The 57,671-nt window shown below is 43.8% G+C and carries 33 protein-coding genes (1 of these 33 running past the window's edge); 12 read left to right on the plus strand and 21 right to left on the minus strand.

The window, feature by feature from the left end; translation table 11 throughout:
• Positions 1–124: 124 nt before the first annotated feature.
• The gene (locus tag QZ576_RS04295) at positions 125–1,033 is read right to left on the minus strand and encodes an AraC family transcriptional regulator (protein WP_297094425.1); all 909 of its coding nucleotides are present in this window, start codon (positions 1,031–1,033) and stop codon (positions 125–127) included.
• Between the two features lie 123 nt (positions 1,034–1,156).
• Here QZ576_RS04295 and QZ576_RS04300 point away from each other — a divergent pair, with 123 nt between their 5' ends.
• The 4 genes from QZ576_RS04300 to QZ576_RS04315 all read left to right on the plus strand — a co-directional run bounded on the left by QZ576_RS04300 (position 1,157) and on the right by QZ576_RS04315 (position 6,547).
• Positions 1,157–2,944 carry an L-fucose isomerase gene (locus QZ576_RS04300; protein ID WP_297094427.1) on the plus strand — a complete coding sequence of 596 codons (1,788 nt, stop codon included), beginning with the start codon at positions 1,157–1,159 and terminating at the stop codon, positions 2,942–2,944.
• 5 nt (positions 2,945–2,949) lie between these two features.
• Positions 2,950–4,425 carry an L-fuculokinase gene (gene fucK / locus QZ576_RS04305; RefSeq protein WP_297094429.1) on the plus strand — a complete coding sequence of 492 codons (1,476 nt, stop codon included), beginning with the start codon at positions 2,950–2,952 and terminating at the stop codon, positions 4,423–4,425.
• A 34-nt stretch (positions 4,426–4,459) separates the two neighbouring features.
• A complete protein-coding gene (gene rhaD, locus QZ576_RS04310; RefSeq protein ID WP_297094431.1) occupies positions 4,460–5,254 on the plus strand; it encodes a rhamnulose-1-phosphate aldolase in 795 nt (264 codons plus the stop codon).
• Between the two features lie 90 nt (positions 5,255–5,344).
• Positions 5,345–6,547, plus strand: a complete 1,203-nt coding sequence (locus QZ576_RS04315; RefSeq protein WP_297094433.1) for a multidrug effflux MFS transporter — start codon at positions 5,345–5,347, stop codon at positions 6,545–6,547.
• A gap of 3 nt (positions 6,548–6,550) precedes the next feature.
• Here QZ576_RS04315 and QZ576_RS04320 read toward each other — a convergent pair whose 3' ends face one another.
• On the minus strand, positions 6,551–7,303 hold the full coding sequence (locus QZ576_RS04320) for an NUDIX domain-containing protein (RefSeq protein ID WP_297094434.1): 753 nt from the start codon (positions 7,301–7,303) through the stop codon (positions 6,551–6,553).
• A gap of 179 nt (positions 7,304–7,482) precedes the next feature.
• Between QZ576_RS04320 and QZ576_RS04325 the strand changes: the two genes are divergently transcribed.
• The 7 genes from QZ576_RS04325 (at position 7,483) to QZ576_RS04355 (ending at position 19,953) form a co-directional block, all read left to right on the plus strand.
• Positions 7,483–9,912: a glycoside hydrolase family 3 protein gene (locus tag QZ576_RS04325; protein ID WP_297094436.1), complete on the plus strand. Its 2,430-nt coding sequence runs from the start codon at positions 7,483–7,485 to the stop codon at positions 9,910–9,912.
• A gap of 113 nt (positions 9,913–10,025) precedes the next feature.
• Positions 10,026–11,585 carry a carboxylesterase family protein gene (locus QZ576_RS04330; protein WP_297094438.1) on the plus strand — a complete coding sequence of 520 codons (1,560 nt, stop codon included), beginning with the start codon at positions 10,026–10,028 and terminating at the stop codon, positions 11,583–11,585.
• 27 nt (positions 11,586–11,612) lie between these two features.
• A complete protein-coding gene (locus QZ576_RS04335) occupies positions 11,613–13,928 on the plus strand; it encodes a glycoside hydrolase family 3 N-terminal domain-containing protein (protein WP_297094441.1) in 2,316 nt (771 codons plus the stop codon).
• Between the two features lie 154 nt (positions 13,929–14,082).
• Positions 14,083–16,323, plus strand: a complete 2,241-nt coding sequence (locus QZ576_RS04340) for a DUF5916 domain-containing protein (protein ID WP_297094443.1) — start codon at positions 14,083–14,085, stop codon at positions 16,321–16,323.
• Between the two features lie 473 nt (positions 16,324–16,796).
• Positions 16,797–17,978 (plus strand): glycoside hydrolase family 88 protein, encoded by a 1,182-nt coding sequence (locus tag QZ576_RS04345; protein ID WP_297094444.1) that lies wholly within the window; start codon positions 16,797–16,799, stop codon positions 17,976–17,978.
• Between the two features lie 10 nt (positions 17,979–17,988).
• Positions 17,989–18,984 (plus strand): DUF4861 family protein, encoded by a 996-nt coding sequence (locus tag QZ576_RS04350; protein WP_297094446.1) that lies wholly within the window; start codon positions 17,989–17,991, stop codon positions 18,982–18,984.
• Positions 18,985–19,953, plus strand: coding sequence for an alpha/beta hydrolase (locus QZ576_RS04355; protein WP_297094448.1), 969 nt, complete (start codon positions 18,985–18,987; stop codon positions 19,951–19,953).
• Positions 19,954–19,968: 15 nt separating this feature from the next.
• On the opposite strand, the gene QZ576_RS04360 is transcribed toward QZ576_RS04355, so the two are convergent.
• From QZ576_RS04360 to QZ576_RS04420, 13 genes are all read right to left on the minus strand, one after another.
• Positions 19,969–20,964, minus strand: a complete 996-nt coding sequence (locus tag QZ576_RS04360; protein ID WP_297094450.1) for a glycoside hydrolase family 43 protein — start codon at positions 20,962–20,964, stop codon at positions 19,969–19,971.
• 60 nt (positions 20,965–21,024) lie between these two features.
• A complete protein-coding gene (locus QZ576_RS04365; protein WP_297094452.1) occupies positions 21,025–23,118 on the minus strand; it encodes a beta-galactosidase in 2,094 nt (697 codons plus the stop codon).
• 184 nt (positions 23,119–23,302) lie between these two features.
• Entirely contained in the window at positions 23,303–25,021 is a 1,719-nt protein-coding gene (locus QZ576_RS04370; protein ID WP_297094454.1) for a T9SS type A sorting domain-containing protein, read from the minus strand.
• The gene (locus QZ576_RS04375; RefSeq protein WP_297094456.1) at positions 24,997–25,953 is read right to left on the minus strand and encodes a pectinesterase family protein; all 957 of its coding nucleotides are present in this window, start codon (positions 25,951–25,953) and stop codon (positions 24,997–24,999) included. The genes QZ576_RS04370 and QZ576_RS04375 overlap by 25 nt, the downstream gene beginning before the upstream one ends.
• 2 nt (positions 25,954–25,955) lie before the next feature.
• A complete protein-coding gene (locus QZ576_RS04380) occupies positions 25,956–26,693 on the minus strand; it encodes a rhamnogalacturonan acetylesterase (RefSeq protein ID WP_297094459.1) in 738 nt (245 codons plus the stop codon).
• Positions 26,694–26,704: 11 nt separating this feature from the next.
• Complete coding sequence (locus tag QZ576_RS04385) at positions 26,705–28,390, minus strand: glycoside hydrolase family 28 protein (RefSeq protein ID WP_297094461.1); 1,686 nt, start codon at positions 28,388–28,390, stop codon at positions 26,705–26,707.
• Positions 28,391–28,392: 2 nt separating this feature from the next.
• Positions 28,393–29,370 carry a pectinesterase family protein gene (locus tag QZ576_RS04390; protein WP_297094463.1) on the minus strand — a complete coding sequence of 326 codons (978 nt, stop codon included), beginning with the start codon at positions 29,368–29,370 and terminating at the stop codon, positions 28,393–28,395.
• 3 nt (positions 29,371–29,373) lie between these two features.
• Positions 29,374–30,996, minus strand: coding sequence for a glycoside hydrolase 43 family protein (locus QZ576_RS04395; protein ID WP_297094465.1), 1,623 nt, complete (start codon positions 30,994–30,996; stop codon positions 29,374–29,376).
• 1 nt (position 30,997) lies between these two features.
• Entirely contained in the window at positions 30,998–32,377 is a 1,380-nt protein-coding gene (locus tag QZ576_RS04400) for a pectate lyase (protein ID WP_297094467.1), read from the minus strand.
• Positions 32,378–32,488: 111 nt separating this feature from the next.
• Positions 32,489–34,072, minus strand: coding sequence for a DUF5123 domain-containing protein (locus QZ576_RS04405; protein WP_297094468.1), 1,584 nt, complete (start codon positions 34,070–34,072; stop codon positions 32,489–32,491).
• A gap of 32 nt (positions 34,073–34,104) precedes the next feature.
• Positions 34,105–35,874 carry a RagB/SusD family nutrient uptake outer membrane protein gene (locus QZ576_RS04410; RefSeq protein ID WP_297094470.1) on the minus strand — a complete coding sequence of 590 codons (1,770 nt, stop codon included), beginning with the start codon at positions 35,872–35,874 and terminating at the stop codon, positions 34,105–34,107.
• 17 nt (positions 35,875–35,891) lie between these two features.
• Positions 35,892–39,128: a TonB-dependent receptor gene (locus QZ576_RS04415; RefSeq protein ID WP_297094472.1), complete on the minus strand. Its 3,237-nt coding sequence runs from the start codon at positions 39,126–39,128 to the stop codon at positions 35,892–35,894.
• A 356-nt stretch (positions 39,129–39,484) separates the two neighbouring features.
• Positions 39,485–43,603, minus strand: a complete 4,119-nt coding sequence (locus QZ576_RS04420; protein WP_297094475.1) for a two-component regulator propeller domain-containing protein — start codon at positions 43,601–43,603, stop codon at positions 39,485–39,487.
• Between the two features lie 350 nt (positions 43,604–43,953).
• Here QZ576_RS04420 and QZ576_RS04425 point away from each other — a divergent pair, with 350 nt between their 5' ends.
• Positions 43,954–44,283 (plus strand): cupin domain-containing protein, encoded by a 330-nt coding sequence (locus tag QZ576_RS04425; RefSeq protein ID WP_297094477.1) that lies wholly within the window; start codon positions 43,954–43,956, stop codon positions 44,281–44,283.
• A 183-nt stretch (positions 44,284–44,466) separates the two neighbouring features.
• Here the strand turns inward: QZ576_RS04425 and QZ576_RS04430 are convergent, their stop codons facing one another.
• The 6 genes from QZ576_RS04430 to QZ576_RS04455 all read right to left on the minus strand — a co-directional run.
• Complete coding sequence (locus tag QZ576_RS04430; protein WP_297094479.1) at positions 44,467–48,681, minus strand: two-component regulator propeller domain-containing protein; 4,215 nt, start codon at positions 48,679–48,681, stop codon at positions 44,467–44,469.
• A 138-nt stretch (positions 48,682–48,819) separates the two neighbouring features.
• Positions 48,820–51,657 carry a TIM-barrel domain-containing protein gene (locus tag QZ576_RS04435; RefSeq protein WP_297094481.1) on the minus strand — a complete coding sequence of 946 codons (2,838 nt, stop codon included), beginning with the start codon at positions 51,655–51,657 and terminating at the stop codon, positions 48,820–48,822.
• 106 nt (positions 51,658–51,763) lie between these two features.
• A complete protein-coding gene (locus QZ576_RS04440; protein WP_297094483.1) occupies positions 51,764–53,245 on the minus strand; it encodes a cellulase family glycosylhydrolase in 1,482 nt (493 codons plus the stop codon).
• 81 nt (positions 53,246–53,326) lie between these two features.
• Positions 53,327–55,171, minus strand: coding sequence for a hypothetical protein (locus tag QZ576_RS04445; RefSeq protein WP_297094485.1), 1,845 nt, complete (start codon positions 55,169–55,171; stop codon positions 53,327–53,329).
• Positions 55,172–55,182: 11 nt separating this feature from the next.
• On the minus strand, positions 55,183–56,772 hold the full coding sequence (locus QZ576_RS04450; protein WP_297094489.1) for a RagB/SusD family nutrient uptake outer membrane protein: 1,590 nt from the start codon (positions 56,770–56,772) through the stop codon (positions 55,183–55,185).
• 18 nt (positions 56,773–56,790) lie between these two features.
• Positions 56,791–57,671 carry the 3' end of a TonB-dependent receptor gene (locus tag QZ576_RS04455; RefSeq protein ID WP_297094491.1) on the minus strand. 2,299 nt of this gene lie beyond the right edge of the window, so only the last 881 of its 3,180 coding nucleotides appear in the window; its start codon lies beyond the right edge, outside the window — the gene reads right to left on this strand; its stop codon occupies positions 56,791–56,793.

Below are 57,671 nucleotides of genomic sequence, written 5' to 3' on the forward strand. Positions count from 1 at the left end.
CTTTTTAATATCTTGGTTTATACTCAAAATTAATCCTTTCCATTCCATCAAAAAATATCTTCGCAAATCTAAGGTACGCGTAGAGAGGGAATGAGGGAGAGTTTTAAGTAAATTGTATTATTTATCAGCTCATTCCAAATTCCTTCTTGTACCGCGCCGGGGAAATACTTGTAGATTGTTTGAAGATCCGGGAAAAATGGTAGCGATCGGCAAAACCTGTTTTTAGTGCTATTTCGTCAATGCTGAAGTTGGAGTGGTGAAGCAAAATACATGCCCGGTCGATGCGTTTGTTGCGGATATACTTTTGAACAGAGATCCCAACCTCATTTGAAAAGAGCCGGATAAATGCATTCGTCGCCATTTTAGCTTTGTTGGCTAAAGCTGGATTGCTCAGATCATCTGTTAAATTTTCCTCGATGTAACGTAAACAGCTGATAATCCGATGATCGTTTGAAATCAAATCCCAATTCGATTCGGGGAGATCGGTGAGTAAATCTGCAATCAAAGCTTTTATCACCAAACTTATATGGAAACTAAAGAATTTGTGATCCTTGTTCAAGTGGTTTTTTATCAACTGAAGTTTCGATTGGAGATGCTCGGTAAGTTCAAAGCTAAAAACTCCGGGCGAGATATTGTCGTAAGGTATTCCAATATTAAAGTGGATAAACAGATGCAAGAGGTTGGGTTTTGATAAAGCTTTTTGTCTGTTTGAATTCAAGTCAACACGTCCTCCAACGAGCGAAAATCCTTCCTTCGGTATTTCATGATCATACAAACGTGTTGCATAGGACGTGTTGGGAGGAATCAATATTATTTTATTGGGCGATAAGTTGTATTCTGTATCGTTATGAATGATTTTAGCACCTTCGGCGTTGTTGTGGTAAATGCGCCAGTAAGGGAATGAAAGTTCGTTGTATTCCCAGTTTTCAAGCCACCAGTGCCGGCAACAAAGTAGCTGAATATTGTAGTTCGGAAACAGTTGAATAACATCAGAAGGATCACCTTTTTCAGGCTTTATTTTAAATGTAGTCATATTGGCTGATGTTAGAAACAGATACAAATGTAATAAAAATAGCCATTGCTTTTGGGGTGGTTTAGTGGTACTTTGTAATCGCTAAGTAAATACAATAAACTTCAAAAATCTAAATAGACAATTATGGCTAACAGACTAATTGGCGACTTGCCCAAAGTGGGTATCCGTCCCGTTATCGACGGACGCGAATGCGGTGTTCGGGAGTCGCTTGAAAAACAGGTAATGGACCTTGCACAGGCAGCAGCATCTTTTATCAGCGAACAATTACGATTTCCAAGTGGCGAAACCGTGGAATGTGTTATTGCCGACACCTGTATTGGAGGCGTGGCCGAAGCTGCTATGTGTGCGGAGAAATTCAGAAAAGAAGGAGTTGGCGTTTCGTTAACGGTTACACCTTGCTGGTGTTACGGCACCGAGGTGATGGACACCGATCCACTCGTGCCAAAAGCGGTGTGGGGATTTAACGGAACCGAGCGTCCGGGAGCTGTATATCTGGCAGCAGCTTTGGCCGGATACACGCAAAAAGGATTGCCAACTTTCGGAATTTATGGTCGCGATGTGCAGGATGCCGGCGATAAAACAATACCGGATGATGTAAAAGAAAAAATAGTACGCTTTGTAAAATCGGGGCTGGCAGTGGCACAGATGAAAGGAAAATCTTATTTGTCGATCGGATACAGTTCTATGGGAATTGCCGGATCGATGGTCGATTCATCATTTTTTCAAAAGTATTTGGGAATTCGCACCGAGTTTGTCGAATCGGTTGAGATTCTTCGACGTATTGACGAAGGTATTTACGATGAGGAGGAGTATCAAAAAGCTCTGGCGTGGACAAAAGAAAATTGCAAAGAAGGTAAGGATGTAAATAAACCGGAAGACCAGGCTGATGCTGCCCGAAAAGAAGCGGAGTGGGAGACCGTAGTTAAAATGACTTTGATCTGTCGCGACATGATGATCGGTAACGAAAAGGTTATTGCCAAAGGTTACCGCGAAGAAGGTTTGGGAAGAAATGCAATTCTTGGTGGTTTTCAGGGGCAACGCCAGTGGACCGATTATCAGCCAAACGCCGATTTTACAGAAGCCATTTTAAATTCATCATTCGACTGGAACGGTATTCGTCAGGCTTTTGTTTTTGCTACTGAAAACGACAGTTTAAATGGTGTGTCGATGTTGTTCGGACACCTGCTGAGCAATACCAGCCAGATATTTTCTGATGTACGAACCTACTGGAGTCCGGAAGCAGTAAAACGTGTTTGCGGAAAAGAACTGAGCGGTTTGGCAGAAGGTGGAATTATTCACCTGATCAACTCGGGCTCAACAACGCTTGATGCAACAGCACAGCAACGCGATAAAGATGGAAATCCGGCAATGAAACCTTTCTGGGAGATTACCGAAGAAGAAGCTCAAAAGTGTTTGGACAATACACTGTGGCCACAGGCTGAGCGGGGATATTTCCGTGGTGGAGGATATTCGTCGCAGTTTAAGACTATCGGACAAATGCCGGTTACAATGAGTCGTGTAAACCTCGTTGACGGATTTGGGCCGGTGCTTCAAATTGCCGAAGGCTGGACCGTTGAACTTCCCGATGATATTCATGAAGTTTTAGATGAACGCACCAATCCAACCTGGCCAACAACATGGTTTGTGCCGCGAGTAAACGGTGAGGGAGCTTTTAAAGATGTGTACTCGGTAATGGCTAATTGGGGCGCCAATCACGGTGCGATTTGCTACGGTCATATCGGAGCCGACCTGATTACACTGGCTTCGATGTTGCGGATTCCGGTAAACATGCATAATGTTGATGCCGACAAGGTATTCCGTCCGAGTGCATGGGCATCGTTTGGCGAAAATAAAGAAGGTTCAGATTTCCGTGCCTGTGAAACTTACGGGCCACTTTACGGTAAAAAATAATTCGTATGCCTGAAAAAGATCTGGCAATAGTATTCGATTGCGGAGCCACAAACCTGCGGGTGATCGCCATGGATGTGCATGGCAAAATTGTGGCTTCGGAATCGACTGCAAACAATACAAGTCCTGATCCTGAATTCTCGGGTGGCGTAATTTGGGATGTGGAAGAAATGTGGGGAAAACTTTGTTCTGCCTCGCAAAAAGTTATGGCTGCAATCGATACAAAACGGATTGCCGGCGTAACGGTTACTACTTTTGGTGTGGATGGTACTTTTGTCGATAATGATGGCAAACTGCTTTATCCCGTAATTTCATGGCAATGTCAGCGTACAACGCCAATTATGAATGAGATTGGGAAATATATTCCATTAGAAGAATTATATGCCGAGGCTGCCACTTTCCCATACGCATTTAATACCATCAATAAGTTTGTGTGGATGAAAGAGAACCGGCCGGAGGTAATTGAAACGGCCCATCGTTTTTTGTTTATCACCTCACTGTTCATTTTTAAGCTGACGGGCGAATTACGAAACGACGCGACCATGGCAGGGACTTCCATGATGATGGACATGCAAAAACAGCAGCCATCGGAAAAGATATTTGCAGCTTTGGATATTCGGAATGATATTTTGGGTGATATAGCGGAATCAGGAGAACTGGCCGGGCATGTTCATCAAAAGGCAGAAATGGAAACAGGAATTCCTGCAAATGTACCTGTGTTTTTTGGTGGGCACGATACGCAGTTTGCGGTGTTTGGTTCGGGAGCCAATGAAAACGAACTGGTTCTGAGTAGCGGAACCTGGGAGATCATTATGGCGCGAAGTGCCGGATTTAAGTCAACGGAAAAAGAACTGGCAGCGCAGTTGACCACAGAACTGGATGCTGCAAAGGGATTGTTCAATATCGGGCAGAATTACCTGGCGTCGGGAATATTGGAGTGGTTTGCAATGAATTTTTATCCGGAATTGAGTGGTGATGCTTTGTACAATAAAATGATTTCTGATGCCAGTATTTTGCGGCCCGGAGAATCTTCAATTTGGGTAAATCCTTCGTTTTACGGCGAAAGCGGAAGCAATAATTTTGGTGCTATAAACGGCTTAACGATTCACACCAAACGAGGTGAAATCTATCGGGCATTTCTCGAAAGTCTGGCGTATCGTTTGCGATTTGGCATTGAAGCATTGGAAAATGCCGGTGATTTTAAAGCTGAAAAAATAATTTGTGTGGGTGGTGGATCAAAAAACTATCTTTGGAATCAATTGCGTGCCGACGTTTGCAATTTGCCCATACAACTGGTCGATCAGAAGGAGACAACCGTTTTGGGAGCCGCCTTGTTTGTGTTTGCCGGAAGTGGCGTGGCAAAATCGCCCGGAGCAGCCCGGCAGTTGGTGGATTATAACCCAAAAATTATTGAGCCATCTGAGAATCAAAAACAATACGGTGAATTGTATCAGGTTTTTAAAAAGCGCATGCAATACATTTAATAAAGTATTGAACTACAAAACTTAAGAATTAACTGTGGATGTATTAAAAAATCTTCCGGCAGAAGTCGTAAAACATATTGAACAGGTTAGCGAAGTTGCCGGTTATTTATGGGAAAAAGAGTGGGCAGAAAAAAGCTCGGGAAATATTTCCATTGATCTAAGCGGACTTTTCCCGGAGGAGATGATAAATCAAATTAGAGAAGAAGTTACCTGCATTTTTCCAAAAGAGGCAGCGGGCATGGTTCTTTTTGTTACGGGCTCTGGTTGTCGTTTGCGGCATTTGGTCAATAGGACAGAAGAAGTGGCATCAATTATCGCTGTTAACCAATCGGCTACAGCCTATTCTGTTTTATGGGGAGGTAAAAAGCCCGGATTCAAGCCTACTTCGGAACTGAGTGCGCACATAAAAATTCATCTTTTTAATGCGGTTAATAATACCGGCAGAAAAGCTGTAGTTCATGCACATCCGATCGAGTTGGTTGTTTTAAGCCATCATAAAATCTTTAAGGACGAGGTTTTATTTAATCACTCGCTTTGGAAAATGTGCCCCGAAATAAAGTTGTATGTTCCAAAAGGAGTTGGGTGTGCCGATTATGCCCGATACGGAACCGAAGAACTGGCAAATCTTACGCTGGATGCATTAAAGGATCACGACGTTGTTTTGTGGGAAAAACACGGCGCTTTGGCAACCGGAGTTGATATGGAAGAGGCATTCGATTTTTTGGATGTGGCCAATAAGGGAGCTAAACTTTTGTTGCTAGCCTGGAGTGCCGGATTCAATCCGGAAGGACTATCTCCCGAACAACTGGATGAGCTAATTAATACCTGAGAGTGTTAAATTCGGAGGTGGCAAAGCCGTAATAATTCGGGGCTTAGTTTAAAACTTATACCTTCGCGCCAAAATTGTAACGAGACAAGGATGAGTTTAAGCCGCACAAGCAAATTTTTTATTCCCGTATTAACAATGGTTATGGCTGCAATGGTGGCCATGTCGCCATTTGCAATTGATACCTACATTGCTGCCCTGCCCGATATCGCCAAGTTTTTTGGCGTAACTCTGAATGTTGCTGAGCTTACTATCACTTTGTATTTCCTGGGATTTGCTTTTGGTAATTTTTTCGGTGGTCCGTTGTCCGATGCTTTTGGACGAAAAACAATTGCACTCACCGGAATTGCGCTTTATGGTTTAGCCTCTTTACTAATAACAACTTGTACCCAAATTGAATACGTGTTGTTATTGCGTATTCTTCAGGCTTTTGGCGGCGGTTTTGCAACGGTTACAGGTAATGTGTTTATCCGCGACTGGTACAGTGGAAAACAGGTGGCTCGTTTTGTTACCATCATCAGTATGATCATTATGCTGGCACCGCTGTTTGCACCGGTTCTTGGTGCCGGATTGATTCATTGGTACGGTTGGGAAAGCATCTTTTGGTTTTTGCTGGCCTTTTCAATTTTGCTGTTTTTATCCATGTGGTTGCTTATTCCCGAGTCAAGAGCTCCGAAGTTGATTACCCGAAAAATTACAGGCCGGCAATTGATTGAAAAGTACCGGGTATTTTTCTCGAACAAACAAAGTACAATTTTGCTGTTCGCCATAAGTTTGCCCATGTCGGGTTTGTATGTTTTTATTACGGCAGCCTCGTTTATTTACATGGAGTATTTTGGTGTCACCCAAATGCGTTTCCCGTTGTTTTTTAGTGCGAATGTTGTTTTAAACATCATGCTTTCGTTTTTAAATACCATTCTTTTGAAGAAACACGATCCTGAAAAGATTCTGCGCTACGGATTATTACTGCAGCTGATTTCGGGAGTTACATTGGCAATTTCGGTATTGATGCCTGAGCCGCAATTATGGTCGGTATTTGCGTCAATTGTTTTATATGTGGGGAGTTTAGGTTTGGTTTTTGGAAACGGAACCGCAACAATTTTGAATCACAATCCTGAAGTTGCAGGATCGGCAAATGCGACCATCGGAATTGCCCGCTTTGCAATAAGTGCGGTCATAGGAAGTATAATGTCGCTATTTCACACTGGTGATCTTATTCCGTTCGGAATGGTGCTGTTCTTTTGTACGTTAACGGGAAATGTTCTGTATAACTGGGCTTTGCGGATAAAAGAATAATCGTTACCAAATTCCGCTCAAACCATCTTTCAGGGCTTCCTGGTAGCGTTCAACATTGAACGAATACAGATACGGCGATTTGTGTGCACCGCCTGTTTTTCGTTCTTGTAGCTTATCGAGAATATTGTAGTTCAGCATTTTTCGCTGAAAGTTGCGTCGGTCTAAATCGCGGCCAAGAATGGTTTCATAAAGTTTCTGAAGTTCGGGCATGGTAAACTTTTCGGGTAAAAGTTTTAGCCCGATTGGTTGCTGGTTTAGCTGTAAACGCAAAGTGACGATAGCTTCCTGAATAATTTGTTTATGGTCGAGTAACATCGAAAGTTCCGTGTTCAAACTCACCCAGTCGCAGTGGTCGGAATAGAAATCGGGCGTTGGTTTTACTTTCAAAAAGTCAACCAAAGCATAAAATCCTACTGTAATAAATCGATTTTCGAAAAACGATGGATCGGGAATGGTGCCGGCTATTATTCCATCCATAACTGCCTTGTTCGATCGTGAACGTTCCGGATCACTAAAAACTTTAAATTGTTTTAAAAACAGGTTGTCAAGCCCGGTTCGCTCCTTAACAATTCTTTGCGCGGCCTGCTCAAGTGTTTCATCATATTTCAAAAAACCACCGGGCAGCGTATTTTCTTTCGAGTACTTTAAATGCAAAAGCAAAACTTTAAGTTCGTTGTTGTTGAATCCGAATATCACACAGTCGAGTGATATATGATTCATGTACTCCGTAGAATTGAATGGCTTAATCTCAGTCAAGGTCTTTAGTTTTAATGCTTACAAATTAGAAAAAATTCTGTAAACATTAAGTGAATATGTTTAAAAATATAATAATGTGTCGCTATGACACTAGGAACGAAATTTATTCCTATATTCAACGCCGTCGATAAAAACCATATCGATAAACTAAAACTTAATTTAGAACTAAATCATTCACCATGATCGGTAACAAACTTAGACTAAACAGTGTGCTAGCCCTCATTGTAATGTTTCTTGTATCCGGCAATCTGTCGGCAAGTGTTTCACAAAAAAGCGTAAAAGAAATTGTAAAATCGATGACCCTGGAGCAGAAAGCTCAGTTGGTTATCGGAACCGGAATGTATTTTCCTTTACCCGACTCGATTCGGGACCAAATGCCGCCAATGTTTGGAGGTGGCCTCGACACCAGCACTCCTTACGGAAAAATGGTTGATAAAATCAGGGGGTATTTGCCCGGAACTGCCGGCGTTACTGCCGAATATCCTGATCTGGGAATTACCAGCCAGACTTTAGCTGATGGTCCTGCAGGGTTGCGTATCAGCCCAACCCGCCCGGGAGAAACCGATACTTATTATTGTACAGCTTTCCCGATTGCCACAGTTATGGCATCATCGTGGGATACCGAGTTGGTTGAGTCGGTAGGAAAAGCAATGGGTAAAGAGGTGCTGGAATATGGTGCCGACGTACTTTTAGCACCTGCATTGAACATTCAGCGCGATCCGTTGTGCGGACGTAACTTCGAGTATTATTCGGAAGATCCGTTGGTAGCCGGAAAAATGGCGGCTGCTATGGTAAAAGGAATCCAGTCGAATGGCGTTGGAACTTCAATTAAACACTTTGCGGTTAACAACCAGGAAACCAATCGTATGTCGGTTGACGTGATTGTTAGCGAACGTGCTTTACGCGAGATTTACCTTAAAGGATTTGAGATTGCAGTTAAAGAAAGTGAGCCTTGGACAGTGATGTCGTCGTACAATAAAGTAAACGGAGAATATACTTCTGAGAGTCACGATTTGTTGACTAAAATTCTTCGCGACGATTGGGGATATGCAGGATATGTAATGACCGACTGGGGTGGCGGTAGCGATGTTGTTGCCCAAATGAAAGCGGGAAATGATATGATCCAACCGGGTTCGCCGGAGACTATTAAAACGTTGATCGAAGCTGTTGAATCGGGAAAACTGGATGAATCAGTTTTGGATACAAACGTTGAACGAATTCTGAATATTATGGTGGAAACACCTCGTTATAACGGTTATAAAATTTCGAACAAACCAGATCTGAAAGCACACGCCGAAGTAACTCGCCAGGCGGCCACCGATGGTATGGTATTGCTGGAAAACAACGGCGCACTTCCTTTCGCAAAAAGCATTAAAAATGTGGCCGCTTTCGGAAATACTTCGTACGATTTTATTTCAGGAGGAACAGGTAGTGGCGACGTTAACGAAGCATACACTGTTTCGTTGTTGCAAGGCCTTGAAAATGCAGGTTATACTACTTACGATGACCTTGAGAAAACATACGTTTCATACATGGAAGAAGCACGTAAAGTACAGGATAATTCAAGAAATTTCCTGGCTGCTTTGATGGGCGGAAAAATTCCTGTTGACGAAATGGCGTTGGATGCGTCGATTGCAGAAGACATGGCTGCAAAAGCTGATATTGCTTTAATCACAATCGGACGAAATGCCGGTGAAGGTGGCGACCGCGAAGCTGTTGAAGGCGACTTCTATTTGAATAAAAATGAACAAGACCTGATAAAAACTGTAACTGACGCTTTCCACGCTAAAGGCAAAAAATCAGTAGTTATTCTGAATGTTGGTGGCGTTGTTGAAACGGCCAGCTGGAGCAATATTCCTGATGCCATTCTTTGTGCATGGCAACCCGGACAGGAAGGTGGAAACTCTGTAGTTGATGTACTTTCAGGAAAAGTAAATCCGTCGGGAAAACTGGCACAGACTTTCCCTGTGAAATACGAAGATGGTTCGTCGTCGGATAATTTCCCCGGCGAGGCTGTAAAAGTTGAGGGAGCAGAAGATAATACTGCTGACCAATCAGGTTTCTCGATGATGCGCCGCGTGCCTTGGGAAGTGGTTTACGAAGAAGATATTTATGTGGGATACCGTTATTTCAACACTTTCGATGTGCCGGTAGCTTACGAATTCGGATACGGAAAATCGTACACAACATTTGAATACAGCAACCTGAAACTGAGCGACAAAAATTTTGATGGAAAAATTACTGTTTCTGTCGATGTGAAAAATACAGGTGATGTGGCCGGAAAAGAAGTGGTTCAGGTTTATGCCAGCGCTCCGGGTAAAGAATTGGAAAAACCGGAAGAAGAGTTGGTAGCCTTTGGAAAAACAGCCTTATTGAAACCGGGGAAATCGGCAACGCTTTCATTTGATATTGATGCAGCACTTTTGGCTTCATTCGATGAAGCAAGCACAAGTTGGATTACAGAAGCCGGTGATTATACTGTTAAAGTTGGAGCTTCTTCAAAAGACATTAAAGAAAAAGCAACATTCGCTGTTGCCAACGATATTGTAGTTGAAAAGGTATCAAAAGCGATGGTGCCTGAAAAAGACTTTGAAAAAATGCATAGGTAGTGGGACTTGGTTAATACTCTCTCCCTGGAATCGTTCAGGGGGGGAGTTCCCTTTTCCTTAACCTGTGATTTAACAACCTTTTTAAGACTAAACAAATTGTAAACCTACTACCTATGAAAAACGTACGCGTAATTCTGTTTATTGGTATTGCCCTGGTATTTGGGGCATGTTCAACTCCTGCACCCCAACAAATAAAAGATAGTGTAACCATTGCCGACGGAACGGTAAGTGGCTCATTTGATGAAAGTACCGGAATAACCACTTTTAAGGGAATTCCGTTTGCAGCTCCTCCTGTGGGCGATTTACGCTGGAAAGCGCCGCAACCCGTTGAGCCGTGGGAAGGAGTGAAGGAATGCACTGAATTTTCAGCCAGCCCGATGCAGGCAACTCCAATGCCGTTTAGGATGTGGACACAAGAGTTTATCGCTCCCAAAGAGCCGTTAAGCGAAGATTGTTTGTACCTGAATGTTTGGACTCCGGCCAAAGATGCTACTGAGAAACATCCGGTGTTTGTATACATTTATGGCGGTGGTTTCTCCAGTGGCGGAACTGCTGTTCCTATTTACGATGGTGAAGAAATGGCGAAAAAAGGCCTGGTTTTTATCAGCGTAAACTACCGTGTAGGAACTTTAGGATTTTTAGCGCATCCTGATCTAACCGCTGAGTCGCCAAACAACGCCTCCGGAAATTATGGATTGCTCGACCAGGTTGAAGGCCTGAAATGGGTAAATAAGAATATTGCTGCCTTTGGTGGCGATCCAAACAATGTAACCATTGCCGGTCAGTCGGCAGGTGCATTTAGTATCAATTATTTGGTGGCAAGTCCGCTAACAAAAGGGCTTATCCATCGTGCGATTGCCGAGAGTGGTGGTGCCGTATTATCAACAAGTGCATTGGCACGTGGTGGCAGCCTGAAATCTGGCGAGGAAGCAGGTGTAAAATTTGCTGAGTCATTGGGCGCCTCAACTATTGAGGAGTTGCGCGCAAAAAGCGCTGAAGAGATTTTAAGTGTCAGAGGTGGTGGAGCTCCTATTGTTGATGGTTATTTTCTTCCAAAATCGGTGGGCGAGATCTTTGCCAACGGTGAGCAAAACGATGTTCCGGTAATTATTGGCTGGAACAAAGATGAAGGTTTTGGACCTCCACCTGTACCTGCTGCCCAATTCAAAGAGAACGTTAAACAACTATTTGGCGATATGGCCGATGAATTTTTGGCCACATTCCCATTAGACACTGAAGAAGAAGCACAGGAAATTCAGAACGCTCTTGGTGCCTTGCAAACTTTTGGTATTCAGTCGTACAAATGGATGCAGTTACAAAATGAAAACGCAACATCAAAGGTATTTATGTACCGTTTTGAGCGCGATGTTCCTTACGCTGATGGTATGAGCGATTTTGGTGCTTTCCATACCGGAGAAGTTCCTTATGCTTACAACAACTTAAAAATGAGCCCGCGCCCATGGACAGAGGCGGATTACGAACTGGCAGATCTGATGTCGGATTACTGGGTGAATTTTGCCACTTCAGGTGATCCAAATGCAGAAGGATTGCCGGAGTGGGAAGCAGCTACTCCCGATAACCTGAAGGCGATGCATTTTAATACTACATCAGCGTGTGGCGATTTGCCAAGTATTGAACTACTGAAGTTTCTTGATGATTTTTATTCCAACTAAAACTACTCGCAACTAAATAAACTAAATATGAAAAAACTGAAAATATTATCTGTCGCATTTCTTTTTACAGCACTGTTTATAGGCTGTGGTCCAAAATGGACGGAAGAAGAAATGGGCGATTTTAATCTTGTTCACAACGATGGAGGAGCAACTTTGGGGTATTCTCCAAAGTCTGGAGTAACACTACTTACTGATGGTGGTTATGCTTTTAAAGATTTGAATAAGAACGGCGAGCTGGATGTTTACGAAGATTGGCGCAAGCCGGTTGACGAGCGTGCCAAAGATCTGGCATCTAAAATGTCGGTGGAACAAATTGCCGGTTTAATGTTATACAGCGGACACCAGTCGATACCTGCCGGAGGTGGTGGTTTTGGTGCCGGAACTTACAATGGCAAACCTTTTTCTGATGGTGGCGCCTTATCAAGTGACCTTACAGATCAGCAGATAAAGTTTCTTACCGATGATAATCTTCGTCATGTGCTGATTACCACCGTTGAAAGTCCGGGCGTAGCTGCGCAATGGAACAACAACATGCAGGCATTGGTTGAAGGTCTTGGATTGGGAATTCCCGGAAATACAAGTACCGATCCCCGCCACGGAACAACTGCCGAAACCGAATACAATGCCGGTGCCGGTGGCGATATTTCAATGTGGCCAACTACATTGGGTTTGGCAGCAACTTTTGATCCTGATGTAATGAAACAATTTGGCGAAATTGCCTCAATCGAATACCGTGCGTTGGGAATTGCAACTGCACTTTCTCCACAGATCGATTTATCAACCGAACCTCGCTGGAGCCGTTTTAGCGGAACAATGGGCGAAGATCCCGGTTTGGCAGCCGACCTGGCACGTGCCTATGTCGACGGATTTCAAACCTCTTCTGCAGCCAAAGAAATTGCCGGCGGTTGGGGATTCGAAAGTGTTAATGCCATGGTAAAACACTGGCCAAGTGGCGGCCCTGAAGAAGGTGGCCGCGACGCGCACTTTGGTTATGGCGCGTATGCGGTTTATCCGGGCAACAATCTGTCGGATCAGTTAAAACCGTTTACCGAAGGTGCTTTTAAACTGGATGGTCCAACGGGCAAAGCAACAGCGGTTATGCCATATTATACCATTTCGTACAACATCGATCAGAAGAATGGCGAAAACGTTGGAAACGCCTACAATAAATACATCATCACCGATCTGTTAAGAGGCGAGTACGGTTACGATGGCGTAATTTGTACCGACTGGATGATTACTGCAGATACGAGAAGTGTACACGAATTCCTTGGAAAATGCTGGGGCGTAGAAGGACTTTCAATTGCAGAACGTCACTACAAAGTGATTGAGGCCGGCGCTGACCAGTTTGGTGGAAACAACGAAAAAGGGCCGGTTTTGGAAGCTTACGAGATGGGTGTGAAAGAACACGGCGAAGAATACATGCGCAATCGTTTTGAGCAATCTGCCGTTCGTTTGCTGAAAAATATTTTCCGCCCGGGATTGTTTGAAAATCCTTACCTGGTAGTTGCCGAATCGGAAGAAATTGTGGGTAATCCGGAATACATGAAAGCCGGTTACGAAGCGCAATTGAAATCGGTTGTGATGCTGAAAAATAAGGATGGAGTTTTGCCGGTAGAGAAGAAGTTGAAAGTTTATATTCCTCAAAAATACAATCCGGGTGGTGCAAACTGGTTTGGAATGGTTACGGAACCAAGCTGGAGCGACGCAGCAAACATGGATATGGTAGCCAACTATTGCGAAGTGGTTGATGCACCTGAGAAAGCAGATGTTGCTATTTGTCTGATCTCAAGTCCGCAGGGAGGTTCGGGGTATTCGCTCGAGGATAAAGAAAAAGGCGGAAACGGTTATGTTCCAATTTCACTTCAGTATGGACCATACACTGCAAAATATGCCCGCGAGAAAAGTATTGCAGGCGGCAGTCCGTTTGAGGATTTTACCGACAGAACATACAAAGGAAAATCAACCGAGGCAGCCAATGTTTACGACATGGAAATGGTGAACGAAACAAAAGCCAAAATGGGTGATAAACCTGTAATTGTTGTGGTGAATGTTGCCAATCCGTTTATCCCTGCCGAGTTTGAAAAGAGTGCCGATGCAATTCTTGTTCATTGTGGTGTGCAGGACCAGGCAATAATGGATTTGGTAACAGGTAGTGCCGAACCTTCAGGTTTGTTGCCTTTCCAGTTGCCTGCAAACATGAAAACTGTGGAAGAGCAGTTTGAAGATGTTCCGCGCGACATGGATTGTTATACCGACGAAAGCGGCAATGTTTACGATTTTGCCTACGGTATGAACTGGAGTGGAGTGATTAACGACGAAAGAGTAAATACATACAAATAAAACAATCGCAGTTTTTTAGGATCTTCGGGTAACACCGGAGATCCTTTCGCTAACAATTTTAAATCGACTTAACCAAATTAGTAAAGGCTTTAAACTGCCGGAGATACACCCGGAAATTCTTGTTCGAGCCAGTTAGACCAAAACCGAAAATAACATGAAAACCAAATTCTTTTTAAAGTTAGTGTCGCTACTTTTATGCACGTGCAGTTCCATCATTGTGTTCGGGCAGGACATTGTGCAAATAGCCCAAAATGATGGAACGGTAAATTTCGACGGAGTGCCCGACGAGGCCTTTTGGCAAAAGGCAAGGCAGTTTGATCTGATAATGCACATCCCCAACTTTGAGGCTGCACCAAGCGAGGATACAAAAACGTACATCAGTTACGACGATAATTTCTTGTGGGTAGGTGCTTTCCTGAATTATAAGAATCCCGAAAACATCGTTTCTACCAGCAAAAAGCGCGACGAAAAATCGAAGAACCCAGATTCTTTCGGAATATTATTAGATACTTACGACGATAACGAAAATGCGCTGGCTTTCTTTACCATGCCGGCAGGGCAGCGTATTGATTATGCGGTATCGAACGATGCACAAAAAATGCCGGGTCCTCCGGGAACGGCAACTACGCAAAACTACAGCTGGAACACGTTCTGGGATGTAAAAACAGCACGCACCGCAACCGGTTGGGCGGTTGAAATGCGTATCCCTTTTTCAAGTCTCCGTTTTCAGGAAGTTGACGGACGCGTGCGAATGGGATTGCTGATTAACCGCGGCGTAAGTCACAACAACGAACTAGATACTTATCCTGCTGCCGATCCGAAATACGGCAGACTGGCATCTAACAAACCGTCGCTGGCACAAACCATTCAGCTGTCGGGAGTAAAAAGCAAAAAACCTGTTTATGTCGCTCCATATATTACTACCGGAGTGGAGAAAAACAACGAACTGAACGAGGAGGAAACAGCTTTTGATTCATCAAAAGACAACAAATTGACCGGTGGGGTAGATATAAAATACAGCTTAACGAGCAACCTCACCATGGACCTTACTTTTAATACCGATTTTGCCCAGGTTGAGGCCGACGACGAACAAGTAAATCTTACGCGTTACGCGCTGTTCTTTCCCGAGAAAAGGATGTTCTTCCAGGAACGTTCAAGTATTTTCGATTATAAACTGAGTGGACCAAGCAAGCTATTTTACAGCCGCCGTATTGGTTTGGATGAAGACGGTTGCCCGACTCCGATTTTGGGCGGTGCACGTTTAACCGGTCGCGTGGGGAAATGGGACATGGGATTTATGGATATGCAAACCCAAAAGAATAATGCCAATCCATCCGAGAACTTTGGCGTGTTGCGTTTTCGCCGCCAGGTAATCAATACCAATTCGTATGTTGGTGCGATTATGACATCAAGGGTTGGTGCCGATATCAACGATTCGTATTCCTATGGTGTGGACGGTATTTTCCGCATTTTTGGCGACGATTATATTGAAGCGGGTGTGGCTCAAACCACCGATCCGGAAGGCACCGATTTTTCGGCCGGAATTGAAAATACGTTCTATCGGGCATCGTGGCAACGCAGAAGTGAAGTTGGTTTTGCTTACGATTTATCGTATTCGTATACCGGCGAAAATTTTGATCCTCAGGTTGGTTTCTTATCAAAATATGCCACCAAAGGACCACGAATCAAACTGCAGTACGGCTGGCTTCCGGGCGCCGAGTCGAAACTTTTTAAATACAGTGTTGACGGTACTTTTTACGAAACCTACCGCGTAACCGATGGTGGTTTGGAAACAGGAATGTACGGGCCCGGTTTTAGTTTAAATACCAAAAAAGGGTGGTTTGTAAATCTCGATTTAAATTACCGTATTGAAGGTGTTGATGAAGAATTTGAATTAGATGATAATGTTGAGGTTCCCATCGGTAAATATAAAACGTACACCAGCCGCATGACCTTGATGTCACCGGTTTCAAAACCGCTGTCTACAACTATTATGATGTCGGGTGGACAGTTTTACGATGGTAATAATGTAACCGCAACTGTTCAGCCCATTTATAACCTTTCGGCCAGTTTGCAGCTTTCTGCTTATTACAATTACAGCCATGTGGTGTTTGGCGACCGTAACCAGGAAATGAATGCGCATGTGGGGCGTCTGAAGTTTTTATACATGTACAACACTAAGTTGTCGTTTAGCTCATTTATTCAGTATAACAGCGTAAACGATGTAACCGTTGCCAATTTCCGCCTTCGTTATAATCCCAAAGAAGGAAACGATCTGTATGTGGTGTATAACGAAATCCGACCAACAGATGATTATGTAGACCATGGTTTGGAAGAACCCAAGTTCCTGAACCGGATCTTTCAGGTGAAATATGTATATACTTTCCAGTTATAGAAAATATATTTAAGTAAAAAAGGCTAAGGCAGGGGGCGAATTTTCGTTCCCTGTTTTTTATGTCATTTTCTCTTCTTTTGGTTAAATCTACTTTAACTTGAAGCCCAAGAAGTAGTCAAAAGAAAGCTCATCGTAGGTGTTTCATTCGAATGAAGGGAAAACGTTTTGGACAAAAACCTTACCCTTTTGTCTGTAGACATTTTCCCTTAAAAAGGGAAAAAAGGCCTTGGTGTATGGTATGAGAATTTGTTGGAACAGGCTCCCCTTGTGAGGAGAGCTCCCGATAGGGAGAGGGGTAAAGAATTCTCTTTGATATTTCTACATTTTTCCCAATCACCATATTTATATAGCTGAAAGGTGCCTACGAAACCCTATTTTACAAGGTTTGGGAAAATCTACCCCATATCTGATACATTTTAATTATTGAAAATCTCGCATGTAGATTAGTTTTGTTGTCAAACAAGATTAAACCAATGAGGACATTTTCAATTTTCTTCCTATTTGTTGCCCTGCTCGGATGCAATTCAAAAAATACCAAACAAAATTCAGCGCAGACTGCCGAGCCTTTGTGGTCGGTAAAATTTGCTGAAGCCGTTTTGCACGAATCCGACAGTCTGATTTATTACCAACGCGAAAAACCCAAATACGAGTACGATTATGCTTTTTTGGGTGATGCCATTTACAAGCTAAAAAATGTGGATCCGAAATACGGTGCTTACCTGAAAGACTATATCGACTATTTTCTTCATGACGATGGAAAAATCGACGGGCAAAAAACTTCGGATTACAACATCGACCGTGTGCGCCCCGGCAACTGTATGATTACTTTGTACGAGGATTACGGCGACGAGAAATATAAGCTGGGAATTGAGACTTTGGTGGATCAAATGAAAGGTCAGCCGCGCACAAATTCGGGCGGTTTTTGGCATAAAAAAGTGTATCCCTACCAAATGTGGTTAGATGGATTGTATATGGCTTCACCGTTCTTGTCGCGTTACGCCAAAGTGTTTGATCAGCCGCAGTGGTTTGATGAGGTGACTTTTCAGCTACAGGAAGTTTACAAACACACGCTCGACGAAAAAACGGGGTTGGTTTATCATGCCTGGGACGAGAGCCGCGAACAGCGTTGGTGTAACAAAGAAACCGGCCAGTCGAAACATTTCTGGAGCCGTGCTACAGGTTGGTACATGATGGCGTTGGTTGACGTGCTGGAGAACCTGCCTGAAGATCATAAAGACAGGGAAGCGCTGATTACGATTTTAAATGATTTAAGCGGGGCTATTCTGAAAGTTCAGGATGCTGAAACAGGATTGTGGTACCAGGTGATGGATATGGGGGGCGAAGACCGCAACTATTTGGAAGCATCGGGATCGGCCATGTTTATTTATACCTTTGCGAAAGCAGCAAAACATGGTTGGTTGCCGCAAAGTTATCTGGAGACAGCCAACACTGCTTTCGACAGTATGATTGAGAATCTGGTTTCGGAAGATGAAAATGGTTTCGTAATTTTAACCAATACTTGCGGCGCCTGCGGTTTGGGCGGAAATCCCTACCGCGAGGCCGATTATAACTACTACGTTTCGGAGAAAAAGGTGGACAACGACCCAAAAGGCGTTGCACCAGTGATTATGGCTGCCATTGAATTAAATAAATAAACACTATACGATGAAGAATTTAACTTTAGTCCTTACCATTTTGGCATTAATTGCCACGGCTTGCAGCAATAATAAACCCAAAGAGAAAACGGTTGAAAAAGCTGCCGAAGTGCAAAGAACACAAGCTTATCTTGGTTTAAAAGATGGCGGTGAGTGGAAATGGGTAACCAAAAACAACGGCAACGAACAATGGGAATATCAGGGTGGCGAATTTCATCCGGTAAATGAGCTGAAAGTGGATGAAAAGCACACCGATCATTCTTTCGATATTCAGTTTGAAGGACCGGGGTGGGAGTCGGACAAAGTGGGTTACCGCATTTATCTCGACTGGCGAAATGCCATCGATATTTTTGGAAAGAAAACCGAATCGCCGGTGTTGCACAAAGTGGGACTGGATGGTTTTGATTCGTACCACGAAGTTAGCGATTGGGGCGTTGATGTGCTGAAAGTAGGTTCTTCACTCGGAATTGGCTCGGTAGCTTTTTGGGATGGCGAAAAAGCGATACGCGTTGAAAAGACTGACAGCCTTTACAGCAAAGTTGAAAGTGGTGCTGACAAGTCGAAAGTAACGGTAAATTACTACGGTTGGGAGATCAACGATATAAAAACAACGCTGCAATCTACACTGGAAATTGAGGCGGGAAGTTACCTTACAAAATATACGCTTAAACTTAGTGAAGCCCTGCCAAATCTGGCCAGCGGAATTGTAAAACATGACGGTGCCGAAGTGCAGGTTTTTACCGATATAAAAGATGGCTGGACCTGTTTGGCAACTTTTGGTGTGCAAACCTTGCAAGAGGACAAACTGGGCATGTGTGTTTTTGTAAAAACCGATCAGTTGCTTGAAGTTACCGAGGATAAATACAGCGATGTAGTAGTAATGAAACCTGAAAATAACGAGCTCACTTATTACTTTGGAGCTGCATGGGAACAAGATGCCTCGGCAGTAACATCGATGGAAGAATTTAAAGCGCTGCTGACTGAGCAGGCAAAATATATCCAATAAATGAGGAAACTGGTTCTGTTTTTTGTTTGGCTGCCGTTTTGGGTTTTTGCGCAGGAAGCATACGATTTTCCAAAAGACACGACTTTTAACGTGCAAAGTGCCTATAGGAAGATTGCCAAAGATTTTCCGCAGGCAACCATTGTTGAGGAATTCAGTATTCCGGCAATTAATGAAAAGCGGAACATCGTTTACCATTCGTTTGGTGAGCGCGATCTACATATCGATATTTTTTACCCCAAAATCAGTAAAGTAAAATTAGCTCCCGGAGTATTGTTGATTCATGGTGGGGGCTGGGCGTCGGGAACAAAATTGCACTTGGTGCCTATGGCACAAAAGCTGGCCGAAGCCGGTTATGTGGCAGCTACCGTAGAATCGCGTCTATCACCCGAAGCCAAATATCCGGCAAGTGTTACCGACCTGAAAACAGCCTTAAAATGGTTACGAATTCACGCATCAGAATTTGGCTTGGATACGGCAAAAATTGCAACACTTGGAACCTCGTCGGGGGCAACCGTGGCTTCTTTATTGGGGACGACTGGAGGAAATCCTTTATTTCCTTCGCATTCGGTGAGTGAGCCGGTAAGCGACAAAGTGCAGGCCGTTGTAAATATTGACGGGATACTGGATTTTACCGACCCGAACGAAAGTGGTAAAGACAGTGATCCGGCAAAACCATCGGCCGGAGCACGTTGGTTTGGTGCCACTTACAAACAAAAGCCGGAACTTTGGATTGAAGCATCGCCATTAACTTACGTAAGCGATAAAACACCACCAACACTTTTTGTAAACAGCGCTTTGCCACGGTTTCATGCCGGCCGCGACGAATATTTAGCTGTGTTGGATAAAAACGGAATTTACAACGAAATGCATACCATTGAAGAAACGCCACATCCGTTTTGGTTGTTCCATCCGTGGTTTGATGAGGCAGTGCCGCTGGTTATTTCTTTTTTGGATAGGGTGTTGAAGTAGATTTATTATTGCTTTTCAAGGCCGGTAAGGTCCAACAATTACCAGTTTATCACCCGAATCATCGACCTCGAACAAATGCGGGATACGAACATAACGCCCGTTTATGTCTTTATGACTATGTGCCGACAGGAGCAATTTGCCGTCGAAAGTGCGGAACAGCATACCGTGCCCAAAATTAGGAGGAGTAATCGGTTCTTTCTCCTGTATCCACGGACCGTCCAATGTGCCGCTTTCGGAGTAAGCCACCCCCTGAACGTAGTCTTCAAAAGCCCAACTGGTCCATAACATGCCCAGCTTTCCGGTTTGCGTTTCGAAGAGCCACGGGCCGTCGGTAACTCTACTTGGGCCGATGTTCCCGTCATCATCCTTTTCGCGACTCCACGGTGAATCGTGTGCCCGAAACAAAACTTTTCCCTCGCCAATAGTTCCTGAGAGGTCGGATTTCAGCTCAATCTTTTCAATGGTTCCATTCCAGTTTTGCAGCCATTCGTAGCAATAAACCATGTACGGTTTCCCGTCTTTATCCACCCAAAATGTTCCGTCTAAGGTCGGTTTGTCGGCCGGCAGGTAAGTCGGGTCTTGCATCGGAACATAAGGCCCGTCGGGTTTGTCGCTCACCAAAACATGACTGGCGCGTCGTTCGATCTCATTTCCTTTTACCGTATCGATAATCACGTCGCGGTTGGTAAACGTGGCAAAGTAATAGTACTTGCCGTTGTATTGATGCAATTCGGCTGCCCATATCATTGGGCACGATCCCATCCAAGAATCAGGATCGGTTTGTGCCACCACAAAAGGGCCGGTCCACAATTTCAGATCTTTACTTTTCCATAGCAATCCGCCTGTTCCGGTCATGTAATAAGTGGCGGTGTTTTTATCGGCCAGAATACACGGATCGCTCAAACGAATCGAATCCAGTGGTATATTCTCTTTTACTTCGGGTTTCCAGTTCTGTGCAAAAACCGTTATAAAATTCAAGATTAATAGTGTTGTAACTACAAGAAATCTCATACTACAAGTTTAAAATTGATTAATTAAAATTGCTCCAAAGGATTGGCAGAGTTACCATGTTCATTTTGTCTTCCAAACCAGTACTCCTGCAGTTGGGATGTTTTTGTCGCCAATCAAAATTTCGGTACCGGCAGGCAATTCCATGTTGTAGGTAATATTTGAGTAGTTTACCGCAATTCCATATCCGTCGCGGTACTCCACCATCACACCTTTCGGGTAATCTTTTACTTCAATGTCAAGGCGATCGTAAAGTTTGTCCAGCACGGCACGTTCCAGTTTTCCATCGTGACTGTCGACACCAATATAGGTTACGGTTCCGTTACCCAACTTGTTGAACGTTACAGCTGTTTTTCCGGCATAATAGTCTCCACTGAAAGTTCCCCAGGTTTCGGTGTCGTTGTTGGTGTGCATAATATCGCCCCAGGTTGTCCATGCGTATTTTTTATTGTCCATCACCACAGTGTCGGGCGCAAACGGACGGAGCAAATCGTAGAATTCAATTTCGCCACCGATCAATTCGTAAATCGGCTCGGCATGTTTAGCCTGCCATAAATGTCCAAATTCATCCTGATGCCCGGTGCGAACCGACATTACGAGGTTGCCGCCATTTTTTACATATTCAGTTAGCTTGTCAATCAGCTTTAAACTCATTTGCTGATAGGCCGGAGCAACAATCACCGGATATTTTGCAAAATCCATGGTATCGCGAATAAAATCAACCGGTGCGCCAAACGCTTTCAGTGCTTTGTAGTATTTGAGCACATGGCCTTCGGTATCCCAAACATTGGTTTGTTTGTTGTTATTTATGGCAACGGTATTGTCCGGATCGTACAAAAGGCCAGTCTTCCGATTTAAATAATCCTGAGGAATTTTCCCCTCAGAAGGATTGTTGCGAAGCATTTTTATTTCGGCTATAAACTTTTCGTATTCTAAACCGCCGGGAGTTGGTGTTACGCCGTCGGGACCAACAATGCCGTAATGATACTGCTCGTAGCCATAAATCGGGGCACGAAAACGATAGGTGAATGTGAATTTGCTACCTCCGGCAAAAACGTGCCATAACCAGAGGTGAACCGCTCCGGGCAGCGGTTGTGAGTTGATCGATCCCCAGTTTACCTGTCCGGGTTGCAGCTCCATAACACCATAAATTGGCGATAACGGGCGGTAAAAATCGTTGGCCATTGCAATGCGCGAAAATTCGCCCACGCGGTAACCTTTCGGGCCAATTCCGCGGTGCTCGCCGTAAATCATGTAGCGGGTGTAGCTAATAAAGTCAAGCTCCTTGCTGGCACCGGCATAACGCGCATCATAATAGGGGATGTAGTTGGTGGTGATCCACTGGTTAGGATTGGCATATTGGCGAATTACTTTTGCCTGATCATCCAAAAAACTTGAGGTTTCGTAATCGCAAAAACGACTGTGATCCAAACGTTGGTACAAATTCATTCCCCATTGCGAGTGTTTCGGTATGTTTATCTGATCGAAGCTGGTGTAAGTACCACTCCAGAAGTTGGTTCCCCAGGCATCATTCAACGCTTCAATGTTACCGTATTTTTCTTTTAACCACGCTCTGAAACGTTTTTGTGCATCATCGCCATAATCCACATTGGCTGCAGGTTCGTTGTCGAGTTGCCAGCCAAAAATCCGGTCGTCGTTGCCGTAATGTTTGGCCAGTTCTTCAATCATTTTCAGCGAATAACTGCGGTAATATTCATTCGAGAATGACGCATGTTGGCGAGATCCATGATCCATTTGTGTGCCGTTTTCATGCTGTTTCAGAATATCGGGATGTTTGCGCACCAGCCAAACCGGTGGGGTAGCTGTTGACGTGCACATTACCACTTTCAGGTTGTATTTGTCGGCCAGCGCCACTGCACGGTCGAGCCACGCAAAATCGTAAACGCCTTCTTCCGGCTCCAGTTGTGCCCATGCAAACTCGGCAAAGTGGGTATACTCAAAACCCATCTCCGACATTTTTTTCAGATCGCGTTCCCACTGACTTTCGTCCCAGTGTTCCGGGTAATAGTAGGCACCAACAGTGGTTAAATCCTCAGGAGGAAAATAATTTCGTTTTTGCGCTAAAGTACTTGTTGCGAGAAAATTAACTAGAAGAAAGTTAATAAGTAAGAATCTGAAAAGATTTCGTTTGTTCATGAAATTTGGTCTTTATTTGAGTTATGGAACAATTGCACATTATTATGACGTACAATTTTTCGAAAATATCTAATCGAAAGCCATAAAATTAAGGGAAAAGTGCGAAAACAGGAAGGCTAAAAACAAATAGCTCTGACTTTTAATGTAATAGTGATTCGCGTAACAGGATTCGTTTTTTACAGAATTAAAATACAGGAATTTTCCTGGTGAAGGTTTTATCCTTTGAATCAAGAACACGAACGAGGTAAATTCCTTTTCTGCCGACTGAAATTGGCAACTTTACCATCGGTGAATCAAAAGTTTGTGTAGTGATTAGTTTGCCTGTAATGTTATATACTTCAACACTTTTTACCTTGATCGAATGATTGATCACTACACTTTGGCTATTTCCGTTGTAATAAATGCTGATTGCGTCCTCGTTTCTTGCAATATCGTTAACCGCAGTGTGAACACCATTTTCGTCTTGTTGATCAGTTATTTCGGCCACGAGCGAATTGATATAAACTTCAAGGTTGGGGTAGATGCCGTCAACTGTAGTCAATTTTGCATCAGCCGGATCGTTTGGATTTAACCCCTGTGCAGTTTCCCAATCGTCGGGCATGCCATCTTCGTCTGTATCATCGGGGGCGTCGTTTGATTTTAGCAGCGGCCAACCACCAACGGCTCCCTGCGTATCGATTAACCCATTTGAGCTGCCATTTCCACCATCGGTGAAAGTAACTGTTCCCGTTGCTGTTTCAGCAATAATTCTTGTGTCAACTGAGTCGTAGGCAAGACTGGCACCCACAAAATCTAATACTTTCAAATAAGCTTCTTCTGCGGAGTGAGTGATTACCTCGCCTGTTTCATATTCAGAATCTGATTTAATATCGTCTTTGGTTACACCCGGCGCATAAGTCGAAAATGTAGAATGCATGTTCACACCGTCCCAGTTATCCTGCGTAACCTGATCGCTGGCAGTCGTAATATTTCCAACGATGTAAAACGTTCCGTAAATACCCGCCGGTTGATCATTGTTACCATTATCGGCATAGGGTTGAATGATTCTGGATTTGTTGGAAGAAGCCGGCCCGGCCTGGTAATAATTGTTGACCAGGTTATAACTACCGCCTTCAGCTGCATAGGCGGTGTTGGCGCCCCAGTTGTAAATCACGTTATTTCTGAAATCAACCAGTTCGTATTCTGCACGGTCAGAATAGCGGCTTCCGCAAAAACGTGGATTGCGACTATCGTGATGAGCCAGCAAATTGTGATGAAACGAAGCCTTTTCGCCACCCCAAATTCCGCCGTAACCGTGCGTGCCTTTCTCGTGCACCGAAATGCGCAAACTTTCCGAAAGAATGCTCCATTGCAGCGTGAAATTTTCGTTGTTGTAAAACGAGGCACATTCGTCGGTCGACCAGCTCATGGAACAATGATCAATAATTATATTTTTCTGATATCGGCCGCCAAGTGCATCGTCTTCCTGCAAAGCTTCATCGCCCATTCGGAAACGCATATAACGGATGATGACATTATCGGCCTGAATTTTCACCGGGTAATCGCGCAGTGTAATTCCATCGCCCGGAGCTGTTTGTCCGGCAATGGTAATGTCGTTATTTGTAATTTTTAAAGCCGATTGGAGTTGGATCGTTCCCGAAACTTTAAATACCACGATTCGCGGAAAGGTTTGATTTACCGCATAACGCAAAGTGCCTTCCTGCAGATTGTCTTCCAATGAGGTAACAAAAATTACCTGTCCGCCACGTCCGCCGGTGGTGTATTTTCCAAACCCTCCTGCACCCGGAAATGCCGGCAGCTTATCCTGTGCTTGTGTTGGCACAAGGATTAGTAACAGCAAAAGCAGGTTGAAAATTGTTTTGAGGAATTTAACGGGGCTTAGTCTTCGAGTTGTGTTGTCCATTCTCCTAAAATATTCTTAAGGGTATATTTTGTGGCTTCTTTGCGGCTTAACTGGTTGGCCCATTCCACACGGTCGGGGGCGGCACCAGGACCGGTACTGTTGTATTCGGCATAAAACGTGGTGCTTTTATTTTCTTTGTTGCTCCAAACTGCCCAAGCTTCGCTGCAAATGTGTTTGCCCAAAAAGCAGTTTAAAAAGACTGTTTTGGCGTAAGGTCGCCATGGCCGTCCGAGGTAAACAGTCTGAACACCTTCGTCGGCTTGCAGATTGCAATCGATAAATACAAAACCAAAATCTTTGTCTTTTTGTGTACTTGCCGCAGTTATGTAGGAGTCTTTTTTGCTAATTATAGTGCACTTCTGAAATACAACAGTAGCCGAACCGAAAATAAAGTCGGTAGTTCCTGTTATGATGCAGTTTTCGAACAACTGATGACTGTTTTCTCCATCGAGAAATGCAGTATCCTGATTGCCCAGAAATTTACAGTTTTTGAATCGAGAACGATTCCCTGTAACATGCAAAGCCACTGCTTGTCCAACCTGACCGGCAGCATTTGAAATGGTTAGGTTTTCGGCATAAAAATCGTCGGCTTCAACTTTGAAAGTGTAGGTGAAAAAAGTGCTGTTTCGTCCACGGTTGATCTGGTCGAAATAATCATCCCAAATGATGATTGTTTTATCCCGGTCTTCGCCAATAAACGAGAGCTGATTATTCCACGATGGCACACACACTTTTTCGTTGTACAAGCCATTTTTAATAAAAATCGTGATTCGCTGTGGAGGGTAGGCTTTTGTGGCATCAATGGCTGCCTGTATCGATTCAAAATCGCCACTGCCGTCTTTTGCAACAGTAATTTCGAACTGAATATTGGTTTGTGCCTCAGCGAAAAATACCGAGCATACAAACAGCAGTATAAAGCCTAATCTTTTCATTTTTACTTTAAATTCTTTGCCAACTCAGGCACAGTTTCTTTAAGTGCTTCGGTAGCCAACTGAGCTACTTTGTGCGCCCCTTCCTGCGATAGATGCGTATCGTCTTTTCGTGGTTCCGGATGACGCTCGTTTGTAATATCGGTCCACACATACATTTGTTTCGACGCTTCATCGCCAAGCGAATTTACCCATTCTTCGGTAATTTTTTGCAAATCGATAAGTGGCACATCCAACAAATCAGCTACCCGGCGGGTAGCCACCGGATAATCACCATGTGTGTCGGTTAACTTTCCATCTTCACCAAACTTTCGTCGTACTATGGATGTAAAAAGTACAGGGATAGCTCCTTTTTCACGCGATTCATTAACAAACTTACTAAGGTTTTCAGAGTAAGTTCCAAACGGAGTGGTGTAGCGTGTTGAGTCGTATGCTTTCTGGTCGTTATGGCCAAACTGGATAAAAACATAATCGCCGGCCTGCAAGCTATCGAGCACCGTTTGCCATCTTCCTTCGTCGATAAAACTTTTTGAACTTCTGCCGTTTTTTGCATGGTTTTTCACCGCAACGTTCGGGTTGAAATACTCATCGAGCACCATGCACCAACCGGTTTCAGGAAAAGCGTCAGCCTCCTTGTTTGCCATTGTTGAATCACCCACACAATAAATGCTGAATTCCTTTGGTTCTTGACAGGAACTGAGGACGATCAGAATAAGAGTGCAGAAATAGAAAAGTCGTTTCATGGTTGAATCTACTAAAATTTAACCGCTTCTGCAGGCACTTCTGATCCGATAGTTGTGTATTGTTTTACATTAGTTTCCGAATTTGAAATGCTTATATTTTTACACTTCGAACCATTAATTTTTATGGCGTCAGCAGCTTTAAAATCATAAGCAAGGCCATTCACATCAACATCTTTACTATTGAAAATCAACATGGCAACATCTTTGTCGGTTATCAATTTTGTATCGTTGATTTTCACACCTTTGGCATCAATGATCTGGAATCCGTTATCGGCTTTCAGATAGAGATTGTTCAGCTCAATATTTTCGAGTGGCATTTCCGGAAGTCCCTGAAGAAAAACCGCCTGCTGTGCGCCGTTAATCGTAACATTCGAGATTTTGATATTCTTGAATTGTGGTGTTTCTTCGGTAACAGGAAGAAGTTCTGTCGATGTTTCCATCCCGCCTTCTTCCATCATTTCCGAAATTGATTGTCCGCCGTAATACAGGTTAAACGAAATGGCATTTGTCGGGATGTTGGTCATATAAACATCAGAGATAAAAATGTTCTCCACAACGCCGCCACGGCCGCGGGTGCTTTTAAAACGCAGGCCCACATCGGTACCCATAAAAGTGCAGTTTGAAACGTGCATGTTGCGCACTCCGCCCGACATTTCACTTCCGACTGTAACACCACCGTGACCATGATAAACAATGTTGTCTTTAATGATGAGGTTTTCGCACGGAATTCCGTAACGACGACCGTCTTCGTTTTTCCCGGATTTGATACAAATGGCATCGTCGCCCACATCGAAATTGCAGTTTTGAACCAGTACGTTTTTGCATGATTCAATATCGATTCCATCGCCATTTTGCGAATACCATGGATTACGTACAGTTAAATTTTTCACGGTCAGATGCTCAACACGTAAAGGGTGAATATTCCATGCCGGCGAATTCTGAAATACCGGGCCATCGAACATGATTCGTTTACTATTTTGAATACTCACAAACACCGGGCGCAGGTAGTCGCGTATGGTTTCAAATTCTTCCTTGGTTTTCAGGTCGTCGCGCACATTCTGATCGCCACTGCCTTCAATTCCCTTTTTGTACTGCTCCGACGGATACCAAACATCGCCTTTTTCGCTTACAATACCTCCCGATTTTACAAGGTCTTTCCAATCGTTTTCATTAAGCTTCGATTTTTTTACAGCGCGCCAGGCACCGCCGTTTCCATCCCAAACACCATTTCCGGTAAAAGCAACGTTTTCAATATTTCTTCCGTGAATTGGCGAAAGACAACGATAAGTATCCAAACCTTCGAAATTGGTTGCAATAACCGGATAAAGATCTTTGTTGGTAGAGAAAAGAATTACGGCGCCTTGCTCGGCGTGCAATTCCAGGTTGCTTTTTAACTGAATGGGACCGGTTAACCATATGCCCGGAGGAATGGTTACTTTGCCTCCACCTTTTTCGGTAACCGCGTTTATGGCCGCCTCAAAAGCTTCGGTATTCATTTCAATTCCGCCACTTATTGCACCAAAATCGGTTATCGACACCGCATAGTCAGGAATTTGCGGTTCCTGAATTACCGGCATTTCAAATTCAATTGTTTCGTACAAGCTATTTGCGATTTTGGGAGGTGCGCTTTTTTCGGCACATCCCACCGTGAAAACAGCAGCGGCAAGTAATAGATTAGAGATCTTTTTAACTATCATTTTCAAAGTTTTTTAATTTCTTCCAGGTTGGAGAACAGCTCTTCTGTCCAGTCTCCAAAAATCTTTTCAACGGAGTATTCTTGTGCTTCTGCATCGCTTAACTGATGCGACCAGGTAACTCTGTTTTTAGTATCGGCACCTTCGCCGGTATTGTTATATTCAGCAAAATAGGCTGTCTTTTCCTTCTCCGGATCGCGCCAGTTGTGCCAACCTTCGGGTTTTATGTGTTTGCCCAGTTTGCAGCCGATGAAAACTGATTTGCCATAAGGACGCCACGGACGACCGAGATAAAACGAGTTTTCAGGAGCGTCCCCGGTGATGTTGCAATTCAGAAAAACAAAACCATATTTTGAATTTTCCTCAGTGGATGGGGCCGTGATGTATCCGGCTGTTTTGCAAAAAATGGTGCAGTCTTCGAAAACTGCTGTCGACCAACCGAAAATAAAATCAACAGTACCTTCTATGTAACAGTTTTTATAGTACTGCCGGCTGTTTTTGCCACGCGGATAAAGTGTATCCTGGTTGCCCAGAAAACGGCAATTCTCGAAAGCCACTTTGTCACTCTCAATACGAACGGCAACAGCTTGCCCAACAGGGCCGGCCGAGTTCTGAAAAGTTATGTTTTTAGCAATAAAACCTTCTCCAAAAATGTAAAACGATGTTGAACCTGTTGTTCCCATTTCTTCGCCAAAGCGGTTCTTTTTACTGGCAAAATTATCGTAAGTAAGGATGGTGTTTTCAAGGTCTTCGCCAATAAACGTTACCAGTGTTTTGCTAGCCGGTAATACCAGCTTTTCTTTGTAAATGCCTTGTTTTATGAAAATGGTTGTGCGGTTTTTCCTGAAATCAGGAACCGCATCAATGGCCTCCTGCACAGTGGTGAAATCGCCGCTGCCGTCTTTTGCTACCACAAAATCCAAGGCACTTGCCGAGGCAGCTGCCAGCAATAATACAAATGATATGAAGAGTTTGCTTTTCATTCCTTATTTATCAATCCTAAACCAATCAATATCAACCGTGCCCGAGTCGTTTGTAATTCCTTCGCGCAAGGCAAAATAACCTATCTTTGCGCCGATCCAACGGCCCGGTTTGGCTGTAAATTCTTCGCCAACGGTTTTAAATTTTTTCCCATTGCTGCTAAAACTAAAAGTGCAAATCGCACCCTTTTTTACTTCTATCCTGAAGTAGATTTCATTACTGTTAAAAGTTTCTGAATGCAATTCAATTTCCTTTCCGCCGGTGCGTGCATTTTCGCATTTCGCCACGTGCAGCTGAAGTTGCCCGTCTATTTGTTTTAATGAAATGTACTGGTAGTCTTCGCCCATTACCACAAAACCGGTTTCTTCGTCATCGGTGCGGGCATTGAATGTTATTTTGGTAGTGGCTGTAAATTCTTCGGCAGGGAATTTTTGTAACAGAAGGTTCGGAACCATCCAAAGTACTTCTTCTCCCTCAGGGCGAACAATACAATTCAGGCGATAAAAGCCAAGGTTGCCTGACGGAAATCCATACGAAATGTGTTTGTTGGCTTGCCATTGCCACTGAATTCCCAGCTGGTTTCCATTGAACTCGTCGCTTTCCGGTGGAGTTGAAACAGGGTAGGTAGCGCCAACATCCGGTTTTTTGTAGGTGAGCACCGGCTCGCCAATTCCGTCACCGTCTTCGTCAACACCAATCACCGGCCAATCGTTGTGCCAGGTCATCGGGTTAAGGTGTACAACCCGTCCGTAAGCTTCTTTATCTTGAAAATGGATGAACCAGTTTTCTCCTGTTTTTGTATCCACCCAAGCTCCCTGGTGAGGCCCGTTTATATCGGTGTCGCCTTGCGCCATTACAATTTTTATTTCGTAGGGACCGTACACATTTTTCGAGCGGAGCACGGTTTGCCAGCCCGTTGAAACGCCACCTGCCGGAGCAAAAATGTAGTAATAACCGTTGGCTTTGTAAAATTTTGGTCCTTCAATGGTTGGGTGATCATCGTGTCCGTCGAAAACCATTACTTCATCGCCGATAACCGCTGTTCCTTCGCTGTTCATTTCCTGAACCAGAAGCACCGACTTTATACGTGCGCGACTGCCGGCAAAAGCATGCGTTAAATAAACTTTTCCGTCATCATCCCAAAGTGGCGACGGATCGATCAAACCTTTTCCGCCTTTTACCAAAATTGGTTCCGACCACGGACCTTCGGCCTGTTTGGCTTTAATTTGATATATGCCAAAATCAGGATCGGGGTAATAAATGTAAAACTCGTTATTATGGTAGCGGATGCAAGGCGCCCAAACGCCGTTTCCGTGTTGCGGAATGCTGAACACATCTTCAGGAACCTGTGTGGGTAGCGCATAAGTTATAAGTTGCCAGTTAACCAGATCTTTTGAGTGAAGAATCGGTAAGCCGGGAACACAATTAAATGAAGAAGCCGTCATGTAATAATCGTCGCCAACGCGAACCACATCCGGGTCGGAGTAATCGGCATGGATGATCGGATTTTTATAAGTGCCATCGCCGTTATCGGCTACCCAAACTTTTGAAATCCCGGTTTGTGCGCTGCTAAAAAGCGACATGCCGCAAAGGATTATCAGGATTATTATTGTTGGTTTTAGGTTCATGTTATTTCTTTTGGGCTATTATCGAGTTCAGGTAAACTTCAATGTTGGTATATTTTTTATCGAGCTTGTAATCGTTATTATCCGCTTTTTCAGGATTTAGCCCGTTTTGTTTTTCCCACTTATCGGGCATGCCGTCATTATCGGCATCGGGTGGAGGAGGAGTTGAGCGTAAAATTGGCCAGCCTCCCACATCTGTCTGGCTGTCGATGATTCCTTTTCCGCCATCTCTGAATTGTTTCCCGACAGTTTCTTTTCCGGTCGTAGCTTCGTGAATTATTCGTTTGTCAACGGCATCGCGCTGATAACTGGCGCCAGCATCTTGCAATACCTTTTTGTATGCTTCTTCTGCTTTGTCGGTTTTTATAGCAGTGTGTTCAACCGGACTTGTGAGCCGCGATCGATCGATCATTTCCTGTGAAAGGTTTTTGACCTGGACACCGCCAGCCCAGTTATCTTTTGAGATTTCTTTGTTCCCTTCAATTACGTTTCCGTCGAGGTAAAACCAACCTGCCCGGAGTGTATCAGTATTTCTGCTTTCGTTGTAAAAATCTTGTGTGAGGTTTAAAATACGATCGCGGACATCTTTTTTGGTTGCCGGACCGGGTTTATAATAATTGTTCACCAGGTTGTAATGGCCTTCTTCGCCACCATAAACGCTGTTGTTTCCCCAGTTGTAAATTACATTGTTTCTGAAATCGGCTTTCTCAAAATCCGGATCGTTGGTGTATCTCGATCCCTGCAGCCGCGGATTCCGGCTTACATGATCAGATATCAGGTTGTGATGAAAACTTGCATTGCTTCCGCCCCAGATTCCGCCGTAACCGTGCGCTCCTTTGTGATGGAACGACAGGTTAAAACTTTCGCTGATAATACACCATTGCAGTGTAAAATTTTCGTTGTCGTAAAACGAGGCCACTTCATCGTCGGCCCAGCTAAAACTGCAATGGTCTATTATAATATTTTTGTTTCGCATTCCGGTAATTGCATCCATTTCCTCGTGCGACTTGTCGCCGGGGCGCACACGCAGATAGCGAATAATTACATTGTCGGCGTCAACACGTACACCGTAATTTTTCAGGCAAATTCCATCTCCCGGAGCGGTTTGCCCGGCAATGGTAAGATCGCCGTTTTTTATGTGAATGGTCTTCTCTAATTCAATGGTTCCTGACACTCTGAAAATAATGGTACGCGGGCCTTCCGCCTCAATAGCTTTTCTAAAACTTCCGTTGCCTTTGTTGTTCAGGTTGTCGACAAAAATAACTTTGCCACCGCGACCTCCGGTTGTGTATTTGCCACCACCTTCAGCACCCGGAAAAGCGATTTGCTGTCCTAAAACCGTTTGGAAAAGGAGAATCAGAATTAAGCTTAACTGTACCTTCATTTTTAGAGTAATAACAGAATCCCCGGGAGTGTGGATCCCGGAGATTCTTTTTAACTAACTAATAGACTAACTATTCACGAACTTAAATATATCGTTTCAAATTTCGTCGAATTATTTCCAGCGTGGGTCGCCCGCGTCAACAGCATCAAAAGCGAATGAGAAATCGCCATTGTCAGGATCTTCCCACAAACCGTCGTAAGTTACACCCAGCGAAGTCAACTGATCAACAATTGAATAATCGGAGTTTACAAAGTCGGTTGTTGCATAAGAATTTGTAATGGTCACCATTACGTCTTCAGGAGCACGAATACCAGTAATCGAAGGCTCGTCGCCATAAGAAGTTGTACCAAAAATACAGTTGGTAACTTCAACGCCACTGGTAATTACCGCGTCTCTGATGTCCATTAAATAACGGCCCGAGCTAAACGGCGTTTTATTGAATGTACAGTTCTCAACGATAATACTTTCGCATGACACAGGCTCGTCGTAACGAATGAAATGGCATTTCAAACTATCGATAGTTGAGTTGGTAATTTTTACAACAGTTGCGTTTGTATTGCCTTCGGTTGCGCAGAAAACACCATAACTACCACTGCTTTTACCCAGGTTGTGAATGATACAGTCGTCAACAAGGAATTCGCCAATAGTTTGATCAGAACCACCGCGTAAACGCATGATTTGGCGGCCCATGTAAAACATTTTACAGCCGATGAATTTAACAGCGCCAATGTTACAGGCTTCGCTTTCCATATCGAATACACCACGAATTTGTCCCTGCGAAGCATCCATGTTGGTGTAACCGCTCATAAACAGGTTTTCGAAAACGATTTCTTCGGTTGGCAGAATGCTTGCTCCAATATAGAACATGCGGTCGCCATCGGTAGCATAAATTACCGGAAGCTCTCCGTCCAGTCCTTTAATCTTAATGGCTCTTTCCAACATCATATCACCTTCGAAACCAAACTCGGCACCGGCAGCCAGAATAAGCACATCGCCCGATTCGGCACCGCTGATTGCTGCAGCCAGATCTTCGCCGGCATCAACAAATACATCGCCTTCCATTACGTAATCCTGTACTCCGCGGCCTTTGTTGCCATTCAGAATAGTAATTACATATTCGCCATTTGGCAGATCGGTTATCGACTTCATTCCGGCAGCCTGCTCTTCAGCAGTAATTTCGGCAGTAATTTCTCCCTCTGTTGAAACAAAGCTCAGAGAAGTAACTGCTTTTCCCGGAGTCCAGCTTACATCGATGCTGTTCAGCCCTGTCATGGCCACATCATACCTGTTAAAAATATTCTCGGGCAATGATTTAAATGCCAGCTCTGCCCATTTTGAGTCGGCAATACTGTCGTTCATCCCTTTTACACGTGCCGAGTATTGCGAGTTACCGGCCGGCAGTTCGTAAACGTAAGGCAGTTCGTCGGGACCTACCGTTGCGGTATGAATGATATTGGCGAACGATAAGCTGTCGTCGCTGATTTCCAGTTCGTAAGATTGTACCTTTTTGTTGAATCCCCAACTTAAGGATACTACAGTTTGGTTGCTGATTTTAGCTTCCAGCTCCAGGGGCGTAAATACCCTGTCGAATTCCAGTTCTTCAATAACCGGAGTTATATCATCTTCGCAGGCGTTTATTGCGAATAAAGCAACAATGCCCAATAAGATTCCAATATTTCTAAATATTTTTTTCATTTGTTTCTTTTCTTTAATTCACAAAAACGATTTTAGTTAACCGGGTCGTTGTTCAACATCCCGTTACTTGCATCAATAAACACCTGCCAAATTGGCCAGTACTGGTTTTGGTCAGGATCGTTGGTATAGAGCGAATTGATCTTATCATCTTCAATTTGATCCGGAAGTGCCCATTTATATGCATAATCATACTCTGTCAGCATATTTTCAGTTTCACCTCTCTCCAGTCCATAAATGTCCAAAGTTTCATTATCCGATAAATAGCTGAAATAGATTGCCGGAGGAACATCAGCATATTCGCCGGTGCGGTTACGCAGGTCATCCATTTTTTGTTTTGTTTCGTCCATTTTCGATTTCAACAAATTCCAACGGATAAGTGCCTGTTTGCGTTCCATTTCGCCACATAACTCAAAACCATGTTCATCAACAATGGCGTTAAACATTGCTTCTTTTGAAGTAAGAGCATCAACATAAGCATCAACTTTTGTCGACCAGTCGGCTTCATCAAAAGCTCTTTGGCGAATCATTTTTAAGTAAGGAGCTGCTGCCGAAGGACCGTTCAATTCATTTTCAATTTCAGCGGCCATTAAAATTACCTCGGCATAACGCATGTATATTTTGTTAACACCATCGTCGTTAGTTGATGTTACGTAACGGGTCATCCACTCGTAACGCCATTTTCCGAAATACCAGGTGTCGATTCCCATCAACTCCTGTTGAGCAGGATTTGATTTACTCCAGCTGTAAGGAACACAAGTTACATCGCGACGGGTGTCTTTTGCATCGAAATCGTAAAATACATTCGGAGTAGGACCGTAGCTACCTCCGCGTGGCTGACCGGTATATTGGTCGGCTGCCTGGTGACGCACGGCGTAAGTAAATAAATGGCGTCCGCGACCTTCGGCAAATGGTACTTCCCAAAGCGATTCGCTGCCTGCAGTAATTACCTCTTCGCAGTTTTTCCGCCAAACGGTTTCGAAAGAAGGCTCGAGTGATGCCGTTCCGCTGTTTATAATGTCTTTACATTCTTGTAATGCAATTGGGTACAAAGTGCTAACTGAAAGTTCAGGATCAGAACTTCTGCTGATAGAACTTCCGCGTTGTGAATAACCGGCTGCAGCCATGCATAAACGTGCACGCAAACCTTTTACAAATGCTTTGTTCACCTGCTCCGTGGTGGCAGTTGCTTCGGTTTCGCCCGGCCACGCTACCAAGGTTGCAGCTTCTTCCAAATCGGCAATTACATGCTTGTAAATCTCGTCTCTGTTCGATTTTGGTAAATAAATCGTTTCAGACGAAATCGGCTCGAAACGGGCTACAATATCGCCGTGCGACTTTAACAGGTCGGCGTAGTAGATCGATCTCAAAGTGATCGCTTCACCCAAAAGTTGACCCATTGCTGTTCCCGGCTCAGGATTTCCGTATGTACGCAATCCTCTGATACAAATGTTGGCACGTTCGATTCCGCGGTACAACATTGCCCAGTATACGTTATCACGGTTCATATCCGAGTTGGTTGGAGAATTTATGTAACGCGACAAATCGCCACGGCCATTTTCAGAGGTTGAGTTGTTCCACTCAATATCGGTGTTCGAACCGTAGTGGGTAAGAAATCGACCACGATACGAGTTGGTTTGTCCCATCGGTTCTTTAATTCCATCAATGGCTCCCTGCGCCAGCTCAACGTTCGAGAAGATCAACGATTCATCCATAGTTGATTGCGTAGGAGCATCAAGGTATTCATCGCAAGAGGTGAAAACCACCGCGAAAAATAATATCGTTATATATGCTATTTTATTCATTTTCATCGTAGTTTCAATTAAAAGTTAATGTTTAAACCAAAAATGAATTGTCTGCTTTTTGGATAAGGCGAGTAGTCAACACCGGGTGTAAGTGGTGTTTTTCGTCGAGTTGAAACCTCAGGATCAAATCCAGTATAATTGGTAAGAACAAATACATTGTTGGCTGTTGCGTACAACCTTAAGTTTTCAATATGTACTTTTCGTGTAAGTACTTTCGGAACTGTGTATCCTAATGTTAGCGTATTCAGGCGCAGGAACGAACCATCTTCAACAGCCCAGTCGCTTAGTACGTAACGTGACATGTATGGCGACCACATTGTGGTATTGGCGTTCATAGCTTCTAATGTTGCCGGATCGTTTACCAGCTGTCCGCTTTCGTCGATATTGGTCCAGCGTTTTCCGTCGGCCATAATATCGATCATATTTCGGTAAGGATATCTACTTGTTGATGTGTACTCAATTTTGTTGGCGTTGTATACATCGTTTCCGACACTCCAGCTAAAAATGGCTGAAAGATCGAAGTCGTAAACACGAGCCGACAAGTTAAAACCACCGGTTGCTTTCGGATTTACATCACCGATAATGGTGTTGTCGTCAACGGTAACTTCGCCATCGCCGGTAACATCTTTCAACTTCATCGATCCCGGACGAACTGTTCCAATAATACTTGTGTTATCAGCAACTCCATCTCTTAAGATCCACTCATCAGCATCAGCGTCGTAACCTTCAAAATCTGATACTTCGTATCTTCCGTCACTTAGGTAACCGCGAATCTGTCCAACAGGGCTTCCCTGTTCAATCCAGTAATCGGTACCAATTTCGGTAGAAGCCCAGCTTGATGCTACGCCAAAGTCTTCCATAATTCCGAGCGACTTAATTTTGTTCTTGTTCATTCCGAAATTAAAGCCGAAGTTAAGTCCGAAGTTTTGTTTATCGAGAGCGACCCAGTTTACAGAGGCCTCGATACCTTTGTTTTCGGTTTCACCCATGTTTCTGAATTGCGAGCTGTAACCCGTTCCCGATACCGGGAAGTCGATCAACAGATCGGAAGTGGTATTCAAATAGGCTTCGAATGTTCCGCTCAAACGGCTGTTAAACAAACCAAAATCGAGACCAACATTTCGGGTAACTGTCGTTTCCCAAATCAAATCAGGATTCGCCATGCGCGATGAAACAGCCCAGTAACCCGATACATCGTTGATATAAGTCGTATTACTTGAGCTGAATTCCTGTACCATTTGGCCCGAAACGATATTGTTGTTACCGGCGGTACCGTAACTCACTCTTAATTTTAAGTTGTTAAGTGTTGAAGAAATGCCTTCCATAAAACTTTCTTCCGAGATGCGCCATGCAACAGCTGCTGACGGGAAATATCCCCAGCGGTTACCTTCGGCAAATTTGCTCGAACCATCGGCCCTGAATGTTGCAGAAACGAGGTACTTTCCTTTGTAGTCGTAATTGGCACGACCAAAGAACGACAGCAATTTATTGTCGGCACTGATCACATTATCGATACTCAACGGAACCCCCTGCGTTGTTAAACGGAATACTTCGCTTGAAGTAAAGAATGAAGGGTAGCCCTGAACGATATCGGTAAGTGTGCTTGATTTTGCATAAAGAATTTCCTGACCGGCCAATAACTTCACACTGTGGTCTTCGTTTTTAATAATATTTTTAAAGTCGAAATTCAGCGTGTTTGTATTTCTGAACGTTTCCTGCTTGCGTTTTTCCATTTCGGCAGCCGGCAAACCCTGGTAATCGGCATCGGTGTAGTTTTTTACGTAGTAAGTACTTGGTCCGTAAAAACGATCACGGTCGCGGTCGTAGGTTTGGTAACCCACTTCTGTTTTAAAGGTTAAACCGTCGGTAATATCCCACTGGAAACTGGCTCCAACATTCAATCGGGTTCTTCTTTGTTCCTGATCGTTATCGGCAACAGCAGTTAACGGATTGATCATATAACTTGAAACTTCTTCATCGGCATAATCTTCCAGTCCGTTCAAAGGAATAGGAGAGTAGATCATGGAGTGTTTTACACGCGAATCGGTTGGTGTAGCCGTAGTTTGCTCAATGGCACCACCACCACCAATTTTGGTTTGCGAGTAACGCATCGAGTAAGAAAGTTTGATATTATCTGCAGGATTGTGATCTAATTTAAAGTTCACGTTATCACGTTTGTAATCCGATCCGAGCATGATTTCGCGGTTTTTAACACCGGCATAACTGAAATTGTAGGCAAATTTTTCCGATCCTCCACGAACACTTAAATCGTGGTTGAAAACGCGTCCGGTGCGGCCGTAAACCTGTTCCATCCAGTCGTTACCAACCTGTCCGGCATACAGATCAATATCCTGGTATTTACCAAAATATTTCTCGTACGAATCAAGGTTGTCTTCAGTGTTTCTTAAGTTAGCCAGTTCGTATTGCCAGTGTACAAAGTCCTCAACATCGAGTGTGTTAAGTGTGTTTGCAATGTTTTTAAAACCACTGTACACGTTGTAACTCACAGAAACTTTTCCTGTTTTTCCGCTTTTAGTGGTAATAATAATTACACCGTTTGCACCACGAGCTCCGTAAATTGCTGTCGACGATGCATCTTTCAGCACGTCGATCGATTGAATTTCGGAGGCAGGAATATCAGAGATTGTGCTCACCGGAAATCCATCAACAATATACATTGGCGAGTTGTCCTGGGTGATTGAACCACCACCACGAACACGGATTTTAATCTCGGCATCAGGCGATCCTTCCGTTGCCATTACCTGCACACCGGCCATTTGTCCGGCCATTGCTTCGGCAGCCGAAGTAACCGGAATGGCTTCCAGCGCTTCACCACTAACTGATGATACCGATCCGGTAATGTCTCTTTTCTTTACGGTACCGTAACCAATTGCCACAACTTCTTCCAGCTCTGTCGCCTCCATTTCGAGCGCAACATTTATTTCGGTTTGGTTATTTACAGGAACTTCCTGTATTGTATATCCGATAAAAGAAAACTGCAATGTGGCGGTTGGGCTTACATTTAGTTCATAGGAACCATCCGGCTGGGTAATTGTACCGTTGGTAGTTCCTTTTACAACAACATTAACTCCGGGAAGCCCTTCTCCGGAATCCTGGTCGGTTACGTTCCCTTTCACAGCAATGGTTTGCGACCATGCGGTAAAGGAAAGAACTGTTTGAAACATAATCAAAGCAGCTACAGCAAGAAACTTACTTACATGCAGGCTCCGACTTTTTCGTTTAAGATTTACCATACTTCACATTTTAGGTTATTATAGAATTATTATTTGGTTTCAGCTTTACGAATTATCCGGCTTATTTAAAAATGAGATTGATCAGGACAATGATCAGAATGATAAGGACGATCGTAGCGATGATGATCATCCCGTCAGTTTTTTTCAAGTTTCGTTTGATCTTGCTCATTTAGTTAGGCGTTCAATTCCAATGTGCAAGATAGTGGAGGTGCCGCGAAACAAATTGGTGATATTTCCCAATATGAAATGGGCGCTTTCCCGATAAGGGCTTAATTTCCCAAATGGCGGGATAAAATTCTCGCTCATGGAATCAGATGATTAACATAAATTGTAGTACTGTGTTGTAATTTAGTGAGTTATGATTCGTTTAGCTTACTTGTTTCAATTTTCTTATTCGAGAGGTATTCCGAGGCACTCATACCAAATTCGCGCTTAAAACATTTTCGGAAATGCGACAGATCTTTGAAGCCAACCTGATAGGCAACTTCCGAAATATTCAGCTTTTGCTGGTCGAGTAATTGGGTAGCACGTTTTAAGCGGATATGGCGAATGAATTCTTTTACGGTCATATTGGTAAGTGCATTTAATTTGCGGTACAATTGCATGCGGCTCACCCCAACTTTTAGTGCAAAATTCTCGATATCCAGTTCGCTGTCGGCAATGTTTTCTTCTATTACATCAACCACTCGTTTCAGGAACTTTTCATCCGGAGAAGCCAGCACAACATTAGTAGGTTCGAGCACCATGGTTGAGGTATATTTTTCTTTCAGCGAATCGCGGATAGAAAGCATATTTTCCACTTTGGCCTGCAATACCGACAGGTCGAACGGTTTTGTAATATAATCGTCGGCACCTTTGGCCAAACCTCTTAATTCGTGGTCTTTCGAGTGCATGGCAGTAAGTAAAAGCACCGGAATATGCGAAGTACGCTCGTCGTTTTTTATCCGTTTACACAATTCGTAACCATCGGATTCGGGCATAATAATATCGCTGATAATAATATCGGGAACCACTTCAAGAGCTTTCTCCCAGCCTTCTTTTCCATTTACGGCCAGGTGAATCTGGTAGAAGTTCATAAAATGTGAACTGATAAACTGTCGAACATCAGCATTGTCTTCCACAATCAACATTATTTTCGAGTTGTCGTCAGCCGGTTGAACCGTTGGCGTTTCCGGTGCCGGATGAATTTCCTGTACGCTGGTTGTTACTTCTTGTGCTTTTGTTTGGCTGCTTTCGGTTCCTTCGTTATACGGAATACGAATGGTAAAGCGCGTTCCTTTTCCTTCCTTACTGGTGACAAAAATTTCGCCTTTGTGCAGTTTCACCAGGTCTTTAACAAGGGCAAGCCCAATTCCGGCACCTGTTTTTTCATCGGTTTCATCCGACTGGAAAAAGCGCATAAAAATACGATCGATATTTTTCCGCGAAATTCCTTTCCCGGTGTCTTTAATATTGATCTCAATGTATTGTTTCTCTTCGCTTTCGTCGCTAAAATCCTCGTTCTCCGAGTCGAAAACCAGCGAGAGGTTTACCGTAACCGATCCTTCAGGTTCGGTATATTTAAAAGCGTTGGTAAGTAAGTTGTTTATTATTTTTTCGATCTTGTCCGGATCGAAGGACACAAATAGCCTTTTTTTCAGCGTGTTAAAAGTAAGTTTGATGTCTTTCTCAATCGCATAGTGGTTAAACGATTCCACAATGTTGCGAACAAAACTAACGATGTCGGCTTCGGTAAGATTGAGTTTTAAATTGCCCGATTGTAATTTCCTGAAATCCAGCAGCTGACTGATTAGCCGGTCGAGGTTTTGTGCATTTCGCTGCATTAACTGCAGGTTCTCTTTGGTTGATCCGTCAACTGTTTTTGACTGGATCAATTTGTTGAGCGGCCCTAAAATAAGCGTTAACGGTGTTCTGATTTCGTGTGAGATATTGGTGAAGAACTTCAGCTTCATCATATCCATCTCGTGTAGTTTTTTTGCATTCGAGCGTTCAATAATCAGCTGCGATTTGATTTTTTCACGGTTGATAAAGAACTGGATTATAGTATAGATGAGTGAAATGATCAACAGGATGATCAGCCCCAAAAACCAGTTGGTTTTCCAAAATGGTGGCAAAATCGAAATGGCCAGTTGCAGCTCGTTACTTTCGCGTTCCTGCCCCGGAATTACACGTTTTATGCGAAGTGTATAATCGCCGGGATTCAGGTTGGTGTAGGTGGCCGTGCGGTTTTTACTCGGTTCGATCCAGTCGGTGTTAAAACCTTCCAGTTTGTAGGTGTACAAGTTATTTTCGCTGTTTACGTAATTCAGCGCGGCAAACTCAAGGGTAAAAACATTTTGTTTATGGTTAAAAGTCAGGTGTTTTGTTTCGGTGATACTTTGTTTCAATATCGACTTTTTGTCTTCATCAATCGGCACTGATTTATTAAACACTTTCAAATCGGTAAAAACCAGCGGAACATCCGTGTCTTCGGCATTTATCTCGTTCGGATTAAAAACATTAAAACCGGAAACGGTTCCGAAAAAAAGTGCTCCGTCGTCGGCTTTTAAAGCAGCACCGTAGCAAAACTGGTTGTTTCCCAGTCCGTCGTTGCTGGTGTAATTATAAAATACTTCAGTTCTCGGATTAAACTTCGATAATCCGTTTAAAGTACTTATCCACAGGTTTTTCAGGTCGTCTTCTAAAATGCAAAGTGCCTGATTGTTGGCCAGTCCTTCTTCTTCTCCGTAATATTTTATGGCGCCGTTTTCGGCTGAATATTTGGCCAGTCCTTTGTCGTTTGTTGCAATCCAAATCTGGTTTTGCGAATCTTCAAACATGTATCGCGTGCGCTCGAACCAGCGGTTTATTTTATTGGTGCGCTGATTGAAAACGATGAGTTCATCTTCACTTCCCATCCAAAGATTTCCCTGCGAATCGTTATCGATCCACATAATTTGCTCATTTCCGTTCAGCTGCGGATAGTGAATAAACAGCTTTGTTTTTTTGTCGAAGCGATCAATCCCTTTCGAGGAGGCGATCCAGATTTGCTCGTTCTCGTCGATACAAATATCCCACACGCGGTTGTCCGATAAACTTCCGGGTACATCGGCCTGGTTATGATAGTTTTTAATTTTTCCCGTTTCGAGGTCAATCACATCAATTCCACCCAAAAAAGTTCCCACCCAAAGATTTCCTTTATTGTCGGGAACCAGTGCCTTAACACAGTTTTGAGCAATGGTATAACCCGGTTTACCATCGGTGGTCAGGTATTCGTAATTCCCGGTATTCGGATTGTAAATGTTAATTCCGCCATCTTCGGTGCCGCACCAAAGCCGTTCGTTTTTGTCCATCCAGAAGGTATAAATGGCGCTGCTGTTCAGGTAGCGATTGTCGTCGGGCTGGGCAGTAAAACTGTGGAAAACCTGTTTACTTTTAGCCAGCAGATTCAGTCCGCCGCGTGTACCAATCCATGTTTCTCCTTTGTTATCGTGAAAAATACTCAGCACCGAGTTATTGGAAAGACTGCGCGGTTCCTGAATGCTGTGTCGGTAAAAACCTTTTACACCGCTTTCTTTCGAATAGAGAAACAGCCCGCCGCGCGTGCCGATCCAGTAATCGCCAAACACGCCTTTTGAAATGGCTTTAACGGTTTCAGTGCGTTCGGCAGCCGGTCTGAATTTTATTGGATGGTAGCTTTTGGTGCTCGTGTTAACCACAAACAAACCGATGGAATAAGTCCCGATCCAAAGATCGCCGTCGTCATCCAAAAAAAGTTCCCAGATTTCTTTGTTTTGTGCTGATCCGAAAGGAAGTTCGAAACGTTCGAGTGTATTATTCTGTTCGTTGTAAATATATACGCCATTGTTCGATCCGATCCATAATTTTCCCTGGTTATCGTAGGCCAGATTCCGGATAAAAACATCCTCGATTCCCGCAGTTCCTTCTTTTTTTATCGGATTAAGCGGAGTGATCATTCCGGTGCTGTCCATTTTTAGCACATTAAAATCGCTCGCGAGCCAAAACGAACCGTCCTGATTCTCAATAATGTCGTTCACCGAAAAATCTTTTTCCCCATAAACCGGATCGTTTTTAAAAGGCTGCGAGAAAACTTCTTTTTCACGGTCGAAAATATTTAGTCCACCGTTTTCAGTACCTACCAGCAGGTTGCCTTTATGGTCTTCTTTTATAACCCTGATGAGATGTCCGCTCAGGGAACACGAGTCTTCCGAATCGGGAAGAAAATTGGTAAAATCATAGCCGTTAAACCGGCTTAGACCCTGGCTGGTTCCTACCCAAATCCATCCTTTGTGGTCTTGATAAACACATTGTATCTGGTTATTGGGCAGCCCATCTTCAAGCGTAAAAATATCGAAACTTAGCTCGGCCTGTGCCTGCGTTTTTCCTGCAGTGAAAATGAAAATCAGGAACAGAAAAAGAGTAAGTTTTTGATTTAAAGCGTAATTCATTTTATCGATCAGTTTTGCAGCGAACATCGGGTTTTATGCAACTAAAAATAGTATGCCTCCAATGTGAAACAGCTGGTAATATAATCAATTATTTCTCATTTCTAAAAAGTAAAATGGTTAACCGTTTTCTTACCTCAGCCGCAAATTGATTTTCTCTGAATACCCCGTCCTAAAAGGAGCAGAGATAATCAATTCGCTCCCTTCAGGGAATGGGGTAAACGAATTGATATTGAGGATAGATATAAACAATTTTAGTACTGATATGGAAAATCGGAAAAGTAAAATCGTTCTCATTTCAACCGTGTCAAAATTTGAAATATGTCTTGAAAATCTGTTAGTTTTGTAGGATCAACCGAATAAAATTTAACCGATAAATTATGGCAAGCGAGAAGGTATTAAAAAGCAGTAAACGCTGGGAAGATCTTGGCGATGGCGTGGCGCGCCAGATTATGGGCTGGGACAACCAGATCATGATGGTAAAAGTTAAATTCGAGAAGGGTACCGTTGGTGCCGAACATTCGCATTTTCATACACAAACTACTTATTGTGTTAGCGGCAAGTTTGAATTTACCATGGACGGTGAAAAAGTTATTGTGGAGCCCGGCGACGGATTGTACATCGAGCCAAATATGATGCACGGAGCACTTTGTCTGGAGCCCGGGATTCTGATCGATGTTTTTAGCCCGGTGCGGGAGGATTTTCTGTAAACTGAAGGACTGAAGGATTGAATTCGCGAATGTGAAGAAACTTTGAGAAACTCTGTGCCTCCTTTGTGAAACTTTGTGGTTAATTCTTTTGAAGTGAAAAACTGAAAACTGCGACTGAGAACTTGTAACAGATCTCTCGCTGCGCATCGAGATGACAGTTCCCTTTTATGCTTTTGCGCCACTTTATGAAAATTTGTCCTTTACATCATCTGAAAGATCGTTCGTGGTCTTTCGGTTTTTTTCGATGTATTCCGACGGCAGCATTTCGTATTCTTTCGAGAAATACTTGGAGAAATATCGTGGATTATTAAACCCAACGCGATAGGCCACTTCCGATACCGAAAGCTGACTTGTTTCAAGCAGGTGGGCAGCTCGTTTTAAGCGAATAACGCGGATAAATTCGATAGGCGTTCGATCGGTTAACGCCAACAGTTTTTTATACAGACTAACACGGCTCATGCCCATTTCTGCACCAAAATCTTCAACGGTAAACGAAGCTTCTGCAATATTGTCTTCAACGATTTTCAAGGCCTTTTTAATAAACTTCTCGTCCTCTGAGTCGACCTTTATTTTTTCAGGATTTAATCCTGTCATCGACTGGTACGAAACACGCAATTGATCGCGCGAACGCAGCAGGTTTTCAATTCGCGATTCCAGTACCTTAAAATCGAAAGGTTTGGTGAGGTAGGCATCGGCACCCGATTCGTAACCTTCAATAACCGGCGCGGTATCGGTTTTTGCCGTAAGCAAGATAACCGGGATATGCTTGGTTTTTCGGTTCGATTTAATTTTCGCACACAGTTCAACGCCGTTCATTTCGGGCATCATCACGTCGCTGATCACAATGTCGGGCAACTGTTTTTCAAAGTTCGCCCAGGCTTCGGCTCCGTTTTCGGCCTCAATAATATTGTATCGGTCTTTAAAATTCTCTTTTAAATAGAAACGCAGATCGGAGCTGTCTTCCACAATCGCCAGTGTTTTTTTATCCCGGTTGTAAGCCGGAACTTTTTCGCTTGTAGTTGACGTTGGCTGTTTGTAGGTTTTGCGTTCTGCCACTTCAAGCGCCTTGTTGGCAGCTATTTCTTCCTCGGTAAATAAATCCACCGGAATTTCTACAGTGAATGTGCTTCCTTCATTCAGTTGGCTCTCCACATTCACATCGCCACCCAGCAGCGTAACGTATTCTTTTACCATCGACAAACCAATTCCTGAGCCCTGATTAATTTCGGTTCCGGAATTATCAGTTTGGTAAAAGCGGTTAAAAATCTGCATCTGTTGCTCGGGCGCAATTCCAATTCCTGTATCGGATACTTTTACGGTTAAAACCGGCTTCTCTGCCGATGAATTCAAATCGATTTTCAGGCTAATTTTGCCTCCGCTGTTGGTGAATTTGCAGGCATTGGTTAGCAAGTTGGTAAATATTTTGTCGGTTTTGTCTTTGTCAAAAAAGGTGTGCAGACTTTTATGGCTGCTTGAAAACTGGAATGAGATATTTTTACTTTCCATCAGGTCTTCAAACGAAGCAGAAATTTCTTGGATAAAACCGATCATTTCGCCCCAGTCTTTGTGTACTTTAATTTTTTGAAGCTCCATTTTTCTGAAATCGAGCAACTGGTTTACCATGGCCATTAGCCGCCGAGCATTTCGCTGAATAAGAATGAGGTGTTTTTTGTCGTCGTCGTTTTTACTGTGTTCGATTAGTTTATCGATGGGGGCAATAATCAGCGAAAGTGGGGTGCGGAATTCGTGGCTGATGTTGGTGAAAAACTTGGTTTTCAAAGTGTCAACCTGGTGGATTCGTTCAGCTTCGCGGTGTTCCTGTTCAGCTTCAAATTTCAGGCGTTGGCGTTCGGCCAGAATCTTCCAGGTGATAAATAACAAGCCGGCAATAACCAGAATGTAAAGCATGTAGGCATAGCTTGTTTCCCAAAACGGCGGAAGGATATTGATGCTCAAAGGCGGAGTCATTTCGCGCCAGGTTGAGTTATCGTTGCTCACCCGGATACGCAGCTGGTATTCACCCGAATTCAGGTTGGTAAATGTTAGTTCGTGCATGCCACGATTCACTTCCAGCCACTCGTCGTTAAAGCCGCTTAACTGATATTGGAAAGTATTTTTCTCGGGATGGAAATAACTAAGCGCCGCAAACTCTACCGAGAACACATTCTCTTTATGTTTCAGCGAAATTTGGTTGCTGTAGGTAATCGATTTATCAAGGATAATTCGTTTTCGGAAAGGCTCGTTAACTTTTATATTTTGATTAAAAACCTTGAAGTTTGTAAGTACAATTTTTTCGTCGGGTGTTTGAACAACAATATCTTCGGGCTTAAATAGATTGAACCCGTTGGCGCCACCAAAAATCAACTCTCCTGATCGTGTTCTATAGGCAGCCTTTTGGTTAAATTCATTTCCCTGCAGACCATCCTGTAATCCAAAGTTTTCAACATCAACCTCCAGTTGATTGATAGGCAGTTGATGCGAATAGTTTTCAACGCTGATCTTTGAAATTCCTTTTAACGTAGCAATCCAAAGATTGCCGTTTTCGTCTTCCTGAATGGTTTTTATATTGGAATTGGCCAGCCCGTCGGCTTCCGTTAAAACTTTAAAAGTGCCCTGCGTTTTATTCAAAACATTTAATCCCTGCGTGGTTGCCACCCAAATCAACCCGCGCACATCTTCGTGTATGTCGTTTGCATTGTTGTCGCTTAACTGTCCGGGTGTGCTCGGATCGGGACTGTAGTGTGTAAAACGTTTGGTATTCAGGTTCAAAACATCAAGCCCATCAGAGGTTCCCAACCAAAGGTTTTGCTCACTGTCCTCCATTATCGACATGATAAAATTGGAGCCTACCGAATTAATATCGCTTGCTGTGTAATGAATAAACTGTTCGTTTGTGCGGTTGAAAAGATTCAGCCCACCGTTTAATGTGCCAACCCACAGGTTTTGTTTCGAGTCCTCAAAAATTGACCAAACGCGGTTGTCCGACAGTGAATTGGGATTTTCCGGTGTATGCAGATAATGTTTAAATGTCGATCCGTTAAAACGGTTTAAACCGCCCTGGTAAGTTCCGGCCCAAAGTGTTCCTTTACTGTCGATGTGCAGCGCAACAATTACGTTTGCACTAATGGAGTTGGGATCGTTTGCATCGTGCAGGTAACTTTTAAAGGTGTTATTGTTGCGGTTAAAATAAATCAGTCCGCCACCGTTTGTGCCGATCCAAAGATTTCCACGGTTATCCTCAACAAAACAGTTTACATCGTTGTAGGGAAGGCTGTTTTCTGCCTCGGCCGAGTACCGGTAGTGGTTAAAGTGGATAAGGTTTTTGTGGTAATAGCTGATGCCTTTTTTATAGGTTCCGGCCCAAATAATATCTTCATCATCACGATACAGGTTGGTGATGCTGTTTTGCGCAATTCCAAGCGGATTCTGGCTGTTGTTTTGCAGAACCGTTATGGTTTTATCCTTCTTGTTGAGGATGTTAATGCCTCCGTGGTCGGTACCAATCCAAATGGCTCCGTTATCGTCTTCAAGCACCGACGAAACCATATTGGTTGAGAGTTTAAAAGTAGACGACGACTGCGTGTATTTACTTATTTTTTTTGTTTGATGATCAAGAAAGAATACGCCGTAAGGCAGGCCGGGCGAATAAATCCAAATGTCGTTGTCGGAATCGATAAAAAGCTGGAAGGTGTTGAATTCATTCATCACTTCGTCGCCCAGAAAAAAGGTCTGCTCGGTTTGTTTGGTTTCCGGATTAATTTGCAACAGCTCGCCGGCTTTTGATACCACCCAAATCATGTGATTACCATCTTCAGTAATATAACTCAGCGAGTTGTCGTAATTCGGCCGGTCAACCTGCGATACAAACTGAATGGAATCAACCGTTTGGTTTTCCGGATTATACTTATACAACCCGAAGTTGGAATTTACCAGCCAGGTGTTGTTTTTGCTGTCGATAAAAAACGATTGCAAACCGGCAATAGGAATACTGGTTCCCCGGTAATTTTCTCCCGGTGTTGAAAAGCGTTCGAGCACCGGATCGTAAACCGTAAATTCAGAATAGGAGCGAATCCACAAACGGCCGTCGAAGTCCTCAAACAAATACTCAATTCCGTTAAATGGTATTGATGTGCTGTCGTTTATATCGTGCAAAAATGTTTTAAAACCCGATCCGTCGTAGCGGTTTAATCCCTGCGCCGTTCCGAACCACATAAAACCTTGCTGGTCTTTCAGAATGGCTTTTATTTCGTTGTTCGACAGCCCGTCGTTTATGTTGATGTGCATAAATTTATAAGGCTCGTTTCCCGGAATGGAAACAGCCTGCGAACTCAGTGCAGGCAGCAATAAAAGGGGAACAACAAATAAAAACAGTAAGATCTTATGCGGCAAAAACTTCATCTTAGGTTACTATCGTTCGTGTAAAACAGTCCAATTCCGACTTTGCGCTAATGTAAGCATAAAAATAAAAACGGGAAACAGAATGGCATTTCTGTTCCCCGTAATTCAAATCAACTAAACTTGCTTGCTTAAACTTGCTTATAGTTCTACGGTAATTTCTTCTCCTGTGTAGTTTACTGTTTTTACATTACTTGCTTTACCAAGCATAGCCACCGGTTTATCGCGCGAAACTTTGATGATACGGAATTCGCGGTTTTTAACCATTTCGGGATATTCGCCGTTTCGTGTGCCAATAACCAGGCTGTTATCACTTTCCGAATAAGTAAACTCTATAGTGCTATATGCGCCACCTTCGTAGGCGTAAGTTGTTCCTTCATCTTCGTACAATTTAAACGAAGCATCTTTTCCGGTGTACACGTAAATATCGATCGGTGCACCTTTTTTCTCGTCGGTGTACTGAATTTCTGGTCCAACAGGAATAATAGAACCTTCGCGTACAAACAGCGGCATTCTTTCATAAGGTGCTTCAACGCTCAATTTCTGGCCACCGGCAAGGAATTCACCAGTGTACAAATTATACCAGCCACCGTTGTTCGGGAAGTATACGTCGCGTTTTGTGGCTTTGTATTCATAAACCGGACAAACCAGCAACGACTGACCAAACATAAACTGATCGCCAATATTCAGCACGCGGCGGTCGTCAGAAAAGTCCATTGCCAAACCACGCATAATAGTGTAATCGTCGTGATAAACCGCACCCGTTAAACTGTAAATGTATGGCATTAAACGGTAGCGCAATTTGTTGTAGTACAACATCGATTTGTACGCCGGATGACTTTCAGGAGCGATGTTATAAATCTCGCGATACGGATACTGACCGTGAACGCGGAACAGCGGTGCAAATGCGCCAAACTGGTACCAACGAGTGTTTAGTTCGCGCCATTCTTTCATGGCTTCGCTGCCTTCGGTGGCGCGCTCAAATTTCTTTTGTACACAGAAACCGCCAATGTCCATTGTCCAGTAGGGGAGTCCCGACATTGAGAAGTTGATACCTGCCGAAATCTGTGCTTTCATATCTTCCCAGGTAGTACCGATGTCGCCACTCCAGGTTGTAGTTCCGTAGTGCTGCATTCCTGCAAAACCCGAGCGGGTTAGAATAAACACACGGTCTTCCGGATTTTCTTCGCGCTGACCTTCGTAAATTCCTTTGGCGTTCATCAGTGCAAATGCATTAAAGAATTGCGTTGATGATCCTAAGGCAGTTGGATTCATTAACTTTTTGCGGTAGTCCATGCTGGCGTTCGAAAGGATGTCCGGCTCGGTAGCATCCAACCACCACGAGTCGATTCCCATTGAGTATAAATGCTCGTTAATCTGCTCCCAGAAAAGTTTTCGTGCACCTTCGCTGTAAGCATCGTAGAACGAACCAATATAACCCGGATAAATCCAGTCGCGGATACTGTCGTTAATCGCTTGTTTGTACATCCATCCATTTTGGTCGAATTCGTTGTAATGTTCGGTTCCCAAATAAAATTTAGGCCACACCGAAATCAGAATTCGTGCATGGTTATCGTGTACCATATCGATCATTCCTTTTGCATCAGGAAAACGTGCTTTGTCAAACTCCTGGCTTCCCCATTTGTCAACTTCCCAGTACGACCAGTCTTGCACAATATTATCGATCGGAATCTCTCTTTTTCTGAATTCCTTCAACGTACTTTCCAGTTCTTCCTGTGTTTTGTAACGCTCGCGACTTTGCCAGAAACCCATTGCCCATTTTGGCATCACCTGGGCTTTTCCGGTAAGTGTGCGGTAGCGGCTGATCACATCGTCCATGTTGTTTCCTTTCATAAAGAAATAGTCGATTTGGTCGCCCATTTCCGAGTAGAAAGAAATGTCGTCCTGTACCTCAGGATCAACCGGAGATAAAGCTTTTAGTCCGATGTACGAAACACCACCGTCAGGAATCCAGTCGAGTTTTACGTGGTATTTCTCGCCGGCTTTCATATCGTACTGGAATTTAGCCACCGATGGGTTCCATGCAGTACGCCATTTGTCGGCCATTAATTCGCCGTTCACCCAGATTTTGGTGTAGCCGGCGTAGTACAGTAAGAAATGGAAAATTCCGCTTTCTTCGGGTTCAATATCGCCTTCCCAAACAATGCGGGCGTGGTTAAAATCGAAACCTTCAGGAAAATTCTCAATGGTTTCCAGGTTTTCGTAATCAATAGTCGATTCCGTGCGAGTGGTGTAAACGTGGTCGTTTTCGTTATTGTCGATGTAAGTGGCTGTTAAACCGCCTTCATTTCCTTCGGCATCGAAAAGTTTAAACTGATCGATCTGGCCGTAAGGACGTGGATCGCCAAAACGCGAAAGCGAGTAGTTGTCCCAAAGCAGACCGTAGTTGTTTGTTGAAACAATAAACGGTACCGAAACTTTTGTGTTGTACTGGAAAAGCTCCTCGTTTTTACCTTTGTAGTTCATTTCGTCGGCCTGGTGCTGTCCAAGTCCGTAAAGCGCTTCATCGTCTGACGATTCGAAAACCTGACGGGTTGAATAAGCACTTACGCCATCAACTTCAATCGGTTCGAACCATTTTCCACCGTTTTCCTTTTCCTCAAGAATTGGGTTTCCATTCTCATCCAGAAAATCGATTTCGCCGGTTTCGGTTGATACTTTAACCTTTGTTTTTGCTGTTGAAATGATCAGGTGACCGTCTGTTTCTTCAACCACAAAAGGAACGGTTTCGTTTTGCGGAAGTGCAATAAGACTTTCCTTGGTTGAAAATGTTTTTGTGGCGCTAGCCGACACCTTGATGATCTCGTCGTTTACGGGTGTAATTTTAATGGCCTGCGCCTGTTGTTTGCCGGCTTGCTGCGGGTAAACAATTACGGCTTCTCCGGTTTGCTCCCAGTTGGTTGTAGAACAGGAGATTGCGAATATACTTAGCAGAACTGCTATAAAAAATTTGTTCATTATTGTAGAGTATTAATTTGTGCTATATTTTGCTGATTGATCTCTTTTTTACTCGTTCATAATTGCCTTAACGGCCGCTATTCTGGTTTGTTACTTTCTTGTCAGTTTAAAATGGATACGAACCGTCAGCAGCTCCCTGTATCAGACTGTTGTACGAAAGCGAATCGATAATTTCATAACTGTTGCGGTCAATTAAACCATTGTCCCAGCAGAATGGCACCAGCCCATTGTTTTTCGCTTTGCGGGCAACTGTTTCCATAAAATAGGCGCGTGATTCATCGTGTTTTTGCTGCCATCCTTCAGGATACATCGAAAGGTCGCGGTAAATGGTTCCAAATTCGCCCAAAATTACAGGAATTCCGTTGTCTACCAATTTGGCTTTCATTTTTTGGAACTGCGATTCCACCACATCTTCTTCGCCCCAATTGGCATTGCGATCGTCGGCGCCTTCAACATGGTTAGGTTCGCCCCAGAAATAGAACATTTTTCCCCAGCTTGCATCTTCTTCCAAACCGCAGAAATTCCAGGGTGTATAATAGTGCACTTCGGCCAATAAACGATCATCAACCCGGTCGGTTGGCATTGTCATAAACTGGTCGGCTTTATCAATATCGGTATTTGGTGCCTGAATGATCAGGTTACGGTAAGCATTTCTTCCTCCGGTTGAGCGAACTGCATCAACAAAGGTTTGCATGTAAACGTTCAACACATCTACATTTTCCTGTTCATCGGCATTTGGTTCGTTAGCTCCGGCAAAAAGCAGGTGCTCGTCGTAATCGCGGAACCTTATGGCAATCTGTTTCCAGATAATTTCCAGTTTGTTATTCACTGCTTCCTGACTATCAGGAATGCAGTTTTGTTCCATCCAGCCTCCATCCCAGTGGATGTTCAGAATGGCATAAAGATCATTGTCGATACAATAATCGACTACTTCCTGTACGCGGTCGAGCCACGATTCTTGTATTTTATACGAGGTTTGGTCTTCTAAATACCGGTCCCATGCACAGGGCAGACGAACGGCACTAAATCCGGCATTTTTAACAGCAGCCATTAATTCGTTTGTAGCCTTTGGGTTTCCCCAAGAGGTTTCTCCACCAATAGCCTCCAGGGTATTTACCATGTTCCAGCCTACCTGTATTTGCGAGGCCAGTGCTATGGCGTTACTATTCATTCCGGTCATATCGGCGGCAATTGAATCCGGATTTTCCGGATCGATAATTTCAGGTTCTTTTGCTTCCTGTGTTACTGCTATTGTAATTGTTGATACATCTTCAGCAGAGATGCTAATTGTGGCCGTTCTTTCTTCCTCAACGGTATTGGCTTCGGCACTGATATTAATTGTAGCGTTGTTTTTGCTGGTTTGCAGGGCCGAAGTACACCACGATGCATTGCTACTTATATTCCATGTGGTATTCGACGTGATGGAAATCGTTTCGGTGCCACCGTTCTGATCAAAGTTCAAACTCAAAGGAGTTGCCGACAATTCAGGAGTGAAATCATCGGGAGGGTTTACGGGGCTGTCATCATCGCCACACGATCCGAGTGCAACGATAAAAAGTAAGAGTAATAATCGAACAGTTAGCTTCATGCTGATAATAATAGATAGTGGTTTTTATTCTAAAAATTAATAAAACCTGCGGAGCTTCTACACTCCGCAGGTTAATTGTTGTTAGTACATTGTCATTTTATCGATTGTTACCGAAACCGCGTCCATATCACTTATATCTGCGGCCATGCCTTGTATATCGATTACAAAAACAAAGGCAGTGTTAAAATTAGGAGCATCACAGTAAACAGTGTAGGTTCCGTCGCCGTTCACCTGTACTTCACCGGCACCGCCTCCCCAGTAACCGCTCCAATTCGGATCGGAAAGAATCATGCTGGTAGGATAACTTCCGGCAGCACCGTCAATAAAACTAACTCCTGATATGGTGAAGGTAATTTCCATGCGGTTGTCGAAAACTATTGAAGCAGCATCGAGTGGTGGATCAGCTTTTGTGCTTCCATACTCGTTGAATAATTCCAATCGCAGGTTACCATTGCCTTCCAAATCGCCAATTACCAGCTTGCTGTTATCGAATGCAACCTCGGTTCCTTCAGGCTCTTCGCCACCACCGTCATTTCCCGATGAAGGTACAAGGTGGAAAGCCGAATACTGAGGATTTGAAGCGTCAATTGCTCCAACCCACATGCCGGTAACTGCACCTGTTGCATCCTTCTCGATTTGAAGAATTCGCAACTGGTTGTTGGCATCTGCATAAAAACTAGCCCAGCTTATAACTGTAAATGATGGTACAGCTACATCAAACGAGTAAATACCTTTTTCATCTAATGAATACGTTCCGGCAGTTTCAGTTCCGTCAGGCGTTACAAAAACTACTGAGTTGTCGGCCGAGTTCATTGTCATCGAGAAGTCGCCGTAAACAGCAGGATCAGGAGTTCCCAGCCAATCAGGGTAATCTTCAGGAGCTTGCCAGCCGTTCATCATCGAACCGTCGAGGTTTGCCCAATCGAGTGGATTACTTTCTGAAAGTTTCCAAACAATATTTGTGTTTACCGTTTGCGAAATATCGTCTTGCCATCCGTCAGGTAATGTTGGTTCCGGATCTTCAGTTACTTCAGGTACCCAACTGTCGGCATATTCCTGGCTGATGTAGTTGTAAACCAACAAACATGGTCCTTCGCCAGATAATGCTTCATCGCGAAGTGCGGCCAGCTGCATTGTATTTTCAGTAAGCGACATCACTTTCAGAGCGCCCCAGTTTACAACCTGTCCGTCGCGGCCTTCGTCGTGTAACGGAGCGGCATCGGTCATGCTCAGTGTTTTTGCATCAGCATCCAGGAAGTAAGTTCCTTGTTCCGATCCTCTTGATGAAATCATCAGGTGATCAGCCGAAACGTTAGCTCCGCCAATCAGGTCGAAAGTCATGGTTCCGTAATCGCCCTGGCCCATTAACCACGAGTTGCCCGGCCAGTCAGGATTCCAGTTCCAGCAGTCGGCACCGTAACAACCTGCGTCGCCACCGGCTAACCAGCCGTTTTCGGTTCCGTAAAAATATAGCGGGCCTGCAAAATATTTGCTAACTCCGTTCTCGTCGAGGTCGAGTAACCATGTTTTTGAATTACCAACACCACCTGAAAGCATTTCCCAAAGCGGGTCGTTTACGTAATTCAGGTTCATGGTAGTCAATGTTAAATTGAATGTATCGGCCTGAACATAACCGCCCGGGCTTTCAACACCGTAAACAAATTTATAGTTGCCCTCGAAAGGCAGTTTTACTGTATCTTTTAACGAAGTAGAGCGTCCCATTGGTGTTTGCCAAAGCGGTGTAACACCGGGTGTAAGACTTTCGAGAATGATCATGTTTGGATCATCCGGATTTTGGGTGATGCTGAAATTCAGCTGATCTTTTGTTAGAATATCACCCATCGAGTAATCTTCAGGTTGACAGGCGGTAAAAGCCAGAATCAATCCTAAAAGAGCTGTATATAGATTGAATTTTTTTGTTCTCATCTGTTTAGTTTTTAAAAGTTCCAACCTGGATTTTGAGTTAATACACCATCCGATAAACTAATCTGACTTTGTGGAATCATTTGGAATCCTCTTGTGTCAGTGAAGTTTTGTTTCGAAATAACTTTTGTCATTTCAGCACCACCGTCTAATACTCGGGTATTTACTGCAAGCGCATCGCCGGCAGCGTCGAGTCCCTGACGTAAAAGATCCCAGTAGCGAATTCCTTCAAAGGCAAATTCGAGACGACGTTCTTTCAAAATATTTGCTTCTGATACCGCAATGCTGCCTAATCCGGCACGTTCACGAACCTGGTCGAAATAAGTTTGAGCATTTGTGCTTCCCAGCTCAGCAGCCATTAATAGTACATCGGCATAACGCATTACTACGTAATCCTGGAATTGACCGATCATAAAGTTTGAAGCACCGTTGGCCTCAGGAATCGAGCGTCCGTCAGGATACGACATTGGTGTATACTTTTTAATCGCATATCCGGTGTATTCGCGTTGGTCCGAATTATCGAAATCCAATCCTTCTTCGGCAACTGCAATAATCGATGCCGTTTTACGCGCATCAGTTTCCTGATAAGTATTGTACAATGCAGGAAGCACAGTACCGGCACCCCAGCCTTGTCCGTAAGGAGAGAACGACTGCGTGCGTAATCCGTACATCACCATCCAGTGGTTACCGTCGGTGTTTCCGTTATAATCGGAAGTGATGTTGTATTTCACTGAAAATACAGTTTCAGCGTTGTCTTTTCCGGCGTAAGTAGTTACCAAATCGTCGCCCGCTTCGTTAACCGTTGTAGAAGCCGCCGGCCAAAGATTTTTGAATTCTTCGATCAATGAATAATTTCCGCTGGCAATAACATCTTCCAATCCCTGAAGTACTTCGGCTTTTGTTACTCCCGGAAGATCGGTTCCGTAAAAACCGGTGTAAAACAGGTAAACACGCGCTAACATGGCTTTTGCAGCCCATTTGTTCACGCGGCCCGGACTAACAGTTTCAGCACCATTGGCGGCAGCAAACTGTAAATCTTCGGCAATTACCTGGTAAGTTGCTGCAGGATCAGACTGCGGAATATTTTCGTTCGAAGGCTCGGTTAAAAGCGGAATACGCTCGAACAAACGAACCATATCGAAATAAGAATAAGCTCTCAGGAATCTGGCTTCAGATTCTACGGCATTACGGGCAGCTTCGTCACCGTCCCATTCAATCTGATCCATTTTCTGAATCAGAACATTGGTACGGTAAATTGCTTTGTAGTAAGCTTTCCATGTATCGTTAAACAAGTCAACATCGCCGGGAGAACGGGCAATATCAAATTCATCGAGCAACTGGTAATTGTAGCTGTCAACATAACCGGTACCTCCAAAACAGTTGTCAGACAACACCTCCGAAACAACCGGGAAGGCTACACCGTTGGCGTAAATAACTTGAACACCATCGTAACAACCTACCAGCGCCATATCGGCATCGGCTTTGGTTTTATAAAAGTTCGCATCAGTAAGCGAAGTAATTGGTTCGCTATCTAAAAAGCTTTCAGAGCACGAAGCCAGTAAAATGGCTGCAAAAGCCGCTATATATATTTTAAGTTTATTCATAATTCTTTCCCTCCGTTTTTAAAATTTTACGTTTACTCCAACAAGGAAGGTTCTCGGACGTGGGTAATACCCAAGGTCGACACCTGCCGAACCGTTTTCAACTCCGTAACCAATTTCCGGGTCCATTCCGTTGTACTTGGTAAAAGTAAAAGCGTTTTGAACAGAACCGTAAACCCTGAACTGGCTCAGGTAATTGCTATTGATCAGTTTTGAGAAATCGTACCCCATTGTGATGTTACTGATACGCAAAAAGTCGCCGTCTTTGATAAAAATATCAGAGAACAGGTAGTTAATGTTGGTTTCTGTTACACGAGGAATTGTAGTTGATGTTCCTTCTCCGTGCCAACGATTCAGAATTTCGGTGGTATAATTGCTTTTGGCATTGGTGTGGTTGCGGTACGACTGAACCAGTTGGTTACCGGCAACACCGTTGGCCGACAATGAGAAATCGAATTCTTTATAATCGAAGCCTAAATTAAAACCAAAAGTGTAATCCGGATTTGGATCACCGATCATTACTTTATCAGCATCATTAATAGTACCGTCGCCGTTCTGGTCGATATAACGCAGGTCGCCCGGTTGTGCCGAAGGTTGAATAACTGCTCCGCTTGAACTGGTGTTCGAGCTTACTTCTTCAATATTCTGGAAAATACCATCGGTTTCCCATCCCCAGAAATATCCGATAGGATAACCGGTTTCGGCACGGTGGTAGAATTCGAGCGAGTTATCGTATAACATATTTGTTAAACCGTGCACGATTCCGTCGGAAGTTGGTACTTCGGTCACCTCATTTTTGTTATAAGCAACGTTACCGCTTACGTAGTATCTGAAATCGCCGATGTTGCTGTTCCACGACAGCGCCAGTTCAACACCGGTATTTTTTACGGTACCACCGTTAA

The sequence above is a fragment of the uncultured Draconibacterium sp. genome, assembly GCF_913060805.1.
In the GTDB taxonomy this organism is placed as follows: Bacteria; Bacteroidota; Bacteroidia; order Bacteroidales; family Prolixibacteraceae; genus Draconibacterium.

Bases quoted from the DNA above. Each gene is read 5' to 3' on its own strand.
- QZ576_RS04295 (WP_297094425.1), bottom strand. From the start codon at position 1,033: ATGACTACATTTAAAATAAAGCCTGAAAAAGGTGATCCTTCTGATGTT.
- QZ576_RS04300 (WP_297094427.1), top strand. From the start codon at position 1,157: ATGGCTAACAGACTAATTGGCGACTTGCCCAAAGTGGGTATCCGTCCC.
- fucK (WP_297094429.1), top strand. From the start codon at position 2,950: ATGCCTGAAAAAGATCTGGCAATAGTATTCGATTGCGGAGCCACAAAC.
- QZ576_RS04315 (WP_297094433.1), top strand. From the start codon at position 5,345: ATGAGTTTAAGCCGCACAAGCAAATTTTTTATTCCCGTATTAACAATG.
- QZ576_RS04325 (WP_297094436.1), top strand. From the start codon at position 7,483: ATGATCGGTAACAAACTTAGACTAAACAGTGTGCTAGCCCTCATTGTA.
- QZ576_RS04330 (WP_297094438.1), top strand. From the start codon at position 10,026: ATGAAAAACGTACGCGTAATTCTGTTTATTGGTATTGCCCTGGTATTT.
- QZ576_RS04335 (WP_297094441.1), top strand. From the start codon at position 11,613: ATGAAAAAACTGAAAATATTATCTGTCGCATTTCTTTTTACAGCACTG.
- QZ576_RS04340 (WP_297094443.1), top strand. From the start codon at position 14,083: ATGAAAACCAAATTCTTTTTAAAGTTAGTGTCGCTACTTTTATGCACG.
- QZ576_RS04345 (WP_297094444.1), top strand. From the start codon at position 16,797: ATGAGGACATTTTCAATTTTCTTCCTATTTGTTGCCCTGCTCGGATGC.
- QZ576_RS04350 (WP_297094446.1), top strand. From the start codon at position 17,989: ATGAAGAATTTAACTTTAGTCCTTACCATTTTGGCATTAATTGCCACG.
- QZ576_RS04355 (WP_297094448.1), top strand. From the start codon at position 18,985: ATGAGGAAACTGGTTCTGTTTTTTGTTTGGCTGCCGTTTTGGGTTTTT.
- QZ576_RS04360 (WP_297094450.1), bottom strand. From the start codon at position 20,964: ATGAGATTTCTTGTAGTTACAACACTATTAATCTTGAATTTTATAACG.
- QZ576_RS04365 (WP_297094452.1), bottom strand. From the start codon at position 23,118: ATGAACAAACGAAATCTTTTCAGATTCTTACTTATTAACTTTCTTCTA.
- QZ576_RS04370 (WP_297094454.1), bottom strand. From the start codon at position 25,021: ATGGACAACACAACTCGAAGACTAAGCCCCGTTAAATTCCTCAAAACA.
- QZ576_RS04375 (WP_297094456.1), bottom strand. From the start codon at position 25,953: ATGAAAAGATTAGGCTTTATACTGCTGTTTGTATGCTCGGTATTTTTC.
- QZ576_RS04380 (WP_297094459.1), bottom strand. From the start codon at position 26,693: ATGAAACGACTTTTCTATTTCTGCACTCTTATTCTGATCGTCCTCAGT.
- QZ576_RS04385 (WP_297094461.1), bottom strand. From the start codon at position 28,390: ATGATAGTTAAAAAGATCTCTAATCTATTACTTGCCGCTGCTGTTTTC.
- QZ576_RS04390 (WP_297094463.1), bottom strand. From the start codon at position 29,370: ATGAAAAGCAAACTCTTCATATCATTTGTATTATTGCTGGCAGCTGCC.
- QZ576_RS04395 (WP_297094465.1), bottom strand. From the start codon at position 30,996: ATGAACCTAAAACCAACAATAATAATCCTGATAATCCTTTGCGGCATG.
- QZ576_RS04400 (WP_297094467.1), bottom strand. From the start codon at position 32,377: ATGAAGGTACAGTTAAGCTTAATTCTGATTCTCCTTTTCCAAACGGTT.
- QZ576_RS04405 (WP_297094468.1), bottom strand. From the start codon at position 34,072: ATGAAAAAAATATTTAGAAATATTGGAATCTTATTGGGCATTGTTGCT.
- QZ576_RS04410 (WP_297094470.1), bottom strand. From the start codon at position 35,874: ATGAATAAAATAGCATATATAACGATATTATTTTTCGCGGTGGTTTTC.
- QZ576_RS04415 (WP_297094472.1), bottom strand. From the start codon at position 39,128: ATGGTAAATCTTAAACGAAAAAGTCGGAGCCTGCATGTAAGTAAGTTT.
- QZ576_RS04420 (WP_297094475.1), bottom strand. From the start codon at position 43,603: ATGTTCGCTGCAAAACTGATCGATAAAATGAATTACGCTTTAAATCAA.
- QZ576_RS04425 (WP_297094477.1), top strand. From the start codon at position 43,954: ATGGCAAGCGAGAAGGTATTAAAAAGCAGTAAACGCTGGGAAGATCTT.
- QZ576_RS04430 (WP_297094479.1), bottom strand. From the start codon at position 48,681: ATGAAGTTTTTGCCGCATAAGATCTTACTGTTTTTATTTGTTGTTCCC.
- QZ576_RS04435 (WP_297094481.1), bottom strand. From the start codon at position 51,657: ATGAACAAATTTTTTATAGCAGTTCTGCTAAGTATATTCGCAATCTCC.
- QZ576_RS04440 (WP_297094483.1), bottom strand. From the start codon at position 53,245: ATGAAGCTAACTGTTCGATTATTACTCTTACTTTTTATCGTTGCACTC.
- QZ576_RS04445 (WP_297094485.1), bottom strand. From the start codon at position 55,171: ATGAGAACAAAAAAATTCAATCTATATACAGCTCTTTTAGGATTGATT.
- QZ576_RS04450 (WP_297094489.1), bottom strand. From the start codon at position 56,772: ATGAATAAACTTAAAATATATATAGCGGCTTTTGCAGCCATTTTACTG.